At 66.0% G+C, this 55836-nt stretch carries 59 protein-coding genes (2 of these 59 only partly in view); 27 read left to right on the top strand and 32 right to left on the bottom strand.

What is annotated here, in order from left to right:
* Positions 1-180, bottom strand: partial view of a M20/M25/M40 family metallo-hydrolase gene (locus J2W14_RS15835; protein WP_307464249.1) — the start only. 924 nt of this gene lie to the left of the window's left edge; 180 of the gene's 1104 nt are visible here — the first part of the coding sequence; it begins with the start codon at positions 178-180; its stop codon lies off the left edge, out of view.
* A 353-nt stretch (positions 181-533) separates the two neighbouring features.
* On the opposite strand from J2W14_RS15835, the gene J2W14_RS15830 reads away from it, so the two are divergent.
* The 3 genes from J2W14_RS15830 to J2W14_RS15820 all read left to right on the top strand — a co-directional run bounded on the left by J2W14_RS15830 (position 534) and on the right by J2W14_RS15820 (position 4188).
* On the top strand, positions 534-1895 hold the full coding sequence (locus tag J2W14_RS15830) for a hemolysin family protein (RefSeq protein ID WP_307464247.1): 1362 nt from the start codon (positions 534-536) through the stop codon (positions 1893-1895).
* Positions 1888-2928 (top strand): hemolysin family protein, encoded by a 1041-nt coding sequence (locus tag J2W14_RS15825; protein ID WP_307464245.1) that lies wholly within the window; start codon positions 1888-1890, stop codon positions 2926-2928. The genes J2W14_RS15830 and J2W14_RS15825 overlap by 8 nt, the downstream gene beginning before the upstream one ends.
* A gap of 72 nt (positions 2929-3000) precedes the next feature.
* Entirely contained in the window at positions 3001-4188 is a 1188-nt protein-coding gene (locus J2W14_RS15820) for a TerC family protein (protein ID WP_307464242.1), read from the top strand.
* Between the two features lie 88 nt (positions 4189-4276).
* Here the strand turns inward: J2W14_RS15820 and J2W14_RS15815 are convergent, their stop codons facing one another.
* From J2W14_RS15815 to J2W14_RS15800, 4 genes are all read right to left on the bottom strand, one after another.
* Complete coding sequence (locus J2W14_RS15815; protein ID WP_307464240.1) at positions 4277-4885, bottom strand: AAA family ATPase; 609 nt, start codon at positions 4883-4885, stop codon at positions 4277-4279.
* Between the two features lie 98 nt (positions 4886-4983).
* The gene (locus tag J2W14_RS15810) at positions 4984-5508 is read right to left on the bottom strand and encodes a hypothetical protein (RefSeq protein WP_307464239.1); all 525 of its coding nucleotides are present in this window, start codon (positions 5506-5508) and stop codon (positions 4984-4986) included.
* A 182-nt stretch (positions 5509-5690) separates the two neighbouring features.
* On the bottom strand, positions 5691-6167 hold the full coding sequence (locus J2W14_RS15805) for an NUDIX domain-containing protein (protein ID WP_307464237.1): 477 nt from the start codon (positions 6165-6167) through the stop codon (positions 5691-5693).
* Complete coding sequence (locus J2W14_RS15800; protein WP_307464234.1) at positions 6164-6799, bottom strand: hypothetical protein; 636 nt, start codon at positions 6797-6799, stop codon at positions 6164-6166. The genes J2W14_RS15805 and J2W14_RS15800 overlap by 4 nt, the downstream gene beginning before the upstream one ends.
* A 106-nt stretch (positions 6800-6905) precedes the next feature.
* Between J2W14_RS15800 and J2W14_RS15795 the strand changes: the two genes are divergently transcribed.
* Entirely contained in the window at positions 6906-8114 is a 1209-nt protein-coding gene (locus J2W14_RS15795) for an alanine racemase (protein WP_307464233.1), read from the top strand.
* A gap of 32 nt (positions 8115-8146) precedes the next feature.
* Here J2W14_RS15795 and J2W14_RS15790 read toward each other — a convergent pair whose 3' ends face one another.
* Both J2W14_RS15790 and J2W14_RS15785 read right to left on the bottom strand, forming a co-directional pair.
* Entirely contained in the window at positions 8147-9061 is a 915-nt protein-coding gene (locus J2W14_RS15790) for an MBL fold metallo-hydrolase (protein ID WP_307464231.1), read from the bottom strand.
* On the bottom strand, positions 9058-9504 hold the full coding sequence (locus tag J2W14_RS15785; RefSeq protein WP_307464230.1) for a winged helix-turn-helix transcriptional regulator: 447 nt from the start codon (positions 9502-9504) through the stop codon (positions 9058-9060). The genes J2W14_RS15790 and J2W14_RS15785 overlap by 4 nt, the downstream gene beginning before the upstream one ends.
* Before the next feature lie 111 nt (positions 9505-9615).
* On the opposite strand from J2W14_RS15785, the gene J2W14_RS15780 reads away from it, so the two are divergent.
* Positions 9616-10098, top strand: a complete 483-nt coding sequence (locus tag J2W14_RS15780) for an NAD(P)H-binding protein (protein WP_307464373.1) — start codon at positions 9616-9618, stop codon at positions 10096-10098.
* Here the strand turns inward: J2W14_RS15780 and J2W14_RS15775 are convergent.
* The 8 genes from J2W14_RS15775 to J2W14_RS15740 form a co-directional block, all read right to left on the bottom strand.
* Positions 10085-11467, bottom strand: a complete 1383-nt coding sequence (locus J2W14_RS15775) for an MFS transporter (protein WP_307464228.1) — start codon at positions 11465-11467, stop codon at positions 10085-10087. The two genes, J2W14_RS15780 and J2W14_RS15775, sit on opposite strands and share 14 nt — an antisense overlap.
* Positions 11468-11478: 11 nt before the next feature.
* Positions 11479-12192 carry a FadR/GntR family transcriptional regulator gene (locus J2W14_RS15770; protein ID WP_307464227.1) on the bottom strand — a complete coding sequence of 238 codons (714 nt, stop codon included), beginning with the start codon at positions 12190-12192 and terminating at the stop codon, positions 11479-11481.
* Positions 12193-12201: 9 nt separating this feature from the next.
* The gene (locus tag J2W14_RS15765) at positions 12202-13329 is read right to left on the bottom strand and encodes an L-talarate/galactarate dehydratase (protein ID WP_307464226.1); all 1128 of its coding nucleotides are present in this window, start codon (positions 13327-13329) and stop codon (positions 12202-12204) included.
* A gap of 96 nt (positions 13330-13425) precedes the next feature.
* Positions 13426-14346, bottom strand: a complete 921-nt coding sequence (locus J2W14_RS15760) for an AEC family transporter (RefSeq protein ID WP_307464225.1) — start codon at positions 14344-14346, stop codon at positions 13426-13428.
* 122 nt (positions 14347-14468) lie between these two features.
* Complete coding sequence (locus tag J2W14_RS15755) at positions 14469-15797, bottom strand: enolase C-terminal domain-like protein (protein ID WP_307464223.1); 1329 nt, start codon at positions 15795-15797, stop codon at positions 14469-14471.
* The gene (locus J2W14_RS15750; protein ID WP_307464221.1) at positions 15794-17425 is read right to left on the bottom strand and encodes an aldehyde dehydrogenase (NADP(+)); all 1632 of its coding nucleotides are present in this window, start codon (positions 17423-17425) and stop codon (positions 15794-15796) included. The genes J2W14_RS15755 and J2W14_RS15750 overlap by 4 nt, the downstream gene beginning before the upstream one ends.
* 11 nt (positions 17426-17436) lie before the next feature.
* On the bottom strand, positions 17437-18351 hold the full coding sequence (gene kdgD / locus J2W14_RS15745; protein ID WP_307464219.1) for a 5-dehydro-4-deoxyglucarate dehydratase: 915 nt from the start codon (positions 18349-18351) through the stop codon (positions 17437-17439).
* 130 nt (positions 18352-18481) lie between these two features.
* Positions 18482-19366: a LysR family transcriptional regulator gene (locus J2W14_RS15740; RefSeq protein ID WP_307464217.1), complete on the bottom strand. Its 885-nt coding sequence runs from the start codon at positions 19364-19366 to the stop codon at positions 18482-18484.
* Between the two features lie 141 nt (positions 19367-19507).
* Between J2W14_RS15740 and J2W14_RS15735 the strand changes: the two genes are divergently transcribed.
* The 8 genes from J2W14_RS15735 to J2W14_RS15700 all read left to right on the top strand — a co-directional run bounded on the left by J2W14_RS15735 (position 19508) and on the right by J2W14_RS15700 (position 28701).
* Complete coding sequence (locus J2W14_RS15735; protein ID WP_307464215.1) at positions 19508-20509, top strand: Bug family tripartite tricarboxylate transporter substrate binding protein; 1002 nt, start codon at positions 19508-19510, stop codon at positions 20507-20509.
* A 5-nt stretch (positions 20510-20514) separates the two neighbouring features.
* Positions 20515-21099, top strand: coding sequence for a tripartite tricarboxylate transporter TctB family protein (locus J2W14_RS15730; RefSeq protein WP_307464213.1), 585 nt, complete (start codon positions 20515-20517; stop codon positions 21097-21099).
* A 9-nt stretch (positions 21100-21108) separates the two neighbouring features.
* Entirely contained in the window at positions 21109-22647 is a 1539-nt protein-coding gene (locus J2W14_RS15725) for a tripartite tricarboxylate transporter permease (RefSeq protein WP_307464211.1), read from the top strand.
* Positions 22644-23048, top strand: coding sequence for a universal stress protein (locus tag J2W14_RS15720; RefSeq protein ID WP_307464210.1), 405 nt, complete (start codon positions 22644-22646; stop codon positions 23046-23048). The genes J2W14_RS15725 and J2W14_RS15720 overlap by 4 nt, the downstream gene beginning before the upstream one ends.
* A 469-nt stretch (positions 23049-23517) precedes the next feature.
* Complete coding sequence (locus tag J2W14_RS15715; protein WP_307464208.1) at positions 23518-24651, top strand: hypothetical protein; 1134 nt, start codon at positions 23518-23520, stop codon at positions 24649-24651.
* A gap of 25 nt (positions 24652-24676) precedes the next feature.
* Positions 24677-26398, top strand: a complete 1722-nt coding sequence (locus tag J2W14_RS15710; protein ID WP_307464205.1) for a SulP family inorganic anion transporter — start codon at positions 24677-24679, stop codon at positions 26396-26398.
* A gap of 103 nt (positions 26399-26501) precedes the next feature.
* On the top strand, positions 26502-28118 hold the full coding sequence (locus J2W14_RS15705; RefSeq protein ID WP_307464203.1) for an MFS transporter: 1617 nt from the start codon (positions 26502-26504) through the stop codon (positions 28116-28118).
* 196 nt (positions 28119-28314) lie between these two features.
* On the top strand, positions 28315-28701 hold the full coding sequence (locus tag J2W14_RS15700) for an SHOCT domain-containing protein (protein WP_307464201.1): 387 nt from the start codon (positions 28315-28317) through the stop codon (positions 28699-28701).
* A 48-nt stretch (positions 28702-28749) separates the two neighbouring features.
* Here the strand turns inward: J2W14_RS15700 and J2W14_RS15695 are convergent, their stop codons facing one another.
* The 5 genes from J2W14_RS15695 to J2W14_RS15675 all read right to left on the bottom strand — a co-directional run bounded on the left by J2W14_RS15695 (position 28750) and on the right by J2W14_RS15675 (position 33569).
* Positions 28750-29415, bottom strand: coding sequence for a GAP family protein (locus J2W14_RS15695; protein WP_307464199.1), 666 nt, complete (start codon positions 29413-29415; stop codon positions 28750-28752).
* A gap of 36 nt (positions 29416-29451) precedes the next feature.
* Positions 29452-30606: an AI-2E family transporter gene (locus J2W14_RS15690; RefSeq protein ID WP_307464198.1), complete on the bottom strand. Its 1155-nt coding sequence runs from the start codon at positions 30604-30606 to the stop codon at positions 29452-29454.
* Between the two features lie 49 nt (positions 30607-30655).
* Positions 30656-32536 carry a glycoside hydrolase family 15 protein gene (locus J2W14_RS15685; RefSeq protein ID WP_307464197.1) on the bottom strand — a complete coding sequence of 627 codons (1881 nt, stop codon included), beginning with the start codon at positions 32534-32536 and terminating at the stop codon, positions 30656-30658.
* A 91-nt stretch (positions 32537-32627) separates the two neighbouring features.
* Entirely contained in the window at positions 32628-33014 is a 387-nt protein-coding gene (locus J2W14_RS15680) for an SHOCT domain-containing protein (protein WP_307464195.1), read from the bottom strand.
* A gap of 93 nt (positions 33015-33107) precedes the next feature.
* Positions 33108-33569 (bottom strand): hypothetical protein, encoded by a 462-nt coding sequence (locus J2W14_RS15675; protein ID WP_307464194.1) that lies wholly within the window; start codon positions 33567-33569, stop codon positions 33108-33110.
* Positions 33570-33868: 299 nt separating this feature from the next.
* Between J2W14_RS15675 and J2W14_RS15670 the strand changes: the two genes are divergently transcribed.
* From J2W14_RS15670 to J2W14_RS15660, 3 genes are all read left to right on the top strand, one after another.
* Positions 33869-34087: a DUF2252 family protein gene (locus J2W14_RS15670; protein WP_307464371.1), complete on the top strand. Its 219-nt coding sequence runs from the start codon at positions 33869-33871 to the stop codon at positions 34085-34087.
* A gap of 18 nt (positions 34088-34105) precedes the next feature.
* Entirely contained in the window at positions 34106-34483 is a 378-nt protein-coding gene (locus J2W14_RS15665) for a PLDc N-terminal domain-containing protein (protein ID WP_307464192.1), read from the top strand.
* A gap of 109 nt (positions 34484-34592) precedes the next feature.
* Positions 34593-35423: a class II glutamine amidotransferase gene (locus tag J2W14_RS15660; RefSeq protein WP_307464190.1), complete on the top strand. Its 831-nt coding sequence runs from the start codon at positions 34593-34595 to the stop codon at positions 35421-35423.
* Positions 35424-35491: 68 nt separating this feature from the next.
* On the opposite strand, the gene J2W14_RS15655 is transcribed toward J2W14_RS15660, so the two are convergent.
* The 4 genes from J2W14_RS15655 to J2W14_RS15640 all read right to left on the bottom strand — a co-directional run bounded on the left by J2W14_RS15655 (position 35492) and on the right by J2W14_RS15640 (position 38740).
* Positions 35492-36655: a hypothetical protein gene (locus tag J2W14_RS15655; RefSeq protein ID WP_307464188.1), complete on the bottom strand. Its 1164-nt coding sequence runs from the start codon at positions 36653-36655 to the stop codon at positions 35492-35494.
* Between the two features lie 435 nt (positions 36656-37090).
* Entirely contained in the window at positions 37091-37378 is a 288-nt protein-coding gene (locus J2W14_RS15650; protein ID WP_307464186.1) for an SHOCT domain-containing protein, read from the bottom strand.
* 31 nt (positions 37379-37409) lie between these two features.
* The gene (locus tag J2W14_RS15645; RefSeq protein ID WP_307464184.1) at positions 37410-37838 is read right to left on the bottom strand and encodes a DUF6325 family protein; all 429 of its coding nucleotides are present in this window, start codon (positions 37836-37838) and stop codon (positions 37410-37412) included.
* A gap of 341 nt (positions 37839-38179) precedes the next feature.
* A complete protein-coding gene (locus tag J2W14_RS15640; RefSeq protein WP_307464182.1) occupies positions 38180-38740 on the bottom strand; it encodes a potassium channel family protein in 561 nt (186 codons plus the stop codon).
* Positions 38741-39008: 268 nt separating this feature from the next.
* Here J2W14_RS15640 and J2W14_RS15635 point away from each other — a divergent pair, with 268 nt between their 5' ends.
* The 3 genes from J2W14_RS15635 (at position 39009) to cls (ending at position 43624) form a co-directional block, all read left to right on the top strand.
* Positions 39009-41552, top strand: a complete 2544-nt coding sequence (locus tag J2W14_RS15635) for a helix-turn-helix transcriptional regulator (protein WP_307464181.1) — start codon at positions 39009-39011, stop codon at positions 41550-41552.
* 152 nt (positions 41553-41704) lie between these two features.
* A complete protein-coding gene (locus J2W14_RS15630) occupies positions 41705-42091 on the top strand; it encodes an SHOCT domain-containing protein (RefSeq protein WP_307464179.1) in 387 nt (128 codons plus the stop codon).
* A 66-nt stretch (positions 42092-42157) separates the two neighbouring features.
* Positions 42158-43624, top strand: a complete 1467-nt coding sequence (gene cls, locus J2W14_RS15625) for a cardiolipin synthase (RefSeq protein ID WP_307464177.1) — start codon at positions 42158-42160, stop codon at positions 43622-43624.
* 38 nt (positions 43625-43662) lie between these two features.
* On the opposite strand, the gene J2W14_RS15620 is transcribed toward cls, so the two are convergent.
* Complete coding sequence (locus J2W14_RS15620) at positions 43663-44358, bottom strand: DsbA family protein (RefSeq protein ID WP_307464175.1); 696 nt, start codon at positions 44356-44358, stop codon at positions 43663-43665.
* Between the two features lie 85 nt (positions 44359-44443).
* Complete coding sequence (locus tag J2W14_RS15615) at positions 44444-44782, bottom strand: YnfA family protein (protein ID WP_307464174.1); 339 nt, start codon at positions 44780-44782, stop codon at positions 44444-44446.
* 428 nt (positions 44783-45210) lie between these two features.
* Here J2W14_RS15615 and J2W14_RS15610 point away from each other — a divergent pair, with 428 nt between their 5' ends.
* Together J2W14_RS15610 and J2W14_RS15605 are read left to right on the top strand one after the other, a co-directional pair.
* Positions 45211-45513 (top strand): DUF4193 domain-containing protein, encoded by a 303-nt coding sequence (locus J2W14_RS15610; protein ID WP_307464172.1) that lies wholly within the window; start codon positions 45211-45213, stop codon positions 45511-45513.
* Between the two features lie 173 nt (positions 45514-45686).
* Positions 45687-46703 (top strand): hypothetical protein, encoded by a 1017-nt coding sequence (locus J2W14_RS15605; protein WP_307464170.1) that lies wholly within the window; start codon positions 45687-45689, stop codon positions 46701-46703.
* 41 nt (positions 46704-46744) lie between these two features.
* Here the strand turns inward: J2W14_RS15605 and J2W14_RS15600 are convergent, their stop codons facing one another.
* The 3 genes from J2W14_RS15600 to J2W14_RS15590 all read right to left on the bottom strand — a co-directional run bounded on the left by J2W14_RS15600 (position 46745) and on the right by J2W14_RS15590 (position 49075).
* Entirely contained in the window at positions 46745-47080 is a 336-nt protein-coding gene (locus J2W14_RS15600) for a YegP family protein (RefSeq protein ID WP_307464168.1), read from the bottom strand.
* Between the two features lie 206 nt (positions 47081-47286).
* Positions 47287-48264 carry a dienelactone hydrolase family protein gene (locus J2W14_RS15595; protein ID WP_307464166.1) on the bottom strand — a complete coding sequence of 326 codons (978 nt, stop codon included), beginning with the start codon at positions 48262-48264 and terminating at the stop codon, positions 47287-47289.
* A gap of 79 nt (positions 48265-48343) precedes the next feature.
* Positions 48344-49075: a TetR/AcrR family transcriptional regulator gene (locus J2W14_RS15590; protein ID WP_307464163.1), complete on the bottom strand. Its 732-nt coding sequence runs from the start codon at positions 49073-49075 to the stop codon at positions 48344-48346.
* Positions 49076-49253: 178 nt separating this feature from the next.
* Here J2W14_RS15590 and J2W14_RS15585 point away from each other — a divergent pair, with 178 nt between their 5' ends.
* The 4 genes from J2W14_RS15585 (at position 49254) to J2W14_RS15570 (ending at position 52381) form a co-directional block, all read left to right on the top strand.
* Entirely contained in the window at positions 49254-49904 is a 651-nt protein-coding gene (locus tag J2W14_RS15585; RefSeq protein WP_307464162.1) for a DUF2306 domain-containing protein, read from the top strand.
* Complete coding sequence (locus tag J2W14_RS15580; protein ID WP_307464161.1) at positions 49901-50896, top strand: NAD(P)-dependent alcohol dehydrogenase; 996 nt, start codon at positions 49901-49903, stop codon at positions 50894-50896. Before J2W14_RS15585 ends, J2W14_RS15580 begins: the two co-directional genes overlap by 4 nt.
* 95 nt (positions 50897-50991) lie before the next feature.
* On the top strand, positions 50992-52005 hold the full coding sequence (locus J2W14_RS15575; protein WP_307464159.1) for an isopenicillin N synthase family dioxygenase: 1014 nt from the start codon (positions 50992-50994) through the stop codon (positions 52003-52005).
* A gap of 121 nt (positions 52006-52126) precedes the next feature.
* Complete coding sequence (locus J2W14_RS15570) at positions 52127-52381, top strand: hypothetical protein (protein WP_307464157.1); 255 nt, start codon at positions 52127-52129, stop codon at positions 52379-52381.
* Positions 52382-52439: 58 nt separating this feature from the next.
* On the opposite strand, the gene J2W14_RS15565 is transcribed toward J2W14_RS15570, so the two are convergent.
* Positions 52440-52658: a hypothetical protein gene (locus J2W14_RS15565; protein WP_307464155.1), complete on the bottom strand. Its 219-nt coding sequence runs from the start codon at positions 52656-52658 to the stop codon at positions 52440-52442.
* Entirely contained in the window at positions 52651-53145 is a 495-nt protein-coding gene (locus J2W14_RS15560) for a hypothetical protein (RefSeq protein ID WP_307464154.1), read from the bottom strand. Before J2W14_RS15560 ends, J2W14_RS15565 begins: the two co-directional genes overlap by 8 nt.
* 263 nt (positions 53146-53408) lie before the next feature.
* On the opposite strand from J2W14_RS15560, the gene J2W14_RS15555 reads away from it, so the two are divergent.
* Positions 53409-53846 (top strand): universal stress protein, encoded by a 438-nt coding sequence (locus tag J2W14_RS15555; protein WP_307464152.1) that lies wholly within the window; start codon positions 53409-53411, stop codon positions 53844-53846.
* 20 nt (positions 53847-53866) lie between these two features.
* On the opposite strand, the gene J2W14_RS15550 is transcribed toward J2W14_RS15555, so the two are convergent.
* Positions 53867-55381, bottom strand: coding sequence for a CYTH and CHAD domain-containing protein (locus J2W14_RS15550; protein WP_307464150.1), 1515 nt, complete (start codon positions 55379-55381; stop codon positions 53867-53869).
* 150 nt (positions 55382-55531) lie between these two features.
* Here J2W14_RS15550 and hrpB point away from each other — a divergent pair, with 150 nt between their 5' ends.
* On the top strand, positions 55532-55836 hold the 5' end (the start) of the coding sequence (gene hrpB / locus J2W14_RS15545) for an ATP-dependent helicase HrpB (RefSeq protein WP_307464149.1). It continues 2371 nt past the right edge of the window; the window shows 305 of its 2676 coding nt (coding positions 1-305); its start codon is at positions 55532-55534; its stop codon lies off the right edge, out of view.

The raw sequence follows: 55836 nt of genomic DNA, 5'->3' as shown, positions 1-55836 counted from the left end.
CAGACGTGGAGCAGCCGAGCCGGGGCCGGCGGATGTCGCGCCGCTGCCGGGGCCGCTGGTCACCTCTTCGGGCAGGAAGTCCGGCCGGGCGCCGGCCGCGGATTCCGAGGTGCAGGCCGTTGCCGACAGCAGCAGAACGGCCAGGACGGAAGGAAGTACGTGCTTGCGCAGAGTCAACATGCTTGGAAACCCTTCATTAGACGGTTTCAGCTCGGGTGGTCGGGACGCTCGCCACTGACCTTCGGCAGGCCGCGGTCATCTTTGAACCTCGGATTCCACTATCAGTTGCAACCATTCTTGTGGATTCCGCTGTATCTTCAATAGCGCCTGCCTGTGAAAATGCTGTGCGAATCACTGGCCGCCGCCGCCCGGGAAGGACGGCCGGACAAGGGTTCGCCTGCAGCGGATAGCTCCGCGGCGACACCGCCGGGCGGATAGACTGGCTTGCACCATGGATGACCCTCCCTCACATATGCCCTCGCCCCTCAACTTCCTGACCGGATTGCCGGCCACCGCAGGAGAGGGGCGCCCGAATGTATGAATGGATCATGATTGGCGTCGGCCTCGTCCTGACAGTCGGCACGGGAATGTTCGTTGCCTCCGAATTCGCCCTGGTCAACCTGGACCGCAACGACCTTGAATCCCGCCAGGCACGCGGTGAAAAACGGCTGACGCCGACTATCAAGGCCCTGAAGATCACGTCGACGCACCTCTCCGGCGCGCAACTCGGCATCACGTTGACCACCCTGCTGACCGGGTACACCTTCGAGCCGGCCATCAGCAAACTGCTGAGCGGACCGTTGAGCGGCGCCGGTGTGCCCGAGGCTGTTGTTCCTGGCCTGGGGGCCGTCATCGGCATCTTCCTGGCCACGATTTTCTCCATGGTGATCGGCGAACTCGTCCCCAAAAACTTCGCCCTGGCGCTGCCGCTGGCCACGGCAAAGGTGGTGGTTCCGTTCCAAACGCTGTTCACCACGGTCTTTAAGCCCGTCATTGTCCTCTTCAACAACACGGCCAATTCCATCATCAGGTCGTTCGGCATTGAACCCAAAGAAGAGCTCTCCGGCGCACGCAGTGCCGAGGAATTGAGCTCCCTGGTCCGCCGCTCCGCGCTGGAAGGTGTCCTCGACCTGGACCACGCCGCCCTGCTGCACCGGACATTGCGGTTCTCCGACCACAGCGCCGCCGACGTGATGACCCCGCGGGTGCGGATGGCGACGATCGGATCCGACGACACGGCCGAGCAGATCGTCAGCCTGGCGACCGCCACCGGCTATTCGCGCTTCCCGGTGATCGGCAGGGACCGGGACGACGTCATCGGTGTGCTGCACGTCAAACAGGCCTTCGCGGTGGCCCTGGACGACCGATCGGGAGTTTCGGCATCGGACGTGATGATCGAGCCGCTGCGGGTGCCCGAGTCCATGGGCGTCGACACCCTCCTGGGTCTCCTGCGCCGGCAGGGCCTGCAGGTGGCGATCGTCTCGGACGAGCACGGCGGCACCGCCGGCATCGTCACGCTCGAGGACCTGGTGGAGGAAATCGTCGGGGAACTCGAAGACGAGCACGACCGTGCCCGCACCGGCGTCGTGCGCACGGGCCGGTCGCTGACCTTCGATGCGTCCCTCCGGCCGGATGAACTCCTGGACCGGACCGGCATCGCCGTCCCGGACGGCGAGGAGTACGACACGATGGCCGGGTTCGTTACTGACCGGCTGGACCGGATCCCTGAACTCGGTGACGAGGTGGCCATCCACGGCGGGACGCTCCGGGTGGAACGCGTGGTGGGGACGCACGTCGAGCGGCTGCGGTTTACCCCGGACGAATCCATGGAACCCCCGCAGAGCGCCCATGACCGGATCATTGACAATCTCACGCGGGAGCTGACCCATGAGTGAATATCTGCCAGGCATCATCTGGCTCGTCGTCCTGCTGGTTGTCAACGCCTTCTTTGTCGGTGCTGAATTCGCCGTCATCTCCGCCCGGCGTTCGCAGATCGAGCCGAAGGCAGAGGCCGGAAGCAAGGCCGCCAAGACCACCCTCTGGGCGATGGAGCACGCCACGCTGATGCTGGCGACCAGCCAGCTGGGCATCACGGTGTGTTCCCTGGTCATCCTGAACGTCTCGGAGCCGGCGATCCACCACCTGCTGGAGATTCCCCTGGGCCTGACCTCCCTCTCGGCCGAGACGATCGGAATTGTCGCGTTCGTCGTCGCCCTGCTGCTGGTGACCTTCCTGCACGTGGTGTTCGGCGAGATGGTCCCGAAGAACATCTCCTTCTCCGTTCCGACGCGGGCGGCGCTGCTCCTGGCCCCGCCGCTGGTGCTTGTGGCCCGTGTCTTCAAACCGGTGATCTGGACCCTGAACGGCATCGCCAACTCGATCCTGCGGCTCTTCAAGGTCGAGCCGAAGGACGAGGCCACCAGCGCCTACACCCTGGACGAGGTTGCGAACATCGTGGAGCAGTCCACCCGGGACGGGGTGCTGACGGACACCAGCGGGACCCTGACCGCGGCCTTCGAGTTCACCGCCAAGACGGTCGCCGACGTGGAAGTGCCGATCGAGTCGATGGTGCTGCTGCCCTCGACGGCCACCCCGGCTGACATCCAGCGGGCCGTCGCGGCGCACGGCTACTCCCGTTACATCCTCACGGACGACGACGGCGCCCCCACCGGCTACCTGCACCTCAAGGACGTTATGGACCTCACGACGCCGGCCGCGTTCAGCCAGGCGGTACCCGCCAAGCGGATACGGAAGCTGGCCTCGGCCTTCAGCGGCAGCGAACTTGAGGACGCCCTGGCCGTGATGCGCCGCACGGGAGCCCACGTGGCCAGGGTATTTGACGCCCATGGCACCACAACGGGCGTGCTGTTCCTCGAGGACATCATTGAGGAACTGGTCGGCGAGGTGCAAGATGCCACCAGCGCTTAAAAATCCCAGACCACCTGAAGTACCGGACCGAACCGGCCGCAGAGGCCGGATCCTTCACGGAAGTTGAGCAACATGACCGTTTCTCCCCTTATCTGGGCCGTCACCATTGCCGTGATCCTGGCCTTGCTGGCTTTCGACTACTTCTTTCACATCCGCAAGGCCCACGTGCCCACGCTCAAGGAGGCCGCCGTGTGGTCGGCGCTCTACGTGGGCCTGGCTGTCGTCTTCGGTGTCCTGGTGTGGATCTTCGGCGGAACCGAGATGGGGTCGGAGTACTTCGCCGGCTACATCACCGAGAAGGCACTCTCGGTGGACAACCTCTTTGTCTTCCTGATCATCATCGCGAGTTTCCGGGTCCCCCGCGAAGACCAGCAGAAGGTGCTGCTTTTCGGCATCATCTTCTCGCTGATCGCCCGCACCGGGTTCATCCTGCTGGGCGCCGCGCTGATCAATTCCTTCGCGTGGGTGTTCTACATCTTCGGACTGATTCTGCTGATCACCGCCGGGAACCTGCTCCGGCCGGACGCCCACGGCGAGGACCAGGCCGACAATTTTATGATCCGCATCGCCAGGAGGTTTTTCCACACGACGGAACACTACGACGGGGACAAGCTCTTCACCATCCAGGATGGCAAGAGGGCGCTGACGCCGATGCTGCTGGTCATGGTGGCCATCGGGGGAACCGACATTCTGTTTGCCCTGGACTCAATCCCGGCGATCTTCGGGCTGACCCAGAACGTCTTCATCGTCTTCACCGCCACGGCGTTTTCCCTGATGGGCCTGCGCCAGCTGTACTTCCTGATCGACGGGCTCCTGGACCGCCTCATCTACCTCGCGTACGGCCTGGCGGTCATCCTTGCCTTCATCGGGGTAAAGCTGGTGCTCCACGCCCTGCATGAGAACAACCTGCCGTTCATCAACGGCGGCCAGCCGGTTCCCGTCATCGAGATCACCACGGCCACGTCCCTGACCGTCATCGTTGGGGTGCTGGTCCTGACCGTGGTGGCGTCGCTGCTGAGCAAGGCCGGCAAGGCACAGACCTCCATCAACAATGCGCGCCGGCACGCCGTCAATTACCTTGACCTGGAATACACCGCGGACGCGGCTGAACGTGAGCGTATTTACCGGATGCTGACCGATGAAGAGTCCCAGATTCTGGCCATGGATCCGAAGTACCGGAACAAGGCCAAGGACATTGACAAGATCCGGGCGCTGGTCGCGGAAGCGCACCGGCAGCACGAGGAGTACCTCGCACGTTAGGTGCCGGGGCCGGCAGGGTCCCCGGTCCGGATCCCTGGCCCATGCGAGGTCAGGCGGGCCCGGTCGGGTGTCTTCGGCCCGTGCGAAATCAGGCGGGGCCGGCGGGGGAGTGCTCCCCGGCCGGGCCTCCGCAGGCCTGGGTGATGGCGGCCTGCAGCCGGCCCAGCACCTCGGCAGGCTGCCCGTCGGCGGGGATGCTGGTGAACCCCGGGAACTCCGGTAGTGAGCGGTAGGCCTCGCTTAACGACTCAAGGTCTTCGAGCCGCTCAGAGTCGGTGCCCCGCGCGAGGATCCGTGCATGCGCCTCGCGGGGGTCGATGTCGAGGTAGACGAGCAGATCGGGCCGGGGGAGCGCGCGGATCAGGAACGGCAGCACGCGCCCCCGGGGCAGTCCATGCATCCGGCGCAGCGCGAGCTGGCAATGCAGGTCCCGATCCATGACCACCAGGCCGTGAAACCGCCTGGCGCGGCGGTGTGAATTTACGACGTTAAACGTCCGGACTGCCGTTTCAATAACGTCCGCCAGCCGCAGGGGCAGGTGAACCCCGAGCCTGGCACTAATGAGGGACATCTGCCGGCGACCGGCATAGTTGCCGAGAAACAGGGCGCCGTTCCCCGCCTTGCGGGCGGCATCGACCAGGCCGCGTGCCGCCGTCGTTTTTCCTGAACCGTCTATTCCGGTGAGCACGATCAGCAAGCAGTCTCCTTTGATGGGGTCGGTGTTGGGCCGCTACCCACCCAACGAATGGAAGCGCGGGCTTGATCCCCGGACTGGGTCCGTCCGCGGTGCCGCGGTCAGAGATTGTGCGCCAGCAGTTCGAGCCCGATGACCACCAGGCTCAACACTACTTCGGCGAACATGATCAGGGCTTTGTGGCGGAACGGCAGCTCGAGCCGCCGGATCGCGAGGTAGCCGACGACGAGGAGTGTCACCACGAGGACGACGGTTGCCCACTGCAGCGCCACGGCAGTCGACCAGAGGCCGAGGCCGGCCGCCGTGAGGAGCAGCAGCGGAGTCACCAGGACGCTCAGGGCCTCGGTGCTGACGGCGATCATGTGGTGCAGTTCCTGGCCGCTGGGGAGCTGTGCGTGGACTGTGAGATGGCTCAGCAGATCGGCGACGAAGATCCCCAGCAGGGAACCGATGACCACGATGCTGAGGGTTACGGCCGCGGCAGCGGGCGTCGTCTCGTCTGCGTGGCTCCGCAGGGCCAGCACCACAGCCAGGCTGGTGAAGCTGATGTAGACGCGCTCCTTGAGGCTCGCCGCGCGGTGGACGGCAGACAGCTCACGCTGCGCGGTCGGTTCGATTGCACTCATCGGCGGAGTCCTCTCTGTGAGTGGATCGGGATCGTCAGCCATAGCTGAACTTCGACAGATAGAGCGGCATCGTCTTTCCCTTTCGTTCGCTTCCGGGAGTGCGGATTACCCAAGGATGGCAGTCCGCTGCCGGGCCAGCAATGGCCGGCGGCCGTCAGGGAGGTGGTCGGGGGACACACGGATCAGGTGCCGCGGCTCTCCAGATGTTGGACCAGCGCGTCAAGGATCGGCAGTTGGCCGCTGACCAGCTTGGTGCGGGCTTCCTCCACCCCGGTCCACGTGGCGTCGTCGACCTCGGGGTAGTTGCGGACCGTGCCGGATCCCTTCGGCCATTCCAGGGCAAAGGTGTTGCTCACGATCCGTTCGGGAGCGAAGCGGGACTCGGCCGTGAAGACCGTGATGACCTTTCCCGAGGGCTGCCGGAAGGCGCCGAGTTCGTGGTAGTCGGCGGATGGTGCAGGAGTCCCCATTTCTTCGGCGAACTCGCGTTCCGCGGCGGCCAGCGGGTCCTCGTCGGGGAGGTATTCGCCCTTGGGAATGGACCAGGCCCGGGCATCCTTGCGCGCCCAGAACGGTCCGCCCATGTGGGCTATCCACACCTCAACGTCGCCGCCGCGGACGCGGCGGTACAGCAGAATGCCTGCGCTCCGGACCGTCATTGACCGGCTCCTGTCCGGCGCGGCCCGGGGTCCTGGTCCGGTCCTGCTCCGGCGCCGCCGGCCGGGAGGAACTGGCGGTTCCGGATCCGTGAGGGACCGAACTCGATGGCCAACGGGTTGATCGGCCACGGCCCGCGGCCCCTCGACTTGGGGCGGCCGACGGCGATGTGAGGCGTCCACCGGGGGTACCTGAAACCGAGAGCGCGTGAGCCGAGGATAAAGTCATCGACGTTGTCCACCAGCAGCTCGTCCAACAGTTCGTGCAGCGCCGTCACGAGGGAGAGCTGGTAGTCCCGCACCTGCTGGGGCACCTCCACTTCCAGCCCGCTCACGCGCCCGCCGCCCAGCAGGACCAGCCGCTCGGACGTCCCGGAGAAGCCTCCCAGCACGGGCAGCCCCTCCAACCAGGAGACCGCCGTGGCGGCGGCGTCCTCGGCGGTTGTGATGCCTTTGGTCCACTCCGCGATGTCCCGGGCGAAGTCCGCGAGGACGCCGATGTGCAGCAGGGTCAGGTGCAGACCCTGCTGCCGGCGCAGGGCGTCGACCTGGCTGCCCAGTCCCTCGTAGTCGGAGGGTCCGGAGCCGATGGTGAGTACAGGGACTTCCACCGTGATGCGCGGCGGCGTTTGCATTCGGTCCCCTTCCGTCCGCAGTGGCTGCTGGCTCTCGCTGTCATTATCCTCCCGGGCGGCAAACCCGGCAGGTCGAATGTGGCAGGCGTCGTGGCACAATGGCCCCGTGAGCAGCCCGATCCAGCGCCAGAGCGGACCCGATGACAATGCCGCGGCGGCGATGCCGACCGCCCCGGCGTATCCGCAATTGCGGCTCAACATCGCTGCCCTCGAAAACAACATCCGGGTGATGGCCGCCTGGTGCGGGCAGCGGGGCGTGGAGCTCGCCCCCCACGTCAAGACAACGATGTCCGCGCCGATCATCGCCCGTCAGCTGGCTGCCGGCGCTGTCGGCGTCACCGTCGCCACCGCGGACCAGGCCGCCTCGGCGCTGGGCTGGGGACACCGGCACGTTCTGGTGGCCAACGAGGTCGTCGACCGGCACGGCCTGTTGCGTTTCCGGTCCTGGCTGGAGGCAGATTCCGGGCGGGAACTGCGGTGCTTCGTGGATTCTGCCGCCGGTGTCGAGGCGGCGGCCCGGGTGTTCGCCGGGTCCGCGGTCAGCCTTGAGGTGCTGATCGACGTCGGGACACCGGCCGGCCGCACGGGTACCCGGAGCCTCGACGAGGCACTTCGCCTGGCGGGGCTGGTCCACGGGACACCCGGCCTCCGGCTTGTCGGTGTTGCCGGCTACGAAGGCGTCGTGCCCAACAGCCGGTCGGAGTCCACGATCGACGCCGTCGACCGGCACTGCAGGCTGGTGCGGGAGGTGTATCTGGGCGCCGCGCAGTACTTCGAGACCGCCGCCCCCATCTACTCCATGGGCGGGTCAGCCTTCCCGGACCGCGTCGTGGAGTACCTGCCGGATGACAGCCTGGTGCCCGGTACCCGGAGGATCCTCCGGTCCGGCTGCTACGTCACCCACGATCACGGCACGTACGCCGGCGTCAGCCCGGTGCCGGGCCTGATTCCCGCGGTTTCGGTCCGGGCCGTGGTCCTGTCCACGCCCGAGGCGGGGATGGCCGTCGTCGGGGCCGGCAAACGGGACCTTCCCTACGACGCCGGGCTGCCGGTTTTCCTGTCGGCCCACACCGCGGACGGCGCCCCCAGGGACGGGGCAGCCGCCATGGTGCGGAACCTGTTCGACCACCACGCGGTCCTCACCGGGGTGCGCGGACTGGATGTCACCGATGTGGTCGACTTCGGGATATCCCACCCCTGCTCCGCCTTTGACCGCTGGCCCGAATACGTCGTTACCGACGGCGACGGACATGCCACCGGGGTGTGGGGCACGGACTTCCACCGGTCCTCCCTGGCCGCGGGCCGGCTGCCGTGATCTGCCGCCGCTGCCAATGACCCTGGACGGCGCTACCGGCCCGGCGCGCGGAGCAGGCCGGAAGCCCGGAACAGCAGGAGCCGGATGGACTGGGACGCGGACTCCAGCCGGCAGGGCCCGTTCCAGATGATGAAGTTCGCGTGGCGGTGCGCCCCGGGGCGGCCGGCGATCCGGGCGGCCGCGTCCCGGATCGCGTGCAGGTCCCCGACCGTCAGGGGTAGCGGGGATTCATCGGGGTGCCAGGTTGAGCCGAGCGGAAAGTCCCGGAACGGCCGGGCCGACATTTCGATGTGGGCGCCAAGAACCACGCTGACCGGATGTGCCGCGCTGAAGTCGCAGAGGGCGCGCAGCGAATCCTGGAAGGCCGGAAAATCCTGCACATAGAGCCGGCCGGGATAGACCGTGTCGCCGGTGAGCAGCATGCCCGTGGCCTCGTCATAAATGGCGACGGCGGAGGGATGGTGACCGGGCGTCGGTATCACGTCAAGCACCCGGCCGCCGAGGTCAACGCGGGACCTGCCGCGGGGCCAGTCGGGGATCCCGAAGAACGCGGCAACATCCGCGGCGGAATGTCCCACGACGCGGGTGCGGGACCGGTCTGCGAACTGGCCGTCCCCCGCGACGTGGTCCCCGTGGGCGTGCGAGTGGGCGACGATGAGTTCGTAACCGTCCCTGGGGTGTGCGCGCAGCCAGCCGTCGATGAGGGTGTCCACTGTCGCCCGAAGGGGAAATGAGGTGGCGTCCGCCGTCGCGCCCGTATCAAGAAGGAAGGCACGGTCCCCACCGAACAGCAGGTAGAGGAAGGGTGCCTCGAAATTCGTCGTGATGCTCTGCCGGAGCAGGACGGTGTCGGGCGCGGCCGGGTGCACCTGGATCGGCGGGGCCGCGCCGCGCCGGCCGGACCTCGTCCCCGCGTACCAGCGCAGGTCAAGATCGAGGTCCGTCACGGCGCTGCTTGTCCGTCCGCGGCGTTCGTGGCGACAGTGGTGTCCACGGCTTCCCCGGAGCCGGCGGCGCCGGGGGAGTTGACGATTTCGTCGGCGTGCTCCTCAACCCGGGTCACCAGCGGAAGCAGCACGGCAACAAGCTCCTGGCCGCGGTCGCTGAGGCGGTAGTCGACCCTGGGCGGGATGACCGGCTGGGCCTCGCGATGGAGGAAGCCGTCCCCTTCCAGTGTTTTGAGGGTTTGGGCGAGCATCTTCTCGCTGATGCCTTCGGCCCGGCGTCGAAGTTCGCTCCAGCGCTGCGCGCCGTTCCACAGCGCGACCAGGATCAGCACGCCCCATTTGCTGGAGACGTGATCGAGGACCGTGCGGCTGGGGCAACCGGCGGGGAAGATCCCATCTGCGCCCTGCAGGGGAGACAGTACGCCCTCTGTACTTACTTTCATAGCAGTACCTTACTTCAAAGTGCGTACTCTCTTTCGGGAAGTATCGCCGTCGCGGCGCAGTTGGTATGGATGTCAGTCATCCCCGTGAAAGGACCATCATGACCATCGTTTATCACCGGCGCCACCGGACAGCTCGGGCGCCTTGTTGTTGAAGCCCTCCTCGAAAGCGGCGTGCCCGCGGGGCAGCTTGTGGCCGCCGGACGGGATCTGGCCAAGGTCGCAGACCTCGCCGGCCGTGGCGTCCAGGTCCGGCAGATCGATTACCAGGACCCGGCCTCCCTGCGGCGGGCCTTTGCCGGTGCCGGCAAGGTGCTGCTGATCTCCGACAGTGAGGTCGGCCAGCGCCTTGAGCAGCATCGGAATGCCATCGAGGCCGCCGGGAAGCCGGTGACCTACCGGGACCTGCCCGTGAAGGAATACGCCGAGCTGCTGGTGGGGGCCGGACTGCCCGCCGGCTACGCGGCCATCCTTGCGGACAGCGACCGGGGCATCGCGCACGGTGAACTGCTCGTCACCAGCGGTGACCTCAGCAGGCTCATCGGCCGGCTTACAACATCCCTGCGCGAGGCAGTGCGGGCGGCTACGGTGCAGTGACGGCTTGCCGGGAAATCCGCCCGGCCGCGTCCCGGACCCCGTCCCCGTTGCGGACCCCGGCCCCCTCCCGGGGTCCGCTGTGGTTCCGTCGCTCTTTGAGGAAATAGACCAGGACGGCGGCGGCCGTGGAGGCGGCGGCGAGAGCGAAGAGCCCCGGAGTCACGCTTCCCGTCTGTTCCTTGATGATCCCGAACCCGAAAGGCGCCACGAAACCGCCCAGGTTCCCCAGCGAGTTGATGATCGCGATCGCAGGAGCGAGAACCAGCGGATGGAGGCCCGACTGGGGGATGGTCCAGAACAGGGGGGAAGCGCTCTTGAAGCCCATCGCGGCGACGCACAGGAACACCAGCGCCAGGACCGGGGACGCGACGGCGGCTGCGAGCGTCCCGGCAGCGGCAACCAGCAGCGCAACCACCAGCAGCGGGCGCTTGGACCTCGCCTTGTCCTGCCACCGGGCCGCGAAATACATGGCAACGATTGCGCACACCCACGGAATGGAGGACAGGAATCCGACACTGAGATCCGTGGTTCCCGGGATCCGCCTGATGATGCTGGGGAGCCAGAAGGTGTTGGCGTAGACGGAGAGCTGGATGGCGAAATAGATGCCGCACAGCAGCAGGATCTGCGGATCCAGGAGCATCTTCCAGCGGCTGGCACGTCCTTCCCCGGCGCCGGCGTGCCGGGCGTCCTCTTCCGCGATGGCAGCGCCCAGGGCGGACTTTTCACCGCGGCTCAGCCACTTGGCGTCCTGGACCGTGGGGTCCAGCACGAAATACACGGCGATCCCGACCGCCACGGAGAGCAGGCCCTCGAAGCCGAACAGCCACTGCCAGCCGCGCAGGCCCAGAATGTCGTGCAGGCTGAGCAGCATTCCGGCGACGGGCCCTGAGATGGCGGCGGCGACTGAGGATCCGGCGATGAAGATCGCCGTGGCCTTGCCGCGCTGGCCTGCCGGCACCCATCGGGCGAAGTAGAAGATGACCGCTGGGAAGAATCCGGCCTCGGCGGCGCCCAGCAGGAACCGCAGGACGAAGAACCAGGTCTCGTTCTGCACGAACGCCATCAGGAAGGAGACGAGGCCCCAGCTGACCATGATCCGGGAGAGCCAGATCTTCGCCCCGAACTTCTCCATCATGACGTTGCTGGGCAGTTCAAAGATGGCGTAGGCGATGAAAAACAGTCCGGCGCCAAGACCGTAGGCCGCAGCACCGATGCCTACGTCGGCTTCCAGCTGTGCCTGGGCGTAGCCGATGTTGGACCGGTTGAGCTGGTTGCACACGAGCATGACCAGCATGATCGGCAGCACCCGCCGGAAGAACTTCTTCGTGGCGGTGGCCAGGTCGGTGACAGCGGTGTCTGCAGACGGCATCCGGACAGTTCCTAGCTGCCGGCCGGGCGCCCGGCAGCGGGCGTGCGGAGCCGGCGTCGGGAGTTTGCCAGGTGGCTGCGCATGGCGGCCGACGACGACGCTCCGTCGCCCTCGGCGATGGCGGCATAGATGGACTCGTGTTCCAGCACCACTTGCTCGAAATGCTCCCGCACGTGGTGCTCCCCGCCGGTCATGAGGCGGGTCCGGGGCATGGCGATCATGGTCTGTCCCAGCGCCGCCAGGCAGTCGGAATAGAACGGGTTGCCGGTGGCGGCTGCGATGGCGCGGTGGAACTCGTAGTCCGATTTCATGGCGTGCGCCGGGTGGGTCCCGCTGGCGGTGAACTCCTCCAGCGCCGTCCGGACCGCCTGCAGCTGCCGTTCAGAGCGGTTCCGGGCTGCCAGGGCGGCAGCCTCGGACTCGACGCCGATGCGGAACTCGAGCAGCCTGGCGCGGTCTTCCAGGCTGACCACCGGCCGGGTTGCGGGCACCGGTTGTGCGTCTGCCGGGGGAGGGGTCAGCGCAAAGCTGCCCCGCCCCCGTTCGGTTTCGACGAGCCCTTCGGCTTGCAGGCGGGTGAGCGCGGAGCGGACCACTGTCCGGCTGACGCCGAATTCGCTGATCAGGGTGTTTTCGCTGGGAAGCTTCTCGCCCGGCTGGATGACGCCGTCGACAATGCGCATGCGAAGATCGGCGGCGAGGTCCGCGGTCAGGTTCCGGCTCATGGTTCTAGGTTACTTGCCGAATTCCACCGATTCGGTCGTCCAGGCCCGCGCCTGGTCGCTGAGTGTGATGCCCAGTCCGGGACGGTCCGGAACCAGCATGCGGCCGTTCTTGGTTTCGAGGCGTTCGTTGAAGAGCGGATCCAGCCAGTCGAAGTGCTCCACCCACGGTTCGCGCGGGTAGGCCGCGGCGAGGTGGAGGTGGATTTCCATGGCGAAGTGCGGGGCCAGGCCCAGTCCGCGTTCGTCCGCCAGGGCAGCGAGGCGGAGGAACTGGGTGATGCCGCCGACGCGCGGTGCGTCGGGCTGGATGATGTCGCAGCCGTTGGCCTTGATCAGGCCCTGGTGTTCGGCGACGGACGCCAGCATTTCGCCGGTGGCGATGGGAGTGTCCAGGATTTGGGCAAGGTGTGCGTGGCCTTCGAAGTCGTAGGCGTCGAGGGGCTCCTCGATCCAGACGAGGTTGAATTCCTCGAGCTGGCGGCCCATCCGCAGGGCGGTGGCGCGGTCCCACTGCTGGTTGGCGTCGACCATCAGCGGCACGTCCCAGCCGATGTGTTCGCGGACCCCGGCCACGCGGCGGAGGTCCTCGGCCGTGTCCGGCAGGCCCACCTTGATCTTGATGCCGCCGATGCCCTCGTCCAGGAGGGCCGTGGCGCGGGCCTTGACCTCGTCGAGCGTGGCGTTCAGGAATCCGCCGGAGGTGTTGTAGGTCTGCACGGAGTCGCGGTAGGAGCCGAGGAACTTGGCCAGCGGCAGTCCGGCGCGCTTGGCCTTGAGGTCGTAGAGCGCGATGTCAATGGCGGCGAGTGCCTGCGTGGCGACGCCGGAGCGGCCGACGGACGCGCCCGCCCACAGGAGCTTGGTGTAGAGCTTGCCGATGTCGTTCGGGTCCTCCCCGATGATGCCTTCGGCGACCTCCTTGGCATGGGCGTACTGGGCCGGGCCTCCGGCGCGTTTGGAGTAGCTGAAGCCGATTCCGCTGTGGCCCTGCTCGGTGGTGATTTCGGCGAAGAGGAAGACAACTTCGGTCATCGGCTTCTGGCGCCCGGTGAAGACTTTCGCGTCGCTGATCGGGACGGCGAGCGGCAGCCGCGCGGTGGAAAGTCTTACGTGGCGGATCAGGTCTACGCTGGTCATGGATTCTCCCTGGAGGTATTGCCGGGCTGCACCGCCCCGCACCAACTTAGGATACAAGTTATCAACTTGTATAACAAGTACTTTCGGGAAAGGAACCTAGCCGAGCAGCCAGGCGGCGACGAGCAGCGCGCCGGCGCTGAGGATGGTGGTGCAGAGGATCACGTCGCGGGCCATGGTCATGCCCCGCCCGTAGGGGGAAGCGAAGAGGAACACGTTCTGGGCCGTGGGCAGGGCCGCCATGATGACGATTGCCAGCAGGTGCTGGCCCTCCAGGCCAAAGACGAAGCGGCCCAGCGCCCACACGATGAGCGGCATCCCGGCAATCTTGAGGGCGGTGGCGACCAGTGTCTCGGTGCGGCCGTCCCCCTTTTGCAGGGGCGCCTTGCCGGCCAGGGAAAGTCCAAAGGCGAGCAGGACCATGGGGACGGCCCCGCCGGCGAGCATGTCGATGGGTTTCTGGAGCAGCTCAGGTGCGTTCCAGCCGGTCAGGGCGGCGGCGGCGCCCAGCCCTGACGCGATGATCATCGGATTCGCGAACGGCTGGAGCAGAAGTTTCTTCCAGGAGATCCTGGAGCCTCCGGCGAGTCCCAGGACGGTGAGGTAGAACGGGGCCATGACCAGGATCTGCACCAAGAGCACGGGTGCCACATGCTGTGCGGTTCCGACGGCGTAGAGCGACACGGGGATGCCGATGTTGTTGGCGTTGGCATAGCTGCTGGCCATGGCGCCGACGGCGGTTTCGGCGACGGGCCGCCGGAAGAACAGGAAGCTGAGCAGGCAGTAGAGCACCCCCACGGCCGCCGCGGACAGCAGCGCCAGCGGGGCGTCCGTGCCCAGCGCGGCGCGGATGTCACTTCCGGCGACGACGGTGAATAGCAGCGCGGGGTTGGTGACGTAGAAGGCGGTGCGGGTGAGGGCGCCCTGGACCTCGGGGCCCAGGATGCGCAGCCGGGCGGCGCAATAGCCGACGGCGATGACTGCGGACACAATCAGGATTCCGGAGACAACGCCGCCCAAAATGTGCCCTTCGAAGGTAGCTGCGGGCCGGAATCCGGCCGGACGTGGGATGCCGCACGGCCGGCTCCGGTTGCGAGGGGAGACGGCCGTGCGGGGTTCAGGGGCGGCCTTGGCCGCACCGACTAGCGGACCAGGCAGGGCCGCTTGGGGTCAAATGTCCAGCCGTCGACGTAGCACTGCATGCCCATGCTGTCGTCGCGGGCGTCAAGCCCGTGCTCCAGATACAGCTGGTGTGCCTTGTCCAGAGCAGCGCGGTCCAGCTCGATTCCAAGCCCCGGAGCCGCCGGAACTTCGATCGCGCCGTCCCGGATCTGCAGCGGTTCCCGGGTCAGGCCCTGGCCGTCCTGCCAGATCCAGTGCGTGTCCAGCGCCGTGATCTCGCCCGGGGCGGCCGCTCCTGTGTGGGTGAACATGGCCAGGGAGATGTCGAAGTGGTTGTTCGAGTGCGAGCCCCAGGTCAATCCGAATTCGTGGCATAGCTGCGCCACCCGGACGGAGCCGTGCATGGTCCAGAAATGCGGGTCGGCCAGCGGGATGTCGACTGCGTTGCTCCGGATGGCATGGGACATCTCGCGCCAGTCCGTGGCGATCATGTTGGTGGCCGTTCTCAGCCCGGTGGCGCGGCGGAACTCCGCCATCACCTCGCGGCCGGAGAACCGGCCCTCGGCGCCGCAGGGATCCTCGGCGTAGGCCACCACGCCCTGCATCCGCTTGCCCAGGCGGACGGCTTCGTCCAGGAGCCAGGCGCCGTTGGGATCCAGCGTGATCGGTGCGTCCGGGAAGCGCCGGGCCAGGGCAGTGACCACATCCACCTCGGCGTCGCCGGAGAGCACGCCGCCCTTGAGCTTGAAGTCGCTGAAGCCGTACCGTTCCTGGGCCGCTTCGGCCAGGGCCACCACGGCCTCGGGGGTCATGGCCTCCTGCCGACGCAGCGTCTCCCAACGGTCTGCCGGGTCTTCCTCCACCAGGTACGGCAGGTCCGTCCGGGCGTGGTCGCCGATGAAGAAGAGGTATCCGAGCATCGGTACCGAGCCGCGCTGCTGCCCGTCGCCCAGGAGTTCCGCGACGGGGACGCCGAGGAACTGGCCATGGAGGTCCAGCAGTGCTGATTCGACGGCGGTGACGGCGTGGACGGTGGTGCGCAGGTCGAAGGTCTGCAGGCCCCGGCCGCCGGCGTCGCGGTCCGCGAACGCCGTCGAGACTTCCCGCAGCAGCGAGCGGTATCGTGCCACGGGCCGGCCCGCGATCAGCCTGCCGGCCTCCTCGATGGTGCTGCGGATCTTCTCCCCGCCGGGCACTTCACCGAGGCCGGTGCGGCCGTCCGAATCGGTCACTATGACGATGTTGCGGGTGAAGAACGGGCCATGCGCGCCGCTGAGGTTCATCAGCATGCTGTCGTGCCCCGCGACGGGAACGACTTCGACGTGGGCAATGGTGGGCTGCGTGGTCACGCGTTGACCTCTGCTTTCTCGGTTGCTGCCTCTTCTGCTGCGGCGGCTTCAACGACGCCGTCGACCCGGCGGTTCAGCCGCCACGGATTGCCGTCCCGGAGCGGCGCCGGCAGCAGTTCCTGCGGTAGGTTCTGGTACGCGACCGGCCGCAGGAAGCGGTTGATGGCCAGGGTGCCCACGGAGGTGGTCCGGGTGTCCGAGGTGGCGGGGAACGGGCCGCCGTGGACCATGGCATGCCCGACCTCGACGCCGGTGGGCCAGCCGTTGACGATGATCCTTCCGACCTTCTGCTCCAGTACCGGCACGAGGGGCGCCGCCAACGGGTAGTCGGCCGGGGCGAGTTGCAGGGACGCGGTGAGCTGACCCTCGAGCCGGCTGGCGGCGTCGATCAGTTCGTTGGTGTCCGAATACCGGATCACCAGGCTGGCGGCGCCGAAGACCTCCGCGTGCAGCACGGGGTTGGACACGAACTCGGCGACACTGGTGCCGAAGATGGCGGGGGGCGGGGCGTTCTCGGTGGCACCTTCGGCGCCCAGTCCGAGGACACTGACATTGTCGGCGGAGCCCAGCGCCTCCGCGCCGGAGTTCCGGGATCCGGCGATTCCCGCGGTCAGCATGGTCTGCCCGGCACAGGCGGCTACAGCCCGGCCGACGGCGGCGGCAAATTTGTCGCCCGCCGCACCGGTGGGCGCGAACAGCAGCCCGGGGGAGGTGCACAGCTGTCCTGAGCTGCCCGTGACGGCCGCAACGTACTGCGACGCCAGCACGTCGATTTCTTCGGCGTTGCCGGTGAGGGCTCCGGGGAAGACGAAGACAGGGTTGAGTGAGGACATTTCCGCGTAGACGGGAATCGGCTCCGGCCGCGCGGCGGCGGTGCGCATCAGGGCGATGCCGGCTGACTGTGAGCCGGTGAAGCCGACGGCCTTGATCGCCGGATCGGCTACGAGGGCCTGGCCAATGCTGCTGCCGGGTCCGTAGATGAGGGAGAACACGCCCGGGTGGAGCCCGAAGTTCTTGACGGCTTTGACAATCGCCTGGCCGACGAGCTCGCCGGTGCCGGGGTGGGCGTTGTGCGCCTTGAAGACCACCGGGCAGCCGGCGGCGAGGGCGGAGGCGGTGTCCCCGCCCGCCGTCGAGAAGGCCAGCGGGAAGTTGCTGGCGCCAAAGACTGCCACCGGACCCAGCGGGATCTGTCGCTGCCGGATGTCAGCCCGCGGCAGGGGAGCGCGGTCCGGCAGCGCGGGGTCGACCCGGACGCCGCGGAAATCGCCCTGCCGGACAACCGCTGCGAAGAGGCGGAGCTGGCCGGCGGTGCGTGCCCGCTCGCCCTGCAGTCTCGCGGTCGGCAGGCCGGTCTCGAGACCGGCGCGCGTGATGAGCTCCTCGCCGATCGCCTCGATGTTTTCGGCGATGGCCTCCAGGAAGCCCGCATGGGTCTCCGGGTCAAGGGTGCTGAAGGACGGGTAGGCTGCGGCGGCGGCGGAGGTCGCCGTCGCGAGCTGTCCTTCGGTCAGCAGCGAGTAACCGGGCTCCAGCAGCTCGTTGGTGGCGGGGTTGTAGCCATGGGCGGTCTTGCCGTTCCCGGCTACCGGCTGGCATGCGATCAGTGAGTGTCCGTTGAGGGTCACGGTGCGTCCTCCTAGGAAAGGGTTGCGATGAGGGCTGTGAGGTCGGCGAGGTCCTCCGGTGCGAGGTTCTGCAGGGGTGGGCGCACTCCGCCGGCGGAGCGGCCAATCGCGTCGAGGCCGCCCTTCACGATGGAAACGGAGTAGCCCTTCACCCGGTCGCGGATGTCCAGATAGGGGATCACGAAGTCGTTGAGCTTCTTGTTGACGGCAACGCGGTCGTTGTTGCGGACGTCCTGGTAGAAGTCCAGGGCGAACTGCGGGACGAAGTTGTACATCGCGCTGGAATAGGTGCTCATGCCCAGCTGGAGCAGCGGCAGGGCAAACGTCTCCGCGGTGGGAAGGCCCCCGAGGTAGAACAGGCGGTCGCCCAGCTTGGCGTAAACGCGGGCGTCGTGCTCAAGGTCGCCCACGCCGTCCTTGAAACCGATCAGGTTCTCATGGCGGTCCGCCAGGGTGGCCACCGTGGTGTCCTTGTAAATGGCATTGGCGCGGTTGTAGATGATGACGCCGAGTGAGGTGGACTCGCAGATGGCGCCCACGTGGTCGATCAGGCCGCCCTGGTCCGCTTCCGTCAGGTAGGGCGGCAGGAGCAGGATGCCGTCCGCGCCGGCCGCTTCGGCGGCCTGCGCGTTGCCGATGGCCTGCGCGGTGGATCCGCCGGCTGAGGCCAGGACGGGCACCAGTGCACCGACCTCCTCGACGGCGGCGCGGACCACCCTGGCCGACTCGTCCGGGGTCAGGGAGAATCCTTCGCCGGTGCCGCCGGCGGCAAAGAGGCCCGCCACCGGGAAGCTGGCCTGCCAGGCCAGGTGCTTGCGGTAGTTCTCCTCGTCGAATTGCAGCTGCGCATCGAATGAGGTCACGGGGAACGACAACAGGCCGTTCTTAAGGGTGTCTGCGAGTTCCTGGGGTGTGTACTTCGTCACGATGTGGTCCTCCGGATGAGCGCCGAGATGGGCGTGAGTGGGTCGGTTCCCCTCCAGCGTAGGCTCGGCGATCATGCCTGTCTAAGTTCATTTTTGTATGTATTGATACCCTCGGGGCATCACGGGGAAATTACTCCATTTGGTAGTCGAGTTCAGTCAGGAGGCGGCGCAGTGCGGGGTTTGCCACCTTGCGGTTCCAGATCGCGTGAAGTTCCACGGGTTCCCCCGGGCTGCCGCTCAACGGCAGGAATTCAACACCCTGGATCCCCAGGGCCGTGGCGGAGTGCGGCACGAAGGCGACCCCGCGCTTGGCGGCGACCAGCGAAACCATGGTGAGGATCTGGCTGACGGTGTGGACCACATTGCCGTGCTGGATGGGGAACGTTCGGATCACGAGATCGTAGAAGTACCGGGCCTGCTGCGGCGAGTGCATGATGAGCGGCTCGTCCTTAAGCTCGTCGTTGTCGATGTCCCGGCCCAGGCCTGCCAGCCGGTGGCCGGACGGGACGGCGAGGACCATGGACTCGCGATACAGCAGGTGGGAATCAAAAACATCGCGGTCAAAGGGCGGCCGGGCCAGGCCCAGGTCCAGTTCGCCGGTCTGCAGCGCCTGGATCTGCTCGCCGGTCACCAACTCCTGGAGGTCGATGTCGACGTCGGGCAGCCGCGTGGAAATCTCTTCGAGCAGCGGACCCAGGATGCTGAGGCCGCTGGCGGCAGTGAAGCCGATGCGCAGCAGGCCCGAGCGGCCGGACGCGATGCGGCGCGCGGCCACGGGGGCACGCTCGGCGAGCGCCAGCAGGCGCCGGGCCTCGTCGAGAAAGGCGACCCCCGCGTGCGTCAGCTGGACCTTCCGGTTGTCTCGCTCGAGGAGTTCCGCGCCGACGCTCCGCTCCAGTTTCTGGATCTGGCGGCTCAACGGCGGCTGCGTCATCTGCAGGCGCTCCGCCGCGCGTCCGAAGTGGAGTTCTTCCGCGACCGCGATGAAGCCGGCCAGCTGGTCAAAGGTAAACATGATGCCTTCCTGGTATCACCCTATGCATATTTGGGCTTAGACAGGCATCATAGCGGCTCCCTACACTCGATTCAGCGAACCGGCGTGATGCGGTTCACAATGCTTCCGGGGCAAGGCCCCGACCACCAACGAGGAGTTCCAATGATGCACTTCCCTTCGCGCCGCACCGTGCTCGGAGCGGCGTCCGCCGTCACACTCTTGGCGCTGACCGCCTGCGGCAACGTCGCCGGCGGCAGCACCGATTCCGCCAAGTATCCCAATGGGCCCATCAACCTCACTGTGGGACAGGCGCCCGGCGGCAGTACCGACCTGATCGCCCGGGCCATCTCCGAGGGCGCGTCCGAGACTCTCGGCGCCCCGGTGCCGGTGGTAAACAAGCCGGGTGCCAACGGCGCCCTGGCCAGCAAAGAGGTAGCCGGCAAGCCCGCTGACGGACAGAACCTGATCCTGCTCAACGCGTCCCTGATCACCATCACCCCGCTGGCGGTCACCGCGGATGAGGCTGTGAACATCGATGACTTCGATGTCATTGCCGGGTTGTCCCAGGACGACTACGTGCTGGTGGCCAGCGACAAGTCAGGATTCAAGACGATCACAGATGTGACCGGAGCTGGCCGGAACATCACCTTCGGCACCACCGGCGTTGGTACCGGCAGCCAGCTGGCGCAGACCGTGCTGTTCAAGCAGGCCGATGTGAAGGGAACTGACGTTCCGTTCGACAGCGGCAAGCCGGCACTGACCGCGGTGCTGGGCAACCAGGTGGAACTGGCCACCGTTCAGCTCGGCGAAGCAATGCCGCAGATCAAGGCCGGCAAGGTCGCCCCGCTCCTCGTCTTCTCCGAGGAGCGGAACTCCTTCCTCCCGGACACCCCGACTGCCAAGGAATCGGGTTATGACGTCCCCGTGGCCCAGTACCGGGCAGTCGCTGCCCCTAAGGGCACCCCGCAGGACGTGCAGGACAAACTGCTCGCCGCGTTCCGGGAGACCTTCAAGTCGGATGCCTACAAGTCATTCAACGAGCAGAACCTGCTGACCCCGAAGGAAATCTCCGGCGAGGAAGTTGTCACGCAGTGGAAGGACTACGCGGCCAAATACAAGGCACTGGTGGAGAAGTACAGCATCAGCCTCAACGGGACGAAGTGATCCGGGTGACAGCAACACCCAAAGTGCCCGCCGGAGACGGAAGCCACGCGGCTGTCCGCTCCGGCGGGGACGCCCCCGGCATTCCCGTTGACCTTCCGGAGGACTTCACACCGGAACAGCTCGCCGCCCAGTGGGAGGAAGAGAAGCCACCGGCCGCCGGTGCCCTGGCCAATACGGCCTCCTCGCTTGTGGTCCTTGGCGTCGGCATCGGCGCGCTTGTCCTTTCGCTGGCAATGGGGCTGGGCATCCCGGCGGCACCGCAGCCCGGACTGTGGCCGTTCATGATCAGTTGCGTCATGGTGCTCCTGGGACTTTTCCAGCTCATCGTCGGGCGGCACAACCGGGACGCCGAGAAGTTCACCCGCATGTCCACGGCGCCCCTCACCGGTCTCGTCACCCTCGCCGCCATGGTTGCACTCATGCCGGTTATCGGGTTCGAGCTGCCCGCCCTCGTCCTGTGCGTCATCTGGATGCGGTTCCTCGGCGGCGAAACCTGGCGCTCAACCCTGCTGGTAAGCGCAATCGTCGTTGCAGCGTTCTACGGCATCTTCGTCCTGGCGCTCAACACGTCCATTCCCCATCTTTTCTAGGAGACCCCCGTGGATTTTCTGAATCCCGTGATCAACGGCTTTGCCGTCGTCCTGGAGCCGACCAATCTCCTGTACTGCCTGATCGGCGTCGTCATCGGCATGCTGATCGGGGTGCTGCCCGGACTGGGGCCCGCGGCAACGATCGCCATCCTGCTCCCGCTGACCTACAACGTCGAACCCGTCACCGCCATCATCATGCTCGCCGGAATTTTCTACGGGGCACAGTACGGCGGAACCATCACCTCCGTACTCCTCAAGCTTCCAGGTGAGGCATCATCGGTGGTCACGGTCTTCGACGGCTACCAGATGGCCAGACAGGGCAAAGCCGGAACGGCCCTCGGCCTGGCTTCCATCGGTTCTTTCGTCGGCGGCACCGCCGCCATCATCGGCCTGACTTTTCTTGCGCCCATCGTGGCGAGTTTCGCCCTGGACTTCGGACCTGCCGAATACTCGGCACTGGCACTGCTCGGAATTCTGCTGGTGGCCACCATCAGCAGCGGCTCCAAAACCAAGGCCCTCATCGCCGCGGCCCTCGGCCTACTGCTGGCGACGGTCGGCCGCGATATCTTTACCGGTGAGAGCCGCTTCACCTTCGGGAGCCTGGAGCTGGCCGACGGCATCGACTTCGTCCCCATCGCCATGGGCGTCTTCGGCCTGGGCGAAATCCTCTACAACCTCGAGGAGCGCCACCGGGCGGCGAAAGCCCCCTCCAAGGTCACGAACGTATGGCCCTCGAGACAGGATCTCAAGCAGGCATCCGGGTCCATCGGACGCGGCTCAGTCCTGGGCTTCTTCCTTGGAATCCTGCCCGGCGGCGGCGCGACCATCGCCTCCATGGCGTCCTACGCCATGGAGAAAAAACGTGCCAAGCAGCCCGAGCGTTTCGGCAAGGGAGCCCCGGAAGGCGTGGCCGGACCGGAAACCGCCAACAACGCGGCCGCGACGTCGTCGTTCATTCCGCTGCTTACGCTGGGGATCCCGGCCAACGCCACCATGGCGTTGATGTTCGGTGCCCTCCTGATCCAGGGCGTCACCCCGGGTCCGCAGCTCGTCGAGGAGAACCCGGAGTTGTTCTGGGGCGTCGTGAACTCGATGTACATCGGCAACATCCTGCTGCTGATCATGAGCCTGCCGCTCGTGGGCCTGTTCGTGAAAATCCTTCGCGTGCGCGCAGCCATCCTGGCCCCCGTCACCGCCCTGATTACGTTGCTGGGCGCCTACACCATCAACAACAGCATGTTCGACGTCACCCTGGTGGTGGTCTTCGGCGTCATCGGCTACCTGATGAAGAAATTCGGCTTCGAACCGGGACCGCTGGTGCTGGCGTTCGTCCTGGGCTCGCTCCTGGAAAGCTCCTTGCGGCGTTCGCTGCTGGTCTTCGGTGGCGACCCGGCGGGCTTCTTCAGCCGTCCCATCTCCGCGACCCTACTGATTGTCTTTGTGCTTGTGGCAGTCCTCCCGGGCATCCGCGCACTGCTCGCCAGACGGAAGGCCTCCGATTCGGGAGCGCCCGCACCGGAATACATCAAGGAGAAGGAGAACGTATGAGCATCATAGTCGGATTCGTCCCCACACCAGCGGGAGAGGCCGCGCTCACGGCGGGCATCGCCGAAGCGCAACTCCGAAACGAAGACCTCGTCATCGTCAATTCGGCCCGGGAAGGTGCCCTGGTGGACAAGGCCGTGGCCACTGCCGGGCTCCTCGAGGAGGCCGCGAAGCGCGCCACGGACGCCGGTGTCAGAACGTCCGTGCTGCAGCCGTCGTATCAGCACGACCTCGCCGACGAGTTCCTGGAGCTCGCGCGGGAGGTCAACGCTTCGCTGATCGTCATCGGACTCCGCCACCGCTCCCAAGTGGGCAAGTTCATCATGGGCAGCCATGCCCAGCGCATCCTGATCCAGGCTGACCGGCCGGTTCTCGCCGTGAAGGCCAACGGCGCAGGGCGCTAGGACGTTCCCAGCGAGCGGTCCAGGAAAAAGGGGCGGGCCTGAACCAAACGGTTCAGGCCCACCCCTTTGTTCGTTCCCCGAAGGCCAGGGGGCCGACGACGGCTGGGGGGAGAGAACCCCGGTCTCAGAGGGTTCTCAAGCGTCGCCGACCCCGTCTCACACCGGACCCCCAGACTCCGGCAAGTAAACGTACTCGGTCCAACACCTCGCAGCATTCGGCAGGGGTGCGGACCTACTACCATTCAACACCTTGAATGCGGGAACGGCGAGAAGTATCTGATGTCCCCCAGGAAGTATCGGCCGAAGCGTTTCATCCTTTCCGGGTGACGGCACCCGGGCGGGGCAGTCGTAGCGTTGGCGGTACCCCGGAAACGGACCGGGCCCCGCGGCGTTTCGCCCAAAACAGGACGAGCCGCCGGCAACGGCGGCTCTCCAGGACCCCCAAAGCCCAGGCGAAGCGAAGTGAACGATGATAATCCTGAACCAACATGATGCGGTCACGGCCGAGTCGCGGGCGCTCATCATCGGCAGTGCAGGCTTCCTTCTCCTCGGCGTGGTCGCATTCCTCCTGGTGGGGAGGGAGCCCGTTGCTTTGTCCGGACGGGGCTCGGCGGGCGACATCGCCGCGCTCGGGACGGCGTTCCTCGGCGCCGCAGCGGTGGTGGTCGGTTCCCTGCAACGCCTGAGGCCGGAACCGTCCCGGCCCGCCGCGGGCGGCCGGACACGCCACAACATCGACATCGCAGCCCTCGCGCTGGCCCACGCCTGCATCTTCCTGCTCGGCTGGCTGGCGCTGTTCTCGATCTTCCAGCGGGCGTTCGTGGGTGCAGTGCTGTACTCCCTGGCCGCGGCAATCCTCGTCGGGGTCACCGGAGCCATCAGCGCTTACATCGCCTACTTGTCGGCAGTCACGATGAACGCCTACCGGCTCGCCGCCCTCCTCGCCGTCTTCCTCGTCACGGGTGTCCTGACGAGCATGCTCACCGCAGAAGACCCGCAGTGGTGGCAGGAAAACCTCAGTGCCCTCGGCACGAGTTCCGACGTGTCCGGGGCGGCGTTCAACGTCACGCTGATCGTTGCCGGCGTCGTGGTCACCACCCTGGCCGGATACTCCACCAGGACGCTCGAAGCGACGGCCGATACCGCGCCCTCGCGCCGCCGGGTCCGGCAGCTGGAAGGCGGCATCATCCTCATCGGCATTCTCCTCGCCTGCGTGGGACTGTTCCCCGTCGATGAGCTGTTCTGGCTCCACACCGCGGCAGCGTCCGGCATGGTCGTGGTGTTCGGAACCCTGATTGTCCGCATGCGTTCGCTGGTCCCCTCGATCCCGGCGACGTTCAACGTGTTGGGATTGGTGTTCCTGGCGGTCATTGCCTTCGCCGTGGTGATGTACTTCCCTGTCGGCTACTACAACCTCACCGCCGTGGAGCTCATCGCGGCCTCGCTGGTCTTTGCCTGGCTGATCGTCCTGATCCGCAACCTCGCTGCCGTCGACGCCGATCAGCTCGCGGCCGGCCCGCCGGCCCTTCCGCTGTCCCAGCGCACCGACACCGCCGGCAATACCGCGGCACCCGGAACGGACAGGACCGCCGCGGGGTCCTGAAGGCTGAGCGACAGGGGGACGAGACATGAAGAAATTGCAGCCGGGACGCCCGACCGGGTTGCCCATCGCCGGCCAGCTCCGCTCCTACGACCGCGCCTGGCTGAGGGGCGACCTGATCGCCGGGGTGACCGTCGCGGCCCTGATCGTTCCCAAGAACCTGGGGTATGCCGGGATCGCGGGTATCCCGCTGCAGAACGGCCTCTATGCGGCGGCTGCCGGCGCGATCGTGTACGGAATCTTCGGCTCGTGCCGGCAGATCTCGATGGGTCCAAGTTCGGGCCTGGCGGCGGTGGCCGCGAGCGCGGTGCTCGCGGCCGGCATCACCAGCGGGCCGGATGTCGCCTCGTTCGTTGCGGGAATCACCCTCGCCTCAGGCGTCCTGTTCCTGCTGCTTGCCGTCCTGAGGATGGGCTGGATTGCGCAGTTCCTCTCGCGGGCGGTGGTCACCGGCTTCCTCTTCGGCGCGGCGATCGACGTCGTGATCGGGGAACTTCCAAAGCTCACCGGGACCGAGGTCACCGGCTCCAACCCGATCCAGGAACTGCGGTCGTGGCTGGGGACCTGGGGCGAGGCGCAGCAGACCACCGTGATCGTGGGCGTCGTCTCGCTCGTTGTGGTCTTCGGACTGAAGGCGGTCGCGCCCAGGGTTCCCGGCGCCCTGGTCCTGGTGGTGGGCGGACTGCTGGCGGCGGCGGTGTTCGATCTCGGGGCGAAGGGAGTGGCCTTGGTGGGCGATGTGCCTAGCGGGCTGCCGCGGCCGGAGATCCCGGACGGCCAGCTGATGTGGGACAACGCGGGAACCGTCGCCCTCGCTGCGGTGGCACTGGTCCTGATCGGCTTTTCCCAGACCGCGGGGGATGCGCGGGCGTTCGCCGCCAAGCACCGCTACCAGATTGACATCAACCAGGAGTCCGTTGCCCAGTCGTTCGCCAACATGGCCGCAGGAGTCTTCAAGGGTATGCCCGTCTCGACGAGCCTGTCAGCGAGCTCGCTCAACGACCACTCCGGAGCGAAGACCGGCCTCGCCTCGCTCACCTCCGGCGCCACCGTCCTGCTCACGCTGCTGTTTCTGGCGCCGCTCTTCTCGAACCTGCCCAAACCGGTGCTGGCGGCGCTGATCATCGAAGCCGTTGTCATGGGCATGATGAACGTGCCGGAGATGCGGCGGCTGGCCCGGGTGCAAAAGTTTGACTTCTGGATTGCCGTCGCAGCCATTGTCGGCACCCTCATCTTCGGAGTCCTCGCCGGTGTCATCATCGGAATCGGACTCTCGCTCATCTGGCTCGTCGGTGTGGCCACCCACCCGGAGATGCCGTCCCTCGGACGGGAGCGGGGCACGCAGGTCTTCCGCGAAGTGTTCGAGCACCCCGGTGACGAGGTGATTCCCGGGGTGGCCGTGATCCGGTTCGACGGCGGCCTCTTCTTCGCGACGGCGGACGCACTGGAGGATCGCCTGCGCGAGACGATCCACTCAACGTCCGGTCTCACCGGCATCGTCCTGGACTGTGGCGGGATCAATTTCGTCGACTCCCAGGGCGCCGCAAAGATGGCAGACATCGCGGACCTCGCCCGGGAGGCCGGCGTCACCCTGCGGCTTGCCCGGCTGAAACCCGCCGTCCGGGCCATCCTCGCAAGGGACGGGGTGATCGAGCGCATCGGCGCGGAGCGAATCCACGGCAACATCTACCGGGCCGTGGAGGCGGAAGAGGCTGCGGCGAACAAGGCACGCGACGAGCAGCAGGGTTAGCAGCCTGACGCCAAGGTCACCCGCCGGGAATGATTTGCCCGGCAGGCCGACTGGCTAGCTTTGGGGGAGCAGCACATCCGACAACCCCGGGAGTCGATGACAGATGGAAAAGCCGGACGACGGCGTCACCCCGCCGGAGCCTTCCAACACTCCGGCGGAGCCCTTTAACAGCAGGCTAGCGCTGTTGCTGGCGATGGCCATGTTTGTGCTGGTGGTCGACACCTCGATCATGAACGTTTCGATCTCCGCCGTGGTGAGGGATATCGGCTCGACCGTCAGCGGCCTCCAGTCAGCGATTGCGCTCGAGGCGCTGGTGTCCGCCGCATTCATCCTGATCGGCGGAAAAATCGGCGACCTGATCGGGCGGAAGCGCGCCTACGTGATCGGTCTGGTCTGTTATGCCATCGGCGCCGTGGCGATGACGATGGCGCAGAGCCTCCTCCCGATCATCATCTTCTGGGCCGTGATTGGCGGCCTGGGGGCCTCGCTCCTGCTGCCCGCCATGCAGTCCCTCATCCATGGCAATTTCGAGGGAGCGGAGCAGAAACGGGTCTATGCGCTGGTCGGCGCCTCGGCGGCGATCGCCGCGGCGGTGGGGCCCCTGCTCGGCGGGTTCATCACCACGTTCCTGTCCTGGCGCGTCGCCTTCATGCTTGAGGCGCTGATCATCGCGGTCGTGCTGTCCGGGATCAAACTCGTTCGCGACGTGCCGTTCGAAGGTTCCCGGGAACTGGATATCTTCGGATCAATCCTGTCGATCGTGGGCATGGGCGGCGTCGTGCTCGGCATCCTGGTCTGGCAGGAAGGCGGCGAATCGGTGGGCGCACTCCTGGCCGTCGGCGCGGTCGGACTGGGCGGCCTGGTCTACTGGCTCCTTCAGCGCAAACGCCGCGACAAGCCGACACTGCTGGACCCGGATCTCTTTCAGTCGAAAGCGTTCCGCTTTGGTGCCACAGGCCAGATGCTCCAGCAAATCGCCCTCGGCGGCACGATGATCGTGCTGCCCATCTACCTGCAGATGGTGCTCGGATACAACGCGATGGAGTCAGGGCTGTCGATTGCCCCGCTTTCGCTCACGATGTTCGCGGTGGCCATGCTCGCCGGTAAGAGGTCCGGGACGCGGCGCCCGGCGAGCCTCATACGGTGGGGCTTTCTGCTCCTGATCGTGGGTCTGGTGGTGCTGGTTCCGATCGTGCCGCGTGCGGACTCCGGCTGGTGGCTCCTGATCCCGCTGATCATCTCAGGTGGTGGCCTGGGGCTGCTGGTGTCCCAGCTCAACAACTACACGTTGTCCCCGATCTCGGACGAGCGCGTCAGCGAGGCCGCCAGCGTGAACTCCGCCGCAGGGTCGTTCGGTCTGTCGTTCGGGCTCGCTTTTGCCGGCGGCATCATGCTGGCATCGCTCTCGACCATCTTCATCGGCATGGCCACGTCCAGCACGGTACTCGCGCCCGATCAGCAGCAGCAGGTCGCGACGGTCCTGGAAGAGGACGCCCAGGTGATGAGCGACGCGCAACTCCAGCAACAGCTCGCCGGCCAGCCGGAGGACATCCAGAATGAAATCATCCGCATCAACACGGAGGCACGGCCCCTGGCCCTCCAGATCGCGTTGTTCGTGCCGATCCTTGCCGGCCTCGCCGGACTCGGCACCTCCTTCCGCATGATGCGGCTACCCGACCCCAAATCCTCCGGCACCGGAGAAGGGGCCATTTTGGGTTGAGAACTGCAGAGGCCTTCCCTTAGAGCGGGAATTAACCCTCCGCGGATGAGGAATTCACCGGGGCTCCGGGCAGAAAATGATAATACCTGCCAGTGGTCAGGCTGCCAGGCGACTACCCAGACCGGCAGTTAGCTCCATTCCCACCCGAGGCTGCGTCCACGTACAAAGCCGCATCAATTGAAAGTAGGGCAGCCACATGAGTTTCTGGGAGAATTTTTGGGACATTTTCTGGTGGTTCATCTGTGTTTACGCATTCTTCGCATTCCTGTTCGCGCTATTCGCGATCATTGGCGACATCTTCCGCGACAAAGAGCTGAACGGCTGGTTGAAAGCAGTCTGGATTGTTTTCCTGGCCTTCGTGCCCTTCCTGAGTGTGCTGGTGTACCTGATTGCCCGCGGTAAGGGCATGACCGAGAGGATGATGGAACGGTCCCGCAAGCACCAGGAGGCCTCCGATGCGTACATCCGCCAGGTGGCCGCAGCGAGCCCAACCGACGAGATTTCCAAAGCCAAGGCCCTTCTGGATGCAGGAACCATCAGCCCTGACGAGTACGAAAAGATCAAGAGCAGCGTCCTGGTCTGACGACAGGCGCTCTGGCGTCGCAGCTCTGAACGGTGCCGAAGGGTCCGTTCAGAGCTGGACTACGGTGTAGCCGAGGATGAAAACGCCGATCGCCAATGTGGCGATTGCCGCAATCGTCTGGCCGTTTCGCTGCATATACGTGTAAATGGCCGTAAGCGGCACCTCGGCCCGCTCCGGGGAATGCATCCAGACGGCAATCGGCACAACGACTGCCGACTGGGTGACGACGGCAAAGGCGAGGACGAACAGGGCCCCCTGGAGCACCGGGGGTTCCCGGACGCCGATGAGTGCGCCGGCGGTGACGGCAAGCAGGATTGCCTTGGGACGCAGATTCAGCCCCAGGCCCAAGACTACGTATTCCCACCGGTGTGCGGTTTGGAACCGCGTCTGCATTTTGCCCAGTAAAGCGCTGTCCCCCTGGCTTCTGTGCCCGAAGAGGTAGAGGGCGTAGGCGATCAGGAAGAATCCGATCAGAAAGCCGAGCCACGACAGGAGCTCGTCCTGCTTCCAGGCCGGCGTGCCCGGCAGGAATTGTAGCCCGACAGCCGAGAAGCCGACCACGGCGATTGATCCGGCGACGCTGCCGACCAGGAAGGGCACTGCGCCGCGGCGTGGCTCGGGGGAGAGCAGGATCATGATGGTGATACTGACGGGCACGGTGCTGATCGCCCCGGCCAGGGCGAACAGCACCAAGCTGGGGATGACGCTCAGCACACTGTCACCTGGCCTGGGGAACTGACCGATGGCATGTCATGCCTTCGGTGGGATGCCGGGGCCCGGGTTGTCTGATCCCCGCCGTGCCCGGCGGGCGCGGATCGCGTCGTCTTCTTCCTTGAGGATTGCCTCAAGGTCCTTGTTGTCTCCGGTCAGCGGCCGCCACCACGCGATGGCCGGGTCGGAGTCCAGGAGGATAGTGCGGGCAAGGAGGGTGAGTGGCACGGCGAGGATGGCGCCGACGGGCCCCAGGATGACCGCCCAGAAAAGCACGGAGGTGAACGTTATTGTCTCGCTGAGGGCCACCGCATTGCCGACATACTTGGGCTGGATGATGGACTGGATGACACTGTTGATCCCGCCATAGACAACGATGACGGCCAGGGCAGTGGGCCATCCGCCGGTGAGGAATCCGAAGAACAACGGCGGGATGATCGCGATGAAGTAGCCGATGTTTGGAATGAAGCTGCAAATGAAGGAGAGCAGCCCCCAGAGCAGGGCGCCCGGGACCTGCAGGAGGAGGAGGATGAGCCAGTTGAAGAGTCCCTGGGCTACTCCGAGGACGGTGGTGGCGATCATGTACCGGCGGACGCCGCCGCCAAAGCCGTTGAATGCCGTTACCAGGGCCGGCCGGTGGTAGTTCAGATGGGTCAGCAAAGCCGGCACGCGCGAGCCGTCGACCGCCATGAGGATCAGCATCGTCAGAATCACCACGAGGCCGCCCGCAATACTGGTGAGGTTGCCCAGGATTCCGCCGAGGAATCCGATGATCCGCCCGGGGGTAAACCCCTGCACGACTGCCTGCGTTTGCTCGGGGCCGAAGCCCACTGATTCCAGCCATTGGGTGATGGAGGCACCCAGCTGTTCAAGTTGGGGGGCGTATTGCGGCAACAGCGCGGAGAATTGGGCCAAAGAAGCAAGCAGCACTGCGGCGAAGCCGGTCAGCAGGGCGAAGACGGCCGCGATAGTGGACCCGGTGGCGAGTCCCCGGGGCACTCCGTGCCCTTGCATCCAGCGCCGGAGTGGATGAACGCAGAGTGTCAGCACGAAAGCAAAAAACACTGGGGTGAAAATCCCCCGCATCGCGGCAAGGCCGAAAGCCACGACCGTCGCGCAGGCAAGCGTGAGCAGGATAACCGCGGAACGGGGGAGGGCAGGGCGTGGAAATGAATCCACTGGTTCCGGCTCCATGGGCCCTCCTTCGTTCGGCTCGGACACGGTGTGAAGTCGCGGGAGCCGCTTAGTCGTGACCGCGTACCCTCGGCGCCCGGCGCGGGCGGCCGCGTGGGTGCGCCGTGTCGTCCAGGCGGTCATTCAGGGTAATGGCGGCATCGATGAGGGCGAGATGCGTGAAGGCCTGCGGAAAATTGCCGATCTGTTCACCCGTGGGGGCGATTTCTTCGGAGTACAGGCCGAGGTGGTTCGCGTAGGTCAGCATCTTTTCGAACGTCAGGCGGGCATCATCCACCCGGCCCGCCCGTGACAGGGCATCGACGTAGAGGAACGTGCACAGCGAGAAGGTACCTTCGGAGCCGCGGAGACCATCGGGCGAGGCGCTGGGGTCATAGCGGTACACCAGGCTGTCGGACACGAGTTCAGCATCCATGGCGCGGAGGGTCGACTGCCACATGGGTTCACCGGGCGCCACGAAGCCGACTTGTGACATCTTCAGCAGCGACGCATCGAGAACTTTCTCGCCGTATTGCTGCACGAAGGCCTCACGTTCGGTGCTCCAGCCTTTGGCCATGATTTGGTTGTAGATCGCGTCGCGCTCGGTGATCCACCGCGCTAGGGGCCCCGGACGACCGTGGGCCGTCGCGAGTCGGATGGCCCGGTCGAAAGCAACCCAGCACATCAACCGCCCGTAGGTGAAGTCCTTCCGACCGCCCCGCGTCTCCCAGATGCCTTCTTCCGGCTGGTCCCAGTTGTCGGCGAGCCACTCCAGCAGTTCGCAGATGGCAAGCCAACCGGGGTGCCCGATGCCGTCGCCGATCCGGTCCAGGGAGTACACGGCGTCCAGTGCTTCGCCATAGATGTCCAGTTGAAGCTGCCCGGCAGCGCCGTTGCCGATGCGCACAGGATGGGAGCCTCGATAGCCTTCCCAATCAGCCAGGACTTCTTCATGGAGTTCGGGGTTGCCGTCGACGCGGTACATGATGTTCAGCGGGCCGGTGTCGCTCTCCAGCCGCTCGGTGATGCGGTCGCGGAGCCACAGGCTGAAGGCGGCGGCCTCGTCGACGAAACCCATTCGGATGAGGGTGTGAACCGAGAAGGAGGCATCGCGTATCCACGTGTACCGGTAGTCCCAATTGCGTTCACCGCCGACTTGTTCCGGCAGGCCGGCGGTGGGAGCCGCCACCAGGGCCCCCGTCGGCGCATAGGTCAGGAGCTTCAGCGTAATGGCCGACCGTTCCAACTCTTCGCGCCAGCGCCCGGCATAGGTGGATTGGCTTACCCAGTCGTGCCAGAAGCGCGCGGTCTCATCGAGCATCCGCTGGGCCTGCGCGGGAGCCACCTTCCGTGGCACAACGTCCGGACCCGTTTCCAGGACGACGCCGCGCATTTGGCCCTGCTCGAGGCGCAGGGAGACATGCAGGTCACCGTCCTCGGTGGGTTCGTACAGGCCGGCCCGGTCGTCCCCCGCCTCACGGATGAGGCTGAGTGCCAACCGGGTTTCGCCGGTGTCGAAGATCGCGCCGTCTTCGCTGATGTTCAGGTGGTGGGACCGCCGGCCGTAGTCGAATCGGGGCGCCACCTCAACGTTGAACGAGATATGTCCCCGCACACATCGGAGCATGCGCACCAGCCGGTGCTGTTCGCTGGCCGACTCACCCGTGATCGGCATGAAATCCATCAGTTCGCCGACGCCGCCCTCGGTGAGGAACCGTGTGATGAGGACAGCCGTGTCGGGCAAATACAGTTGCTTGGTGGCGAAGGCCTCGTCCACGGGCCGGGTGCTGAAGTGGCCGCCGCGGGAACGGTCCAGCAGGGACGCAAAAATGCTGGGCGAGTCGAAACGGGGACTGCAGAACCAATCAAGAGTGCCGTCCGTGGATACCAGCGCCGCAGTTTGCAGATCACCGATCAGGCCATGGTCTGCGATCAGTGGGTATTCGTTCAACTGGGCGACCTTCCGGGTACTCTTCCTCGGACAGCGAATCGACGTTCATCAGCGCAGGCCAACGCCGCAAGCGGTCACGTCGACGGATGTGTCAGCTCATGACCCTGGTCTTGAGCCTCTGGAACTCGTCAGGGCTGATGGTTCCGGAGTCCAGCAGGGCCTTCGCCTTGGAGATCTCCTCGGTTGGGCTCGCGGTGGCTACCTGGCGGATGTAAGCATCGGCTTCCTCCTGGTTTCGCCGGGCCCGTTCCATGGACCGTTCGGTCATGCCCTTGCCGCGGGCAATCATGTACACCAGGAGCGTCAAGAACGGAACGAAGGCCAGGAAGATGAACCAGACGGCCTTCCACCAGCCGCTCAGTTCATGGTCGCGGAAAAGGTCGGCGATGACGATGAAGAGCGCGTAGAGGAAGGCGAAAATGGCATACACAATAAAGAACCACCAGAAGATATCCCAGAAATTTTCCCAGAAACTCACTTGGCATCCCTACTTTCGATTGTTGCGGCGTGAACCCTTATGCAGGCTTGTTTGAAATGGTGCCGGTTGCAGGCGCCCGGAGCTGTCGTGTCGTCAGCACTGAACATCAGTCACGAGGTCGCTCAGTGCGGCCTGGACGTTGGCAGCTTCCTCCTGTAGAGAGTCGGCCGCCTCGCCGAGCGTGGTGTCGTCGTTGATCTCATTGACGGCCGACGCGAACTTGTCCTGAGCCGACCTGACAGCATCCACCCGACCCTGGGCCTCGCCCCCTATCGCCGTGACCAGGTCGTTGTAGGTCTTGACCACCTGATCCCGTGCCGCCCGGACCTGCTCCACGGTGGCGCCCGGCACGAGGGTGTCTTTGAAACCTGTCAGGGCGTCGGCGTAGGCATCGGCCGCAGCGCAGACCGGAGAAACGGACGCCTGCGGGCTGGACGTGGTCGCCTGCGGGGTGGAGGTGCTCGCTGGCGGGCTTGGCGTCGTGCAGCCGGCGAGAAGCACGACCGCGGCAGCGAGCGCCAGCAGTCGTGCGAGGACTGGTTGTGGTCTCGACATTGGAGGCCCCTCTCAGATGGGCATTCGCCTGGCAGCCCAATCACTGGCAGGTAAGACCATCGTTAGCCCGCGCCGGGCCCCGGGGATCACCCGGCGGGGGTGATATCAGGGGGCCGCTGGAGCCACCCATTGGGCCCCGCAACAGGGCCACCTGATCCGCTCCCGACCTCGTCCGGGAAGCGGGCAGGATCGGGGCCGGAGGACTGTTCCGGCGGGGAAAGGAGTGTGGGATGATGCGCTCATGCGCGCCAAAGAACTGACGCAACCGCCGGCGTTCTGGACGCCTCGGGCGTGTTCACATCCGCGCGCCCCCGGCACGGGCCGGCCGTGAAAACCGCACGGGCCATTGGCAAAGCACCGGCAGCGCCTTCATCCTCGGGTATCTGGGCGGCAGCGAGGCCTTTGACGAGGCGCTGGCGGCTTGGGCCTGTAGCTACGCGGACCAAACCGAAGCCGACCATGCGGCGCTGGAACAAGCGGTCCAATCGGGCCGCCTGGCCGCTCAACGCGGCGTGTAACGTCTGGGAGGAATTGCCGTGACTTTCTGGGACTTCTTTTGGCTCATGATGTCGTTTCTGCTTTATGTGTCGTACCTGGTGGTTCTTTTTCTGATTGTTAAGGACATTTTCGCTGATTCGACTCGTACCGGATGGAACAAGGCAGTCTGGGTGCTGGTTCTGCTTCTTCTGCCGGTCCTCGGCGGTCTGGCGTACCTGATTGCCCACGGGCAGTCCATGTCCCTTCGGCAGGCGGCCCGGAACGATGTGGCAAGGGAAGATTTCGACGACTTCGTCCGCCGGACAGCCGGTACCAACCCCGCGGAACAAATCGCCCAGGCCAAGGCCTTGATGGACGACGGTGCGCTGACGGCCGAGGAATTCACCGCGCTCAAGCAACGCGTGCTTCGCCAGTAAACCGGAACGCAGGCAGCGGCGGACGAGTCACCCGCAGGAGGTGATGCGCGGACGCCTTGCCCGGTGATGGAATCGTGAGGGACTCCCGCCTGAGTAGAAGGAGAAAGACATGTGCCGCTGGCTCGCGTATTCGGGTTCGCCCGTCCGTTTGGATGATCTCCTGTACAAACCCACCAACTCGCTCGTAATGCAGAGCAAACACGCGCGCATGGGAGTTGAAACCACCAACGGGGACGGCTTCGGCGTCGGCTGGTACGGAAACGCGCCGTTTCCCGGCGTCTTCCACAGCACGGAGCCGGCCTGGCATGACCGCAACCTGCGTGAGCTCGCAGGGCAGGCATCGGCCGGCCGCGTCTTCGCGCACATCCGGGCCACGACCGGCACGGCGGTCCAACAGACGAACTGCCACCCGTTCCGCCACGGCCGGTGGCTGTGGATGCACAACGGCGTCCTCACCGACTTTCCCAAGGTGAAGCGGGACCTTGCCATGGCCGTCGATCCCAGCCTCTTTCCCGAGATCGAGGGATCGACGGACTCGGAGATGTTCTTCTATCTCGCCCTCACCTTCGGCCTGGAACAGGACCCCCGCGCGGCCGTTGCTGCAGCGGTTGGGCTCATCGAAGACGTCGGACGGCGCCATGGCATCGAACACGCGATTCAGATGACGGTAGCAACCACCGACGGCGACACCACGTGGGCGTTCCGCTACTCCAGCGAGGCCAAGTCCCGGTCACTCTTTCACAGTGCTGACATCGCAACCCTTCGTGCCCAGTACCCGGACAACCCCACGCTCCATGAGCTCTCGGACGATGCCCGGTTGGTCGTCTCCGAACCGCTGGGGGATCTTCGGGGGGCCTGGCAGGAAGTGCCGGAGTCCACCTGCGTCGTGGTGCACGGGGGCGGAGAAGACTTGTTCGCGTTTGCTCCGTCAAGAGCCTAGCGCCGGGAGCGGTTCACGACCCCGGGGCACCTGAGCATCACGGTGAACCGCCAGCGCCTGCGGATTCCTCAGGGCAGGGGGCGCGTTGGATTCAAGTCCTCCGGCGGCCCGCCCGCCACCGGAAGGGCGGCCTGCCCTGTGCCGGTTGCCTGGCCGGCAACAACGGCAGGGCGGCACATCAGTTCGATCAGGAGAATCACCAGAACGGCAATAACTGCCGTCCAGATGGCCACGGCCGCCGTCGGGTACTGCCAGAGGATGAGGACGAGCACGGCGACGCCGATGATGATGGCCTCCAGAATCCTCCGGTACCGGGCCAGCCAGTGTTGCCATGGTTCCGCCTGCCCGGCGCCGAGCTTTCCGGTCAGGTAATCTCCGGTCCGCGCAAGGCCTTGCCGGACGGCCTCGGCCGGGCGCGAATGGCCGGTCAGGAAAGCGGCCACGGCAATCAGCAAACCCAGGACAAAAACAAACCGCACGCCGGTTCGGAGCGGCGTCAGGAGGGTATCGACGAGGCTTTGAGCCGCCGCGGGCGAGACTGTGGCCGACGGGATCGTACCCAGGAAGATGTCCAGCCCGATGGCAAGTCCGAGGGCCAGCACCGCCATGGCCACTGCGAGGGCCAACCCCACGCGGCTCGTCGTACGCCGTCTCCAACCCTGAGGCGCCACCGCAATCGCGCCGAGGGCGCTCAGCACCGTCAGCCAGGCGAGTATGGGGGCCGTCCTGTCCAGCGTCCTGATGGCCTCAGCCGCCCTCGCCAGTTCGGGTGATTGCAGCAGGGTGATCTGCGCGTCAACTTCCGGGATCCTGGAGGCCAGGCCCACCCCCTGCTCAATGAGGATGGTCTTGACCCGGGCAATGATCTCCTTCGTCGAGATCGTTACGGTGCCGCTCTCATCGATACTGACGGTGCCGCCGGTGTTTCCAGTTGCAAGGTTGATGAGTCCTTGATGGGCGACCCGGTTGACCTGGATCCACAGATCCTGGAACTGCGGGCTGGCGACGAATCTGGAGACCGCAGTATGGATGAGCGTCTTGGTCTGTTCAGCAATCGCGGGCGCCAGCCCGCTGATCACTGCGGCGGCCCGGGGCGCGACGTTGCCGAGTTCCGTCATGGCCTCCCGGGTAATACCTTCGACGTCCACTGCCTCGGTGATCTGGGCGGTGACCTTGTTGGAGATCTCCGCCTGGATGGCGGGGTCCGAGGCCAACGGTGCGACTGTGGCCACGTAGCGATCTGTATCGAGCACCTCGCTGCGCAGATACAGGGCGGGCACGGCGGCGCAAGCCAGGACTGCAGTCAGAACGACGAGGACGATGGCAACTATTCGTCGAGCGAGGCCTGCTCCCCTTCCGGGAGGTCTCAGGCTTGTCTTTCTGGCATCGTCGCGCTCAAGCTGAAGCCGCGCAACTTCGGCGCGCAACCTCAGGATTTCCTCCTGCTCGGGGCTGCCAGGGTTTCCGGAGTCATCATGGAGTGACATGAGCGCACCCCGCCTGATGAGCGTCTTGTCGCGTGGGCTCGACTGTCGAGCCCGGGGGGACCGGATGAGCCGGCGCCGCCTTTAGCGTTGTGAAAAAGGCGAAGGTACGGGATCGCAACACGGGAACCACCTCCAAGGTCTGGTTTGCGGTGAGGAATGCCTGGCTTCCCCAGGCTGAGTTCACATCAGGAGCCGGGCCTTCGCCGCAGCGAATTCGTCCTCAGTGAGGAGGCCCGCGCTGCGCAGATCGGCGAGTCGGGAGAGCTGGTCCGCCAGTTCTGCTCCGCCTGCCGGCGGGGGAGGGGCTGGAGCGGGCGGGGTCCGGGCACCCGGGGCCGCTGGTTCCTGTTCCCGTCGGGTTGCGCGGCGAATGGCTGCAGAGGCGCTCACCTTTGGGGTCCCCGAAATAACAGCCGTTCGAGAGACCGTTCCGAGCAGCCCCGGGCGGCCGCTTCTGGCAAATGGCATGAGAGGGTTTCCTTTTGTCGGTGTATCCCGTTCAGCTTGTGGTGACGCCATCTGCTTCGATGGCGATGACTGCATCTTCCTGTGGAATTCTCGCCTGGAGCGCCGTCACACCACCTGAGCGCCGCACCTCCTCTGAAAGTCGCTGGGCCCAGCGGTGTTCGACGACAGCGACCAGCGCTATCTCGTTGCTTCCGATTGTTTCCGCCGCCAGCTCAAGGTCGGCATCGTTGAGAAGAGTCAGCGGCCGGGAATCACGGATCATGCCGGACCATGCCGCCGGCAGATCATCCTGCAGGTCACGGACGTGCACAACTCCCTGCCCGTCCCGGCTCACCAAAGCTAAATCCGCCAGGGCCACCGCACCAGACTTCACGGTCTCGCTGAGTGCTTTGATGACGGTGGCGTCAATGGTTGGTTTCGGAAAGGCACAGATAATCACTTCCAATGGGCCGATCTTCATGTGAGGCTCCTGTTCCCTGGCGGGCAGTCGTGACAAATTTCATTGTCCACGTGGTGTGACGGCCCAACCCCACCCCCTCAGGGTGATCTGTCGTCCCGCCACAGGGAACTCAGCAGGCAGCGGGGGCGGGCGGCCGGGACAGCACCACTACTACCGGGAGCTGGTCCGGGTGGCCGCAACCGACGTCGTGGCTCCGTTATCACGGCCCGGCCGTTCCCGCGGCAGCTGCGCTCAACGCAAGGGGGTTTCGCTCATCCGTTCGGGGTGACCGTCTCCCTCTTGCTCCTGCGGAAAGGGTATGGCCGGTCCCGTATCGGGGCAGCAGCTGATACGTTCGGGCATTACCCGCTCAGGCGCCGCCCCGCCGCGAAGAAGGCGACCTTTGCGACCAACACGAGGGCGCCCAGCCCGGCGATCATCTGCACCGTCACAACTGCCCGCGCGAGTTGACTCACCGGCGTAATGTCTCCGAAGCCCACCGTGGCGAAGGTGACCGTCGTGAAGTACAGCGCATCCGTCCGGCTCAGTGGTTCCGTGAATGCCGAAGGGTCCGTTACCGACATCGAGGTGTACAGCAAGGCGAAGAGACACAGGAAAATCAGGACGGTTTCAACGACTGCCTCGGCCGCACGGATTTGGGGTACTTCGGCGGCGATGATCATTCGCAATTGCAGGGCCAGGGCGGTCAGAACAACGAGCAGCACAAGGCCGAGCCGGATCCATGCCGCGGCCGGGTTGTCCTCATTGAACCCGCCGATTGGAAGAGCGAAGTAGAAAAAGAGGAGTACAGCCAGGAAAGCCGCCATCCGCAGGACCGCGATGACAAGAACATGGCGCCTGGCGGCTTTATCGAGTTCACGGACAAAGACCGGATCTTTACGGCTCCCCTGCTTAGCGGCCATGACTGATGGTACCCCCGGGCAGATAAATAGGTCCCGGGCCCTGCGCACGTAATGGCGGACTCTACGGCGCCGCTGGTTTGGACGGAATTGTGGCCTAGAAGCTATCCCCACAAGGACCTTATGCCCCTGTTGAACCCAATTGGGCGCTCCTACGATGAAAGACGTGGGAGAGAGCCGAGTGTCTGCATCTGTGCCGGGTCCGCATTCCAAGACCCGGCCACCCCTGCGCGGTCTTGGGGCGTTGGAGCGGCCGCGGCTGGACGGCGCTTTGACCGCAGCCGCCGATGCCCACCGACTGACCGTCGTGGCGGCCCCGGCCGGCTACGGGAAGACAACCTTCCTGGGCGACTGGGCCCGCAACTGCGATCTGCCCTGCGCCTGGCTGTCGCTCGACCGGTTCGATGCCCAACCAGCACGGCTTTTCCAGGGGGTGGTCGGGGCCATCCAGGCAGCCGCCAGCCAACTCCCTATGCCCGGCAACAACGCGCTGCTGGCCCTGGATCAGAGTCTCGCCGACGACCGTGCTGCGTCCTATGACCTCCTGCTCGGCGCCCTTGAACAACTGACGGAGCCGATTGCGCTGGTCATCGACGATGTCCATCTGGCCGGGCCGGAACTTTCCAGCGGGATCGTCGGAGTGCTCGTCGCTTCAGCCCCGCCGACTCTGCGGCTGGTCCTCTCCGGTCGGGGTCATCCCTCCATCCAGTTGGAACGGCACAGATTTGGGGAAGGTCTCGGCCAACTCGGTTCTTCTGAGCTCGCCTTAACGCAGGACGAAGTTGCCCAGGTTGCCTATGCGCTGGGACAGGACGCGTCGTTTGACGCTGAACCTCTCTGGAGGTTGACGGCCGGATGGCCGGTCGCCGTCCACGCAAGCCTCACCGCACTGGCGCAGGGCCGTCATGTGCCGGGCAGGACCACCAATACTCCGCCCGAGAACCTGCCGCTTTCCGACTACATCGCCGAGGAAATACTGGATCAGCTTGACCAACCGCTGGCGGACTTCGTCCTGCGAGCCACAACGTGCGACTGGCTGGGCCGCCGGCTCGCCGTCGAACTTCATGGCCAGCCTGACGGCGGCCTGCTCCTTGAGTCCTGCCTCCGCAACGGTCTGTTCATCGAGGAGTACGAATACCGCGACGGTGAATCCATGTACCGGTGGCACTCCCTGTTCGCAGCACAATGCCGGCGGATACTGGAACGGAGGGACCCGCTTCTTGCCGAACGTCTTCACCGCATCGCGGCGCGGTACTACCAGGACACGGACGTCTCCGAATGCGTGAACCAAGCGCTGCAGGGCCAGGCGCCCCGCCAGGCTGTCGTGTCCGTCGGAGGGCACTGGCTGGAGTTCCTGCTGCGGAACGGCGCACCCGCCCTTGAGCAATTGTGTCGTGACCTCCCGGCACCGTGGAACACAGACGCCGAGATGCTGATGATCAGGTCCGTCTGCCGGGAACTCGACGGCGACAGCGGAGGGGCCTCGGAACTCAGTCAACGTGCCATGGCGCGCACCGCTGACCTGGATGCCGCGCGGCGGGGAATGCTCGACAGCTGCCGTGGCCTCTTCGAGCCCGTGCCAGCGACCGCCGCCGGTCGGTTGGACTTGCGCCTCCCGGCCGACGACGCACGGGCGCTCCCCGAATTCCCGGCGGAAGGACACCCCGGCACCCCTTCCACCGGCATGTTCCTGCTGGCCAAGGCCGAGTTCAGGCTGCACCGCGCCGGACACCAGGCAACCTTATTGCTCGAATCGGTCGTGGCCGACGGCGGCGGTCTGCAATCGGAGCAGGCGGAGACAGTCGCCGAAGCGGAAATGGCTTTGGCGTACGCCGTCGCCGGCGATCTCGTGACTGCTGACGAGCTCGCGACGCAAGCACTGGAGAAGGCGGATGCCCGCGGCTGGAGTTCGCAGAACCGAATGGCCGCTGCCTGGCTGGCGCGCGGCATCGCGCACTACTGGCGGGACGAGCTGAAGGGTGCGCGGGCTCATCTCGTCAAGGCTCTGCGACTCGGGGACAAGCTGTCCGCGCTCGGGGCGCTCGGCGTCGTCTACCAGGTTCTGGTTGACTGTGCCTCCGGCGACGAATCGCATCTTGCCGACTCCAGCGCTGCCCTGGAGTCCGTCCACAACCGGGGGCTCTATGGTGTTTCGTGGAATGATTTCCACACCATTGCCACGGCGAAGCTCGCTGAAGCCAAAGGCGACCTGGACGCCGCGCTGGCTATCGTCGAGCCAATGGGTGCCGGCGGGCATGCGCCTCTGGTGGACACACTGCTGGCAGAACTCCTGCGTCGCGGTGGCGAAATCAGCGCCGCCCAGCGCTGTGCCGGGGAACTGACAAGTCAACACCGCAACCGCTACCTCGATACCAGCATGAGCCTGACCGAGGCGCTCCTGGCCCACGGGAACCGGGATGAGGCCAGGACTCACGAGCGGATAGAACATGCTGTCTATCGCGCGGAGCCCCAGTCCGTCCTTCGCCCCTTCACCGAGCGGCGAGATGACATCGCAGAGCTATTGATTCGGCACGCCGTGTGGGGCACCACCCATGAGTCCTTTATCGCGGCACGGATGGCACACCACGCGCAAGGTCACCCGCACCTCCGGACACGGTCATACTGGACCCTCACCGACAGGGAACGCGAGGTCCTGGCCTACATGCGCTCGGTCATGACTGCGGCCGAGATCGCCGAGGCCCTGTTCATCTCGGTGAACACTGTCAAGACTCACGAACGGTCCATCTACCGCAAACTCGGTGCGGCGGGACGGCGCGATGCCCTCAAAACGGCGGCGGAACGCGGGATCGTCTAAGCCCTGCGGTCCGGAGTGCCGGCACGGAATGTCACCCGCCGGGGGTGATGGCCAGCACCGGCAACGGGCCAACACTTGTCGTACCGGCCTCACATCGAAGTCACGTCGGCATTGACGTGTTACGCCGCAATATTTGAGAGCAGGGCAGCCAAATGAGTTTCTGGGAGAACTTTTGGGATATCTTCTGGTGGTTTTTCACCGCCTGCGTGTTCGTTGCCTACCTGTTTGGAGTCTTTGCCATCATCGGCGATCTCTTCCGCGACCACAAGCTGAGCGGATGGTGGAAGGCGGTCTGGATCTTCTTCCTGTGCTTCCTGCCCTTCGTGACCCTACTGGTCTATCTGGCCGCCCGCGGCGAGGGCATGGCCGAGCGGTCGATCGAACGCTCCCGGCGGGACCAGGAAGAAGCTGATTCCTACATCCGCAGGGTCTCCGCCGCGAGCCCCGCCGACGAGATTTCCAAAGCGAAGGCCCTGCTGGACGCCGGAACCATCAGCCCGGAAGAGTTCGCGAGGATCAAGAGCAGGGTGCTGGTCTGACGGCGTGCTTGAGGTCCCACGAATCCGGGGGACCGTCGTTATACCCGGCAGAAGGGCCTGAGGTGAGTGCGCGACTTTCTTAACGACCCCGAAACCATCGCTTTGCTCGCGCTGGCGGCCCATATCTTCCTGGTGGCCGTGGCAACTGTCCTCGTATCAATGAACCGTCGCCCGTCGTCGGCTATTGCCTGGGTGCTTGCCATTATCTTCATACCGCTGCTCGGTGCAGTCGCGTACCTCTTTGTTGGATACTCCAAGCTGCCCAGGCCCCGCCGCGACAAACAGCGGGAGGTCAATGACCTCGTCCTGGCACGCACGGAGGGGAGTCCCCTGGTCAGCAGAGGCGCTGACTGGCCCGAGTGGCTGCATTCGATGGTGGCATTGAACAGCAACCTGGGGGCGCTGCCCATGGTCAAAGACAACAGCGCCGAGCTTCTTCCTGACTACGACGGCACTTTCGATGCCATGATCGCGGAGATCGAGACGGCCGAGGGCTACGTGCACGTGGAGTTCTACATTCTTGTCCTCGATCCGACCACGGAACCGTTCTTCCAGGCGCTCGCCCGGGCCCGGGAGCGGGGCGTCGCGGTGAGAGTGCTCTCTGATCATCTGGCGGGCGTCATGTTCCCAGGCCGGAAGGAAACCATAAAGTACCTTCGGGACGCCGGGGCGGAATATCACCCCATGCTGCCGCTGCGGCCGTTCCATGGCCAGTGGCAGCGGCCGGACCTGCGCAACCACCGCAAGATCCTCGTCGTCGATGGTCGCGTCGGATTCACCGGATCGCAGAACGTCATCGACGCCAGCTACGACAAGAAAGGAAATCTCAAGCGCGGACTTCGGTGGCACGAGCTGATGGTGCGCCTCGAAGGACCCGTTGTCCGCGAGCTGGATGCGGTCTTCGCGACAGACTGGTACAGCGAGACGGGGGTGCTGCTGCCGCTGGATTCGCCGTCCCGAGTCCCCGGCCCAGGGTCCGCGCTGATCGACGCGCAGGTGTTGCCCAGCGGCCCCAGCTTCGACAACGACAACAATCTCAAGCTCTACGCCGCGCTCATCCATAAAGCGGAGCGCCGTGTCAGCATCACCAGTCCGTACTTCGTACCGGACGAGTCCATCCTGATGGCCATCGTCACGGCCGCCGCCCGAGGACTCAGCGTCGAGCTCTTCGTTTCCGAGGTCGGCGACCAGAGCATGGTCTACCACGCACAGCGTTCTTACTACGAGGCGCTGCTCCGGGCCGGCGTCAGGATCTACCTCTACCGTGCCCCCAACGTGCTGCATTCCAAGCACTTCACGATCGACGAGGAGGTTGCCGTAATTGGTTCCAGCAACATGGATCTCCGATCATTCAGCCTCAACATGGAGGTGTCGGTTCTGGCGCACGGGCGCGGCTTTGTGGACGCAATCCGCAGGATTGAAGACGGGTACCGGTTAAACAGTCTGGAACTCCACCTCGAAGACTGGGTCCGGCGGCCCGTAGCCCAAAAAGTGTTCGACAATCTGGCCCGTCTGACGGCGTCCCTCCAATAGCGCGGAGCGGCCCGGGCCAAGGCATCGAGGCGCCGCGCCTATCGGGCAGCGTCGGTGAGCAGCTGCCGGAAGTCCGCTTCGGTGTTCAGGACCAGTTTCTTGCCATTGAGGAAGAAGGTGGGTGTGCCGGTGACCCCTAGGGCCGTGCCGTCCTCGACGTCCTGCCGGATCCGCTCCCTGGCGCCCTCGTCTGCCACGGCCGCGTCGTATCTGGCCAGGTCCAGTCCCAGTTCCTGCGCATAGCCGCGGAACAGGGCGGCCTGGGATTCCTGCTTTCCGCCCCACTGGGGTTGGGTTTCGAAGAGCTTTGCTGCCATCTGCTCATATTTGCCTTGCTGTGCGGAGGCCTCCACTGCCAGGGCGGCCGTCCCGGAGTTGCGGTGTCCGGGGAGGGGGAAGTAGCGGTTCACGAACGTGATCCGGTCACCGTATTCCCTCTTGAGTTCCTCGACGAGCGGATGGGCGGCGCGGCAGGATTCGCATTCGAAATCCAGGAACTCAACCAACTGGGCCTTTTCGACAGCCGGGGAGGTGAGACGGTGGCTGTCGCCGCGGACCAGTTGCGCATTGGCCGCCGGCTGCGGCACTTCTGGTGCGGGCCCGCTGGTCGTCAGGGCCGCGTACCAGACGAGTCCGCCCGCGACGATGGCCGCCAGCAGGATCCAGAGGACCAGACGGATTTGCTTCGCCCTGTCACTCGAGGGCGGGAATGGTTTTGTCGGGGTTTGAGTCATCACTTGCGGATAGCTTTCCTGGTCGCGGTGGGCGGCGGGTTCGATTGAGGCGGCGGATGCCACAGGGCGTCTTCGACACGGATCGCTAGCCGGCGCTTCGTGGCGCGAACATGATGACGGCCACGCCGAACAGGCAGACCACGGAGCCGATAATGTCCCAGCGGTCGGGCCGGAAGCCATCGAACAGCATGCCCCACGCGAGCGATCCGGCCACAAATACGCCTCCATAGGCTGCGAGGATGCGTCCAAAGTGAGCGTCGGGCTGGAGGGTCGCCACGAAGCCGTATGCGCCCAGTGCGAGGACACCCAGCCCGGCCCACCACCAGTCCTTGCCTTCGCGGACCGACTGCCAGACCAGCCAGGCGCCGCCGATTTCCGCTGCGGCGGCGAGCACGAACAGCAGCACCGATTTTGCGATAGTCACGCCACCATCATGGCAGGGAGCCTGCGGGTCGGCAGCGACTCACGATTCCCGCCAGTTCAGACTGTCATCCAGGACGCAGCCCCGGCGGCTGCACTGCCGGGCACTCACCCGCCAGTCGGGCTGGCTCGAATCCGCAGTGCGCTCGTCTTTCCAGATCGGTATGACCCGCGAACCGCACTCCCGGCAAGGCACCTCCACGTGGGCGCGCCGCTGCGCTTTGTTCATAATTTCCCCCCAAAGAAACTCACCAGAATATAGCCGTAAATCGAACGAATGTACAAACTAAATGCTGCCGGCGTCGCGAAACCGTTCACCGCAGCAGGTTTCGGGGTGTAAAGTATTGAGATTGTCGTGCGGGGAATACCCGAGTGGTTCCGTCTGTTGAACAGCTATCCGACACGCAATCCGACGAAGAGAGAATCACGGCAGTGGCAACCGATTACGATGAAGTACGTTCCGACGTCAAGGAATCGCAGGACAGGTCCCTCGAGGCACTGCAATCTGCGAACGCTCCGGACGCCCGCAGCGTGGCACGCGAGCTGGACGAGACGGATTCGCTGGACGACTCAATCGTCCCCGGCGGAGAATTCGTCGCCGAAGAGCTTATTGTCCAGGTCATCCCGCAGGCGGAGGATGAATTCGTCTGCTATTCCTGTTTCCTGGTCCGGCACCGGTCCCAAATCGCCCGGGAAAAGAACGGCCACGCCTACTGCGTGGACTGTGAGGGCTAGGAGCGCCCCGAAATCTTGATCATGCCATCGGACATCGCGCACCGGGTGTGAAACGCGACACGCCCGGCCGGGTATCCCGGCCGGGCGTTTCCGTGTGGAGCTAAGGTGGCTCAGGCCGCCGTCGCCCTAGGCGCACTCTGTGACGGAACCACGGCAGCACTTACAATCGGCCCATGACGGTACTGGACTGGCTGCTGGATTCTGATCCTTCCATTCGATGGCAGGCGCTGCAGGACCTTGCCGGCGCGCCTGCCGACGTCGTGGCCGCGGAGCGCGCACGGGTGGTTACCGACGGATGGGGCGCCCGGTTGCTGGCTCTGCGCGGCGAGGACGGCCAATGGGCCGGAGGAGCCTATTTTCCCGCGCAGGGCAGCGACCCCGACGTCGGGCCCTCCGATGGGGCCGACGCGGCGGACGGCCCGGAGGATTCCGGCGGGCCCGACGGGGCCGGCGAAGAGGTCCAGCCCTGGACCGCCACCACGTACAGCCTCCTGCAGCTGCGCGACTTTGGCGTCGACCCGCGCAGTGAACAGATGCGCCGGACCGTGGCTCTCGTGCGGGACAACTGCCGCTGGGAGGAGGGCGGACAGCCCTATTTCACCGGCGAGGTCGAGCCCTGCATCAACGGCATGGCCGTTGGGCTCGGCGCCTACTTCGGCCAGGACGTCGACGGCGTGGTGGCCCGTCTTGTCAACGACCAGCTCGACGACGGCGGGTGGAACTGTTGGGCGGAGTACGGCGCCGTTGTGTCCTCGGCTGCGACAACGATCAACGTGCTGGAGGGCCTGCTGGCGCACGAGCAGTCAACGGGCGGTTCCGCTGAATCCATCGAGGCACGGCGGCGGGGCGAGCAGTACCTCCTCGAACGACGGCTGTTCCGCCGCAAAAGTACCGGCGAGGTCATTGACCCGGCGTGGCTGCAGTTCTCCTATCCGACCCGCTGGCATTACGACGTGCTCCGTGCCCTGGAATATTTCCGGTCCGCCGGTGGTCCGCCCGACCCGCGCCTGGCCGAGGCAATCGAGCTGCTCCGGTCCAAGAGGCAGCCAGACGGCACGTGGCTGCTGGAAAACACGCATCCCGGGCAGGTCCACTTTGAGCTTGAGGAGGGGGACGGGCGGCCCAGCCGCTGGAACACCCTGCGCGCGCTGCGGGTCCAGCGATGGTACGGGGACGGCATGCGCCCGTAGCCCACACTGCGGGCCCCGTGACCGCGTCATTTCCGGTCGGCCTACGCTGCGCCCGTCCATCTGGGCGATGATGCTGCCCGTCGGATGGTCTTGGCGCGGGTGTGGAAGGCGTCGGCCCGTTTATGCCAGTCGTGGCGGGCCTGCGGGGCGCCGACGGTAGACGCCGAGTCCTGGACCCGGCCCCGCGGGGCTGCCTCGGAGGACAGGTCGCTGATCAGCCCCATCCCGGCGCACTCCCGCACGGCGGCGATGCCGGCCACAGCTGCGGATTTGTCTTCGAACGCGGCGGACACGGCCATCACGGTTCCGTCCGGTGCCTTGAGCCGGAATCGGAACTTCGACTCCGCGTCAAGAAACAGTTCAAATGTGCCGGCCATGGCCATCCTCCCGGTTCGGGAAAAGCCTGCCCCGCGGCGTCACTACCGTGGATCAGGCCGGAACGCATCACTGCGTCCTAGTCCCGGTGCTCTCGTCGACCGATCACCAAAGATCGGTTCATCTGGTGATCACAAGTCTGTTGCAGGCCCTCGGGACCCACAAGACAAGGCAGGTAAACCCTGGGTAAAAGCTGTGCAACAACGGCTCATACGTATTTGGTGAACCAGGCCAGCGTGTCATTCCAGGCGGCGGTGGCCTGTGCTTCGACGTAGCGCGGCCCGGTGTCATTGTGGAAGGCGTGGTCGACGCCGGGATAGACGGTGAGCTGGTGGCGGACGTCCGTGGCGGCCAGGGCATCCCTCAGCGCCGGGAGTGCGCCGGTGATCCGCTGATCGAGTTCGGCGTAGACGCCGAAAACCGCCGGTTTGATGGCCGGGACTTTCGCCAGGTCGGGGGACGGCCCGTAAAACGCCGCAGTGGCCTTCAGCCCGGGAAGCTCCGTCGCCGCCTGCCAGGTGATGCCCCCGCCGAAGCAGTATCCGGTCATGGCGATCCGCCCCTCTTCGACGAAGTCCTTCGTCTGAAGGTAGTCAAAAGCCGCTGCGAAATCGGCGACATGGCGCTGGGCACCGGCCGCTGTCAGGGCTCCCGGGACGGCGTCGCGGTCCATCCGCGCGGTGCCGCCTTCCCTGCTGAGCAGGTCCAGCGCAAGGGCGGCGTAGCCGGCCTTGGCGAAACGGCGTGCCACGTCCTCGATGTGCGGGGTCAGCCCGCGGTTTTCGTGGCAGATCAGGACGGCAGGTCCGGCTGCCCCCGCCTCCGGCCGGGCCAGGTAGGCACTGACCGCTGTCCCATCGGCAGGAAACTGCACGGTCTCTGTCACGAGACCAGGCGCTCCCTCGGGAACCGAGAGCGGGCTCTTGGCCCCCGGCACCGGGCCGAGGGACGCGGTGCCGGTTCCCGTGCCCGACGGCGAGGGGCTCGGGGTGGGCATGGGGTCGGTGCTGCGCGGGACTTCCTCCGGTGTGCAACCCACCAGCAGCATCGCCGCCGAGGCTGCGGCCATGCTCCCGGTAATGAAAGCCACCCGGCGGGTGAACGTCCGCTGGCTCAGGGTGCCTGCGCGGTAATCGTCGAAGAATTCCTCGATCAGGTACTTTTCAAACTTGCCAAGCTTGGTCATGGAAGGCCTCCTGGAGTGTGCGCATATCCTCCTCCGAAGTCCCCCACCCGGCAAGGGCAGTCTGGGACTGGACGGCCGCCTACGTGCGGTCCAGCTTCGCCTGCGTCGATGACCAGCCCTGCTCGTGCAGCCGCTCGAAACCGTCGAGGAGGAGGTCGAGGGCGAATTCGAACTCGAACTGGTCGTCGCAGCCGTGCCCGACCACCGAACCTTCGTCGTGGTCCACCGACGTGGCGATCGCGACGATGTTCGGATAGCGGGCCGCCATCTGCTCGAGCATGGCGGCCCGGGCTTCCGCTGGAATCTCTGCCGGGGACGCCGCCGTCGGGCCCGCCGGGGCGTCGAACAGCTCCTGGGTGAAGCCCCACATGCGGCCCCCGATGGCATGCATCACGTGGTGGGTGAGGTCGGCGGAGAAGCCGCCAGCCAGGAACATGCCGGTGAAGGAGTCCATGTAGTCAAGGACGGCAGGTGTCTTGTTGGTCCGCGACTCGATGGCCTGGCGGGCCCACGGGTGCCGCTGCAGCGCCCGTCTCGCCGAAAGCACCCGCAAGCGTACGGCGCTCTTCCAGTCCTGTCCCGGCGCCGGGGGATCGATCTCGCCGATGAGGGTCGCGACCATCCCGTCGAGCAGCTCGTCCTTGTTGGCGACGTGCTTATAGATCGCCATCGGCACCACCCCGAGCTCTTCGGCGAGCCGGCGCATGCTGAGCGATTCGAAGCCCACGGCATCAGCGAGTGAGACGGCGGTCTGCAGCACGCGTTCCCGGTTCAGGGGCGTGCGGGCCGTGGCCTCGAGCTGCTGGGTCATCCCGACAACCTTTCCCTAGCGGCATCCTCTTGACAAGTGTACGCCGTACACCTACCGTTGGACCAGTGAGGTGTACGCCGTACACTACCTGAGTTGAGGACCAGGCCATGACAGCAAAACCCAGCAGCACCCTCGAGCCCACCAGCCGCCCCGGCCACGTCGCGGAACCGCGTGGGCCGTGCCCGCCGCCCTGATCCTCCTGAGCCTCATTCCGGTGATCGCCGGGGCGTCGCGGATGACGGAGCTGGCCGGGGGAGCGGCCGTCACGCCGCAGAATGCAAGGTTCTTTGCCTCCCCGGTCCCCGTCGTGGTCCATATTGTCAGTGTCACCATCTACAGCCTGCTCGGGGCGTTCCAGTTCGTTCCCGCGCTGCGGGGCAGGCGCGGCTGGCACCGCATCGCCGGGGGCATCCTCATTCCGGCCGGCCTTTTCGCCGCCCTCTCCGGACTGTGGATGTCGGCCTTCTACCCCCTCCCGGATGGCGACACCGACGTCCCGGTTCGGCTGCTCTTCGGCTCGGCAATGCTGGTCAGCATCAGCCTTGGGGTGGTCGCGCTGAAGAACCGGGACTTTGTCCGGCACGGCGCATGGATGACGCGTGGCTATGCGATCGGGGTCGCTGCGGGAACCCAGGCGCTGGTGATTCTGACCTGGCTACTGCTCTTCGGAACGCCCGATGAGCTGACCCGGGCGCTGCTGATGACGGCGGCCTGGGTGATCAACCTGGCTGTGGCCGAGTATGTTATCCATCGACGCGCCCAACGCTCCGCCCGCGCTCCCGGTCCCGCCGGCCGCTCCATCCGGACCGCTGCGGGGGTGGCGCGATGAAGGCCGCCGTGTACCGGCGGTTCGGCCCTCCGGAGGCTGTGCGGATCGAGGAGGCGGCCACGCCGTTGCCCGGCAGGAACGAGGTGTTGATCAAGGTGCACGCGAGCACGGTGAGCGCCGCCGACCACCGCGCGCGCGGCCGCGATGTTCCCCGCGGGCTGGGGGTGCTGGCAGCGCCTGTGCTGGGCATCTTCCGGCCGCGACGCCGCGTGCTGGGCATGGACGTCGCCGGCGTCGTCGAGGCCGTAGGTGCGGCTGTCACAAAGTTCCAGCCGGGGGACGCGGTGATCGCGATGCTCGGCGCCAGCTTTGGCGGGCACGCCGAATATGCCTGTGTCCCCGCGGACGGCGCCATCACGGCCAAACCCCGCAACATGACGTTCGAGGACGCCGTGACGCTTGTCTTCGGCGGCCTCACCGCACGGGTCTTCCTCAGCCGCGCAGGCATCAAGCCGGGCGGGAGGGTCCTGGTCAACGGAGCCTCCGGCGCGGTGGGAACGGCGGCAGTACAGCTCGCGAAGCAGTTGGGGGCACATGTCACGGGCGTGAGCAGCGGCACCAACCCGGATTTGGTGGCGTCCCTGGGCGCGGACCGGGTGCTCGACTACGCCGCCGTCGACGTCACTACGGAGGGCGGGACCTACGACGTCGTGATGGACTGTGTCGGCAATCTCCCCTTTGAGCGGGCCGCGGCATTGATCAACCCCGGCGGGGCGCTGCTGCTCGTCGTCGCCGACCTCGAAGCGATACTGCTGGCCCCCTGGCGGAGCCGGGCGAGCGGAAAACTGGTCACCGCAGGCAGCGTCACGTACACGCCCGAGGATCTGGCGTTCCTCGTCCGCCTAGCGGAACACGGGCACTACCGGACGGTCAGGGACCGCAGCTACGACCTTGCCGACGTCGTCGCCGCGCACCGCTTCGTCGACGCAGGGCGCAAAAGGGGCAACGTGGTCCTGCGCATGCCGGCCAGTTCAGCGGCCCGAAAGTCTTAATTCGACATGCTAATGCCCCGCGCCAGCCACAACTCCGTAACATTGAAGAAAGTACAGCCCCCAGCTTGCCAAGTTCATTGAAAAGGACTAATAAGGTGCCCCTCGAATCATTGCCCGTCCTGGACCTTTCCCGATTGAGCGCTGGCCCGGAGGAGGCTTCGCGGTTCCGCGATGACCTGCGCAACGCCATGCATGAGGTCGGTTTCCTCTATCTGGCCGGACACGGGATCCCGCAGGAGCTGACGGATTCCGTCATTGACGTCTCCCGGCGCTTCTTCGAGCTGACCGACGAGCAGAAGCTCGCGGTCGAGAACGTCAACAGCCCGCAGTTCCGGGGTTACACCCGGGTCGGCGGCGAGCTCACCGACGGCGCCGTCGACTGGCGGGAGCAGATCGATATCGGCGTCGAGCGCGCGGTGGTGGAGCAGAGGCCCGGCGTCGCCGACTACTGGCGGCTCGAGGGTCCCAACCTGTGGCCGGACGCCCTCCCCGAAATGCGGGGCATTGTCCAGGAGTGGACCGAGCGGCTGAGTGACATTTCGCTGACCCTCCTGCGTGCCCTGGCCGTGTCCCTCGGGGCGCCCGAAGACACTTTCGACGAGGCATTCGCGGCACGGGCCTTTCCCCTGCTGAAAATTGTGCGGTACCCGGGGGAGTCCGACCCCGAGCCCAAGCAGGGCGTGGGCTCGCACCGCGACGGCGGCGTCCTGACCCTGCTGCTCGTGGAGCCCGGAAAGGGAGGGCTGCAGGTCGAGTACCAGGGGCAGTGGATCGACGCCCCCCAGGTGCCGGGGACGTTCGTGGTCAACATCGGCGAGATGCTCGAACTGGCAACCAACGGGTACCTCAAAGCGACCCTGCACCGGGTGATCTCGCCGCTGCGCGGTACCGACCGCATATCGCTCCCGTTCTTCTTCAACCCGGCGCTGGACGCCACGATGCCGCAGCTCGCGGTCAGTCCGGAGTTCCAGGCCAAGGCCCGCGGAGTGTCCGTCGATCCGACGAACAGTCCCATCCTTGAAACCTACGGGGATAATGCCCTGCGCTACCGGCTCCGGGCCCACCCGAACGTCGTCGCCGAGCACCACTCGGACCTGCAGAACAGCTGAGCCGCCCGCTCACGCCGCCGCCGGCACGAGCCATGTGCCAGCGGTGACGGGTAGGCTTCATGTGCCAGGGAGGCCAACAAGTCTTGGGGGAACGTTGTTCAACCGCAGCCAAACCGCGTTCATGCTGGGACTAGTCCTGATCGCCGTGGGGCTGGCCGTAGCCTTTGCCTTGCGTGTCGTTTCATTTTCACGCTACATGCGCCTTGAGGACCTGGGCCTGGATGTGGATCCTGCCCTGGGCCCCGGACTGTTCAGCCAGGTCGTTGCACCCACCATGGCCGAACGGACGATTTTCTACGCCTCTGTTGCCCTCGTGCCGATCGGCCTGGCGCTGCTGATCCTCGCGTGGCGCAGACGCCCGCTGGTTGGCCGCTGACCCGGTTCGCCGCGGGAATCAACGCGTGGTCAGATAACCTCCATCCGGAGCGGCCCGGTCATTCCAGGCGGGCATTGGCCCCGTAGCGCGATTTGCAGTCGGCGTCCGGAGCCTTCACGGTCACGGTGTCGCCCGGTTTCGCGCTCGACGGTGCCACGGAAAATCCCGGCGGGAAGCAGAGCGGCTCCCCGTCTCCGGAGGAGGAACCCGCGCAACCGGAAACAGCAGCAGCCAGCACCACCAGACACACCCGGGCGACGGCCATGGCTTCAGGCACTTCGGAGCCACTTCCCCTGGACGGCCATGCCAACCAGAGCCAGCAAAGCGAGACCGCTGGCTGTGTAGAGCAGCCCGCCCCAGGGGGCATGATCGCCGCCTGACGTGGCGAAGGCATCGGCAATGCCCATGCCTCCGGTAAACGCGACGAACCAATGGGACGGCGCCGCGAGGACGATCAAAGCGAGATAGCCGGCGATCACGCAGCTCGCACGTGGAGCCTTCGCGAGGATTGCTGCTATCAGGGCAACGGCAGCCAAGGCGACGCCGACAACACTCCAGGCGATTACCCGGGGAGCGCCCAGGGACTCATCGGCGTCGTCGAGGGCTGCGTATATCTCGCCAAGGGTTGCGCCCGGGACCGCGGCCAGCGGATTCCAAACCAGGGTCTGGAAGGCACCGGCGATCGAATAGGCGGCCAGCGCCGCGGAACCTATCCCCGCCGCAATGACAGCCCTGCGCTTCGGAACATTTCCCCCATGAACCATGGACAGAAGCTATCACCCGCCGGCGCCTGGTGTGCCGCGAACCCCGGTCTTCGGCCACCGAATAGGGACGACCGGGCTGCGCCCGCAGTGTGGCGGCCAGCCTTTCGGGCAAAATGCTGGGCTTGATCCTGGGCAATGGCTATCCTGTCGATTATGGACGTGCTGGCAGCACGCGGTTCGGGCCCCCGCTAATGGACTCCACGGGCCATGATCGGCCTGCCGCGGCCGACAGGGAATGGCGGCCCGGCCCGGTGGTGCTCGGAGTGGCATGGGAACCGTCCGAATCCTTGATCCGCGCGGGGGCGAGCCTGGCTGCAAGGCTGGGCGCACACCTCATTTGCGCCTACGTGGATCCGGCCAGTTACCTCACGGAGTGGGAACCCGCGGTCTCGAGGACAAGCGCATCCCTGGATCCGGCCGTCAACACTGAGACGGACTTTCCGTCCGGCCAGGTTCGTGACGTGCTTCAGGCCGTTCTGGGCCCGCCGGGCGAGGAGTGGTCCTTCCGGGTGCTGAACGGTGCCGTGGCCCAGGCTCTTGGGCGGCTGGCGGCAAGCACGGATGCCTCGCTGCTGATCGTTGGGGGACAACGTCCCGGACGGCTCCATGCCGTGGAACGGATGCTGGAGGGATCGGTCGAAGGGGAGCTGGCCGGTCGGCAACACAGACCCGTGCTGGTCATTCCACAGCAGGGTCGCTGACGCCGGAACCAGTCGGCCGCCTATTTCCAGCGGAGAGGCGGGGGCGGAGACGAGCTCCACGTGCGGAAGAACCGTTCGCGGGATTCCTCACCGGCCGCTTGTTCCAGGGCATGCAGCCGCCCGTAGGTGAACCCACTTTTCCCGCGGTGGCTGGCGGCCAATTCGCGCAACAGCTCCCGGGTGACGACGCTGTCATGGTGGTCGCCCAGGCTCTCCTGGATCTCTTCGGCGGCACGTGCAAGCGTCGTGGCCCGTTTCCCGAAAATCGGGGCGGCCGCTTCCGCCGCATAGCGCAGTCGCTTGGCGCTCTTCCGGACTTCATGGAGCGCGGCTTCCGCGTCTGATCTATCGGAATCGACGTCGAGCGCACGGACCTCCTTTTTCAAGCGTTTGCGCTGCTTCGACACGAGGCGGCCCACCGTCTCCAGGGCTTCCTTCCCGGCAGTCTCGGTGAGCGGCGGCTCCGCCAGGAAGGCATCGAGGGAATCGAGCAGCCGGAAGTAGCGGGCACTCTTCAGCGCCGTCAGGCCCTTCGCCCGGGCATCGTGGGCCGCGGCATCGAAATGTTCCTTGATCTGCCGCGCCACCGGACCGAGCAATAGGTCCGGCGGCTCTGCGCCGACCAACTCCAGCAGCCGGGCCTCCATCACCTCGTTGTCCCGGGCCTCACCCACGGTGCCGGCAAGCCATTGAAGATCTGCGCGAAGTGATCCGGTGACATTACGGTCGGCAAGGTTCCGGAAGGTAGCCAGTGCGGATCGCATCCGGCGGGCGGCCACCCGGAGCTGATGGACGGCGTCCGGCGCGTTCTCCCTGACTCCGGGGTCATGCTTCTTGAGTGCCTCGACCTGCTGGGCCAGGTAGGAAAGGAGCACGGCCGATGCCGGTCCCTCGGGTTCCGGCCCTGGTGCGGGTTCACTGACCGCGGGATACTGTTCGCCCAAGCCGCGGGCGAGTTTGGAGGGCACCGCCGACCTGTGGAGGCCGGCCTCGGCGACTAGGGCGTCGGCGCCCTTAAGCAGCCGCTTGGGGCCGTCGATGAGTTCGATTTCCCACTCCCGCCACGTGGAGTGTGTCTGTGGCTCCAAGACGGTCCGGGCTTCCACCCGGTCATCGCTGAAGTCGGCCAGGGCGGTTCCATCGGACGCGAAGAGGCGCTGCGTGGTGCGCCGGGTATTCAGCCTCGCTACCGGAACCAGGTCCTGGTCCCTCGTATGGACCTGCACAAGCCGGCGCAGCCGCCGGGGCACCGACTCCGGGTTCTTGCCGAACTGCACCGTGAATTCCTGGCGTTCCCCCACCGCCACCGGGAGTTTCAAGTGCCATCCGTCGTCATGTCCACCGGTCCGCCGGCGGAGGGTGATTCCGCGGGACGCCAGTGCCAGTCCGGCGGTGTCGAAGTAGACGGCGTCGAGGGCCTCGTCCTCGGGTGGCCCCACCCGGTCCACTCCCGGCAACGACTCCAGGGCCGGCAGTTCGTCATCCTCGCCGGCGTCGTATTTTCGCTCCACCTCGAGCATCTCGGAGTCGGTCATGGGCCAGCCTAGGTCCCGGGGACGGGGGACCGCATGAGCCAAAAGTCCCGGTTTCGAAGCGAGGCAGCGTTCCGCGACGAAACGACCGAGGACGCCGCATCCGTGTCTGGGCGGAACATGGCGTGCCGGCTTTGTAGGGACAATAGAGGTGTGACTACTCCGGCTGTTCCGCTGACCCCTGCTCGCGCGCCGTTCAGGCTGGAGGTCATCGGGTCCGGCCTGGCCTTCGGGCCCTCGCTTGGCGATCTGGCCGAGGCCTTGCAGGCCGTAGGCCCGGGCGCGACCGCCGTGGTGCAGGCGCCGCCGGGCACGGGCAAGACAACGCTGGTGCCGCCGCTGCTGGCCAACCTCTCCTTAGGGTGGCAGCAGGGGCACGGGGCCGGCGCGCGCATCATTGTCACCCAACCGCGCCGGGTCGCCGCACGCTCGGCAGGCCGGCGGCTCGCTGCGCTGGA

Origin of the sequence: Pseudarthrobacter oxydans, assembly GCF_030812335.1 — a bacterium.
Classification (GTDB): Bacteria; Actinomycetota; Actinomycetes; order Actinomycetales; family Micrococcaceae; genus Arthrobacter; species Arthrobacter oxydans_B.
Note: the sequence above shows the minus strand (reverse complement) of the source record. Positions and strands in the feature narration are given on the sequence as shown.

Excerpts from the sequence above, each read along its gene's own strand:
- J2W14_RS15830 (WP_307464247.1), top strand. The coding sequence starts at position 534 with ATGTATGAATGGATCATGATTGGCGTCGGCCTCGTCCTGACAGTCGGC.
- J2W14_RS15825 (WP_307464245.1), top strand. The coding sequence starts at position 1,888 with ATGAGTGAATATCTGCCAGGCATCATCTGGCTCGTCGTCCTGCTGGTT.
- J2W14_RS15820 (WP_307464242.1), top strand. The coding sequence starts at position 3,001 with ATGACCGTTTCTCCCCTTATCTGGGCCGTCACCATTGCCGTGATCCTG.
- J2W14_RS15810 (WP_307464239.1), bottom strand. The coding sequence starts at position 5,508 with ATGAGTGCAATCGAACCGACCGCGCAGCGTGAGCTGTCTGCCGTCCAC.
- J2W14_RS15805 (WP_307464237.1), bottom strand. The coding sequence starts at position 6,167 with ATGACGGTCCGGAGCGCAGGCATTCTGCTGTACCGCCGCGTCCGCGGC.
- J2W14_RS15800 (WP_307464234.1), bottom strand. The coding sequence starts at position 6,799 with ATGCAAACGCCGCCGCGCATCACGGTGGAAGTCCCTGTACTCACCATC.
- J2W14_RS15785 (WP_307464230.1), bottom strand. The coding sequence starts at position 9,504 with ATGAAAGTAAGTACAGAGGGCGTACTGTCTCCCCTGCAGGGCGCAGAT.
- J2W14_RS15775 (WP_307464228.1), bottom strand. The coding sequence starts at position 11,467 with ATGCCGTCTGCAGACACCGCTGTCACCGACCTGGCCACCGCCACGAAG.
- J2W14_RS15770 (WP_307464227.1), bottom strand. The coding sequence starts at position 12,192 with ATGAGCCGGAACCTGACCGCGGACCTCGCCGCCGATCTTCGCATGCGC.
- J2W14_RS15765 (WP_307464226.1), bottom strand. The coding sequence starts at position 13,329 with ATGACCAGCGTAGACCTGATCCGCCACGTAAGACTTTCCACCGCGCGG.
- J2W14_RS15740 (WP_307464217.1), bottom strand. The coding sequence starts at position 19,366 with ATGTTTACCTTTGACCAGCTGGCCGGCTTCATCGCGGTCGCGGAAGAA.
- J2W14_RS15735 (WP_307464215.1), top strand. The coding sequence starts at position 19,508 with ATGATGCACTTCCCTTCGCGCCGCACCGTGCTCGGAGCGGCGTCCGCC.
- J2W14_RS15720 (WP_307464210.1), top strand. The coding sequence starts at position 22,644 with ATGAGCATCATAGTCGGATTCGTCCCCACACCAGCGGGAGAGGCCGCG.
- J2W14_RS15715 (WP_307464208.1), top strand. The coding sequence starts at position 23,518 with ATGATAATCCTGAACCAACATGATGCGGTCACGGCCGAGTCGCGGGCG.
- J2W14_RS15710 (WP_307464205.1), top strand. The coding sequence starts at position 24,677 with ATGAAGAAATTGCAGCCGGGACGCCCGACCGGGTTGCCCATCGCCGGC.
- J2W14_RS15705 (WP_307464203.1), top strand. The coding sequence starts at position 26,502 with ATGGAAAAGCCGGACGACGGCGTCACCCCGCCGGAGCCTTCCAACACT.
- J2W14_RS15700 (WP_307464201.1), top strand. The coding sequence starts at position 28,315 with ATGAGTTTCTGGGAGAATTTTTGGGACATTTTCTGGTGGTTCATCTGT.
- J2W14_RS15690 (WP_307464198.1), bottom strand. The coding sequence starts at position 30,606 with ATGGAGCCGGAACCAGTGGATTCATTTCCACGCCCTGCCCTCCCCCGT.
- J2W14_RS15675 (WP_307464194.1), bottom strand. The coding sequence starts at position 33,569 with ATGTCGAGACCACAACCAGTCCTCGCACGACTGCTGGCGCTCGCTGCC.
- J2W14_RS15660 (WP_307464190.1), top strand. The coding sequence starts at position 34,593 with ATGTGCCGCTGGCTCGCGTATTCGGGTTCGCCCGTCCGTTTGGATGAT.
- J2W14_RS15650 (WP_307464186.1), bottom strand. The coding sequence starts at position 37,378 with ATGCCATTTGCCAGAAGCGGCCGCCCGGGGCTGCTCGGAACGGTCTCT.
- J2W14_RS15645 (WP_307464184.1), bottom strand. The coding sequence starts at position 37,838 with ATGAAGATCGGCCCATTGGAAGTGATTATCTGTGCCTTTCCGAAACCA.
- J2W14_RS15640 (WP_307464182.1), bottom strand. The coding sequence starts at position 38,740 with ATGGCCGCTAAGCAGGGGAGCCGTAAAGATCCGGTCTTTGTCCGTGAA.
- J2W14_RS15630 (WP_307464179.1), top strand. The coding sequence starts at position 41,705 with ATGAGTTTCTGGGAGAACTTTTGGGATATCTTCTGGTGGTTTTTCACC.
- J2W14_RS15620 (WP_307464175.1), bottom strand. The coding sequence starts at position 44,358 with ATGACTCAAACCCCGACAAAACCATTCCCGCCCTCGAGTGACAGGGCG.
- J2W14_RS15605 (WP_307464170.1), top strand. The coding sequence starts at position 45,687 with ATGACGGTACTGGACTGGCTGCTGGATTCTGATCCTTCCATTCGATGG.
- J2W14_RS15600 (WP_307464168.1), bottom strand. The coding sequence starts at position 47,080 with ATGGCCGGCACATTTGAACTGTTTCTTGACGCGGAGTCGAAGTTCCGA.
- J2W14_RS15595 (WP_307464166.1), bottom strand. The coding sequence starts at position 48,264 with ATGACCAAGCTTGGCAAGTTTGAAAAGTACCTGATCGAGGAATTCTTC.
- J2W14_RS15590 (WP_307464163.1), bottom strand. The coding sequence starts at position 49,075 with ATGACCCAGCAGCTCGAGGCCACGGCCCGCACGCCCCTGAACCGGGAA.
- J2W14_RS15580 (WP_307464161.1), top strand. The coding sequence starts at position 49,901 with ATGAAGGCCGCCGTGTACCGGCGGTTCGGCCCTCCGGAGGCTGTGCGG.
- J2W14_RS15570 (WP_307464157.1), top strand. The coding sequence starts at position 52,127 with ATGCTGGGACTAGTCCTGATCGCCGTGGGGCTGGCCGTAGCCTTTGCC.
- J2W14_RS15560 (WP_307464154.1), bottom strand. The coding sequence starts at position 53,145 with ATGGTTCATGGGGGAAATGTTCCGAAGCGCAGGGCTGTCATTGCGGCG.
- J2W14_RS15550 (WP_307464150.1), bottom strand. The coding sequence starts at position 55,381 with ATGACCGACTCCGAGATGCTCGAGGTGGAGCGAAAATACGACGCCGGC.